Annotated in this window: 51 protein-coding genes and 3 pseudogenes (1 of these 54 running past the window's edge); 36 read left to right on the forward strand and 18 right to left on the reverse strand. The window is 73.4% G+C overall.

Features of this window, described 5'->3' with window-relative positions; translation table 11 throughout:
- The 6 genes in view from ACIRSS_RS25915 to ACIRSS_RS25940 are tightly spaced (at most 60 nt apart) and all read left to right on the forward strand, a layout consistent with a single transcriptional unit that may run on beyond the window.
- A protein-coding gene (locus ACIRSS_RS25915; protein WP_400899189.1) for a Gfo/Idh/MocA family protein crosses the window boundary here: on the forward strand, positions 1-120 show its end. Its footprint begins 1029 nt before the window's first position; the window shows 120 of its 1149 coding nt (coding positions 1030-1149); the start codon falls outside the window, past its left edge; the stop codon is at positions 118-120.
- The gene (locus ACIRSS_RS25920; protein WP_400899191.1) at positions 117-1121 is read left to right on the forward strand and encodes a sugar phosphate isomerase/epimerase family protein; all 1005 of its coding nucleotides are present in this window, start codon (positions 117-119) and stop codon (positions 1119-1121) included. Before ACIRSS_RS25915 ends, ACIRSS_RS25920 begins: the two co-directional genes overlap by 4 nt.
- A 9-nt stretch (positions 1122-1130) precedes the next feature.
- Positions 1131-1985 carry a TIM barrel protein gene (locus ACIRSS_RS25925; RefSeq protein WP_400899193.1) on the forward strand — a complete coding sequence of 285 codons (855 nt, stop codon included), beginning with the start codon at positions 1131-1133 and terminating at the stop codon, positions 1983-1985.
- 16 nt (positions 1986-2001) lie between these two features.
- On the forward strand, positions 2002-2988 hold the full coding sequence (locus tag ACIRSS_RS25930) for a multicopper oxidase domain-containing protein (RefSeq protein ID WP_400899195.1): 987 nt from the start codon (positions 2002-2004) through the stop codon (positions 2986-2988).
- Positions 2985-6947, forward strand: coding sequence for a ThuA domain-containing protein (locus ACIRSS_RS25935; protein ID WP_400899197.1), 3963 nt, complete (start codon positions 2985-2987; stop codon positions 6945-6947). The genes ACIRSS_RS25930 and ACIRSS_RS25935 overlap by 4 nt, the downstream gene beginning before the upstream one ends.
- 60 nt (positions 6948-7007) lie before the next feature.
- Positions 7008-8831 (forward strand): OmpL47-type beta-barrel domain-containing protein, encoded by a 1824-nt coding sequence (locus ACIRSS_RS25940; RefSeq protein ID WP_400899199.1) that lies wholly within the window; start codon positions 7008-7010, stop codon positions 8829-8831.
- On the opposite strand, the gene ACIRSS_RS25945 is transcribed toward ACIRSS_RS25940, so the two are convergent.
- On the reverse strand, positions 8815-9384 hold the full coding sequence (locus tag ACIRSS_RS25945; protein ID WP_400899201.1) for a TetR/AcrR family transcriptional regulator: 570 nt from the start codon (positions 9382-9384) through the stop codon (positions 8815-8817). The genes ACIRSS_RS25940 and ACIRSS_RS25945 overlap by 17 nt on opposite strands.
- A 78-nt stretch (positions 9385-9462) precedes the next feature.
- Here ACIRSS_RS25945 and ACIRSS_RS25950 point away from each other — a divergent pair, with 78 nt between their 5' ends.
- Together ACIRSS_RS25950 and ACIRSS_RS25955 are read left to right on the forward strand one after the other, a co-directional pair.
- Positions 9463-10374: an NADP-dependent oxidoreductase gene (locus ACIRSS_RS25950; protein WP_400899203.1), complete on the forward strand. Its 912-nt coding sequence runs from the start codon at positions 9463-9465 to the stop codon at positions 10372-10374.
- 73 nt (positions 10375-10447) lie between these two features.
- Positions 10448-10693 carry a hypothetical protein gene (locus ACIRSS_RS25955; RefSeq protein WP_400899205.1) on the forward strand — a complete coding sequence of 82 codons (246 nt, stop codon included), beginning with the start codon at positions 10448-10450 and terminating at the stop codon, positions 10691-10693.
- Between the two features lie 19 nt (positions 10694-10712).
- On the opposite strand, the gene ACIRSS_RS25960 is transcribed toward ACIRSS_RS25955, so the two are convergent.
- Genes ACIRSS_RS25960 through ACIRSS_RS25970 form a run of 3 tightly spaced genes read right to left on the reverse strand, consistent with a single transcriptional unit; the run spans position 10713 to position 15151 of the window.
- Positions 10713-12254 carry a hypothetical protein gene (locus ACIRSS_RS25960; protein WP_400899207.1) on the reverse strand — a complete coding sequence of 514 codons (1542 nt, stop codon included), beginning with the start codon at positions 12252-12254 and terminating at the stop codon, positions 10713-10715.
- A gap of 2 nt (positions 12255-12256) precedes the next feature.
- Positions 12257-14230 carry a hypothetical protein gene (locus ACIRSS_RS25965; RefSeq protein WP_400899209.1) on the reverse strand — a complete coding sequence of 658 codons (1974 nt, stop codon included), beginning with the start codon at positions 14228-14230 and terminating at the stop codon, positions 12257-12259.
- Between the two features lie 60 nt (positions 14231-14290).
- Positions 14291-15151, reverse strand: a complete 861-nt coding sequence (locus ACIRSS_RS25970; protein ID WP_400899211.1) for an SDR family NAD(P)-dependent oxidoreductase — start codon at positions 15149-15151, stop codon at positions 14291-14293.
- 130 nt (positions 15152-15281) lie between these two features.
- Here ACIRSS_RS25970 and ACIRSS_RS25975 point away from each other — a divergent pair, with 130 nt between their 5' ends.
- Positions 15282-16130 (forward strand): helix-turn-helix transcriptional regulator, encoded by an 849-nt coding sequence (locus ACIRSS_RS25975; protein ID WP_400899213.1) that lies wholly within the window; start codon positions 15282-15284, stop codon positions 16128-16130.
- A gap of 218 nt (positions 16131-16348) precedes the next feature.
- Here the strand turns inward: ACIRSS_RS25975 and ACIRSS_RS25980 are convergent, their stop codons facing one another.
- The 12 genes from ACIRSS_RS25980 to ACIRSS_RS26035 all read right to left on the reverse strand — a co-directional run bounded on the left by ACIRSS_RS25980 (position 16349) and on the right by ACIRSS_RS26035 (position 26291).
- Complete coding sequence (locus tag ACIRSS_RS25980) at positions 16349-17119, reverse strand: prepilin peptidase (protein WP_400899215.1); 771 nt, start codon at positions 17117-17119, stop codon at positions 16349-16351.
- The gene (locus ACIRSS_RS25985; RefSeq protein WP_400899217.1) at positions 17116-19116 is read right to left on the reverse strand and encodes a hypothetical protein; all 2001 of its coding nucleotides are present in this window, start codon (positions 19114-19116) and stop codon (positions 17116-17118) included. Before ACIRSS_RS25985 ends, ACIRSS_RS25980 begins: the two co-directional genes overlap by 4 nt.
- Positions 19113-19736 (reverse strand): prepilin-type N-terminal cleavage/methylation domain-containing protein, encoded by a 624-nt coding sequence (locus ACIRSS_RS25990; RefSeq protein WP_400899219.1) that lies wholly within the window; start codon positions 19734-19736, stop codon positions 19113-19115. The genes ACIRSS_RS25985 and ACIRSS_RS25990 overlap by 4 nt, the downstream gene beginning before the upstream one ends.
- On the reverse strand, positions 19730-20170 hold the full coding sequence (locus ACIRSS_RS25995; protein ID WP_400899221.1) for a type II secretion system protein: 441 nt from the start codon (positions 20168-20170) through the stop codon (positions 19730-19732). The genes ACIRSS_RS25990 and ACIRSS_RS25995 overlap by 7 nt, the downstream gene beginning before the upstream one ends.
- Positions 20170-21375 (reverse strand): type II secretion system F family protein, encoded by a 1206-nt coding sequence (locus ACIRSS_RS26000; RefSeq protein ID WP_400899223.1) that lies wholly within the window; start codon positions 21373-21375, stop codon positions 20170-20172. The genes ACIRSS_RS25995 and ACIRSS_RS26000 overlap by 1 nt, the downstream gene beginning before the upstream one ends.
- Positions 21372-22901 carry a GspE/PulE family protein gene (locus ACIRSS_RS26005; RefSeq protein WP_400899225.1) on the reverse strand — a complete coding sequence of 510 codons (1530 nt, stop codon included), beginning with the start codon at positions 22899-22901 and terminating at the stop codon, positions 21372-21374. Before ACIRSS_RS26005 ends, ACIRSS_RS26000 begins: the two co-directional genes overlap by 4 nt.
- The gene (locus ACIRSS_RS26010) at positions 22898-23986 is read right to left on the reverse strand and encodes a type IV pilus twitching motility protein PilT (RefSeq protein WP_400899227.1); all 1089 of its coding nucleotides are present in this window, start codon (positions 23984-23986) and stop codon (positions 22898-22900) included. The genes ACIRSS_RS26005 and ACIRSS_RS26010 overlap by 4 nt, the downstream gene beginning before the upstream one ends.
- Positions 23987-24056: 70 nt before the next feature.
- Positions 24057-24410 (reverse strand): competence type IV pilus major pilin ComGC, encoded by a 354-nt coding sequence (locus ACIRSS_RS26015; protein WP_400899229.1) that lies wholly within the window; start codon positions 24408-24410, stop codon positions 24057-24059.
- A gap of 94 nt (positions 24411-24504) precedes the next feature.
- Positions 24505-24912, reverse strand: coding sequence for a hypothetical protein (locus tag ACIRSS_RS26020; RefSeq protein ID WP_400899231.1), 408 nt, complete (start codon positions 24910-24912; stop codon positions 24505-24507).
- Positions 24909-25391 (reverse strand): hypothetical protein, encoded by a 483-nt coding sequence (locus ACIRSS_RS26025; protein ID WP_400899233.1) that lies wholly within the window; start codon positions 25389-25391, stop codon positions 24909-24911. Before ACIRSS_RS26025 ends, ACIRSS_RS26020 begins: the two co-directional genes overlap by 4 nt.
- A complete protein-coding gene (locus tag ACIRSS_RS26030; protein WP_400899235.1) occupies positions 25388-25828 on the reverse strand; it encodes a hypothetical protein in 441 nt (146 codons plus the stop codon). The genes ACIRSS_RS26025 and ACIRSS_RS26030 overlap by 4 nt, the downstream gene beginning before the upstream one ends.
- Before the next feature lie 10 nt (positions 25829-25838).
- Complete coding sequence (locus ACIRSS_RS26035; protein WP_400899237.1) at positions 25839-26291, reverse strand: hypothetical protein; 453 nt, start codon at positions 26289-26291, stop codon at positions 25839-25841.
- 324 nt (positions 26292-26615) lie between these two features.
- Here ACIRSS_RS26035 and ACIRSS_RS26040 point away from each other — a divergent pair, with 324 nt between their 5' ends.
- Both ACIRSS_RS26040 and ACIRSS_RS26045 read left to right on the forward strand, forming a co-directional pair.
- Positions 26616-27191, forward strand: a complete 576-nt coding sequence (locus ACIRSS_RS26040; RefSeq protein ID WP_400899239.1) for an RNA polymerase sigma factor — start codon at positions 26616-26618, stop codon at positions 27189-27191.
- A gap of 34 nt (positions 27192-27225) precedes the next feature.
- On the forward strand, positions 27226-27909 hold the full coding sequence (locus ACIRSS_RS26045) for a hypothetical protein (protein WP_400899240.1): 684 nt from the start codon (positions 27226-27228) through the stop codon (positions 27907-27909).
- Between the two features lie 443 nt (positions 27910-28352).
- On the opposite strand, the gene ACIRSS_RS26050 is transcribed toward ACIRSS_RS26045, so the two are convergent.
- Positions 28353-29093 (reverse strand): ATP-binding protein, encoded by a 741-nt coding sequence (locus tag ACIRSS_RS26050; protein ID WP_400899242.1) that lies wholly within the window; start codon positions 29091-29093, stop codon positions 28353-28355.
- Positions 29094-29355: 262 nt separating this feature from the next.
- Here ACIRSS_RS26050 and ACIRSS_RS26055 point away from each other — a divergent pair.
- The 24 genes and pseudogenes from ACIRSS_RS26055 to ACIRSS_RS26170 form a co-directional block, all read left to right on the forward strand.
- Positions 29356-29466 (forward strand): annotated as a pseudogene (locus tag ACIRSS_RS26055) (nitroreductase family protein); the annotation flags it as partial.
- Between the two features lie 245 nt (positions 29467-29711).
- Positions 29712-30011, forward strand: a pseudogene (locus ACIRSS_RS26060) (DUF5947 family protein); the annotation flags it as partial.
- A 119-nt stretch (positions 30012-30130) separates the two neighbouring features.
- Positions 30131-30214, forward strand: a pseudogene (locus tag ACIRSS_RS26065) (hypothetical protein); the annotation flags it as partial.
- 240 nt (positions 30215-30454) lie between these two features.
- On the forward strand, positions 30455-33271 hold the full coding sequence (locus ACIRSS_RS26070) for an AAA family ATPase (RefSeq protein WP_400899778.1): 2817 nt from the start codon (positions 30455-30457) through the stop codon (positions 33269-33271).
- Positions 33272-33299: 28 nt separating this feature from the next.
- On the forward strand, positions 33300-34052 hold the full coding sequence (locus ACIRSS_RS26075) for a hypothetical protein (RefSeq protein WP_400899244.1): 753 nt from the start codon (positions 33300-33302) through the stop codon (positions 34050-34052).
- 59 nt (positions 34053-34111) lie between these two features.
- The gene (locus ACIRSS_RS26080; RefSeq protein ID WP_400899246.1) at positions 34112-35308 is read left to right on the forward strand and encodes a hypothetical protein; all 1197 of its coding nucleotides are present in this window, start codon (positions 34112-34114) and stop codon (positions 35306-35308) included.
- Positions 35309-35327: 19 nt separating this feature from the next.
- On the forward strand, positions 35328-35789 hold the full coding sequence (locus ACIRSS_RS26085; RefSeq protein WP_400899248.1) for a hypothetical protein: 462 nt from the start codon (positions 35328-35330) through the stop codon (positions 35787-35789).
- 11 nt (positions 35790-35800) lie between these two features.
- Positions 35801-36013 carry a hypothetical protein gene (locus ACIRSS_RS26090; protein WP_400899250.1) on the forward strand — a complete coding sequence of 71 codons (213 nt, stop codon included), beginning with the start codon at positions 35801-35803 and terminating at the stop codon, positions 36011-36013.
- Positions 36010-38658 (forward strand): hypothetical protein, encoded by a 2649-nt coding sequence (locus tag ACIRSS_RS26095; protein WP_400899252.1) that lies wholly within the window; start codon positions 36010-36012, stop codon positions 38656-38658. The genes ACIRSS_RS26090 and ACIRSS_RS26095 overlap by 4 nt, the downstream gene beginning before the upstream one ends.
- Positions 38655-40400, forward strand: a complete 1746-nt coding sequence (locus ACIRSS_RS26100; protein ID WP_400899254.1) for a hypothetical protein — start codon at positions 38655-38657, stop codon at positions 40398-40400. Before ACIRSS_RS26095 ends, ACIRSS_RS26100 begins: the two co-directional genes overlap by 4 nt.
- On the forward strand, positions 40397-40888 hold the full coding sequence (locus tag ACIRSS_RS26105) for a hypothetical protein (protein WP_400899255.1): 492 nt from the start codon (positions 40397-40399) through the stop codon (positions 40886-40888). Before ACIRSS_RS26100 ends, ACIRSS_RS26105 begins: the two co-directional genes overlap by 4 nt.
- Positions 40889-40899: 11 nt before the next feature.
- Entirely contained in the window at positions 40900-41448 is a 549-nt protein-coding gene (locus ACIRSS_RS26110) for a hypothetical protein (RefSeq protein ID WP_400899257.1), read from the forward strand.
- Between the two features lie 15 nt (positions 41449-41463).
- Positions 41464-43503, forward strand: a complete 2040-nt coding sequence (locus ACIRSS_RS26115) for a hypothetical protein (protein ID WP_400899259.1) — start codon at positions 41464-41466, stop codon at positions 43501-43503.
- Positions 43503-43871, forward strand: a complete 369-nt coding sequence (locus ACIRSS_RS26120) for a hypothetical protein (protein ID WP_400899261.1) — start codon at positions 43503-43505, stop codon at positions 43869-43871. The genes ACIRSS_RS26115 and ACIRSS_RS26120 overlap by 1 nt, the downstream gene beginning before the upstream one ends.
- A gap of 10 nt (positions 43872-43881) precedes the next feature.
- The gene (locus ACIRSS_RS26125) at positions 43882-44427 is read left to right on the forward strand and encodes a hypothetical protein (protein WP_400899263.1); all 546 of its coding nucleotides are present in this window, start codon (positions 43882-43884) and stop codon (positions 44425-44427) included.
- Positions 44424-45893, forward strand: a complete 1470-nt coding sequence (locus ACIRSS_RS26130; RefSeq protein WP_400899265.1) for a hypothetical protein — start codon at positions 44424-44426, stop codon at positions 45891-45893. The genes ACIRSS_RS26125 and ACIRSS_RS26130 overlap by 4 nt, the downstream gene beginning before the upstream one ends.
- Positions 45894-45896: 3 nt before the next feature.
- The gene (locus tag ACIRSS_RS26135) at positions 45897-48167 is read left to right on the forward strand and encodes a hypothetical protein (protein WP_400899267.1); all 2271 of its coding nucleotides are present in this window, start codon (positions 45897-45899) and stop codon (positions 48165-48167) included.
- The gene (locus ACIRSS_RS26140) at positions 48164-48943 is read left to right on the forward strand and encodes a hypothetical protein (protein WP_400899269.1); all 780 of its coding nucleotides are present in this window, start codon (positions 48164-48166) and stop codon (positions 48941-48943) included. Before ACIRSS_RS26135 ends, ACIRSS_RS26140 begins: the two co-directional genes overlap by 4 nt.
- Position 48944: 1 nt before the next feature.
- Entirely contained in the window at positions 48945-49658 is a 714-nt protein-coding gene (locus tag ACIRSS_RS26145) for a hypothetical protein (protein ID WP_400899271.1), read from the forward strand.
- Positions 49655-50602 (forward strand): RimK family alpha-L-glutamate ligase, encoded by a 948-nt coding sequence (locus tag ACIRSS_RS26150; protein WP_400899273.1) that lies wholly within the window; start codon positions 49655-49657, stop codon positions 50600-50602. The genes ACIRSS_RS26145 and ACIRSS_RS26150 overlap by 4 nt, the downstream gene beginning before the upstream one ends.
- Positions 50599-51324, forward strand: a complete 726-nt coding sequence (locus ACIRSS_RS26155) for a hypothetical protein (RefSeq protein WP_400899275.1) — start codon at positions 50599-50601, stop codon at positions 51322-51324. Before ACIRSS_RS26150 ends, ACIRSS_RS26155 begins: the two co-directional genes overlap by 4 nt.
- Positions 51325-51338: 14 nt before the next feature.
- Complete coding sequence (locus tag ACIRSS_RS26160) at positions 51339-52859, forward strand: right-handed parallel beta-helix repeat-containing protein (protein WP_400899277.1); 1521 nt, start codon at positions 51339-51341, stop codon at positions 52857-52859.
- Positions 52860-52889: 30 nt separating this feature from the next.
- Entirely contained in the window at positions 52890-53831 is a 942-nt protein-coding gene (locus ACIRSS_RS26165) for a glycoside hydrolase family 25 protein (RefSeq protein ID WP_400899279.1), read from the forward strand.
- A gap of 18 nt (positions 53832-53849) precedes the next feature.
- On the forward strand, positions 53850-54188 hold the full coding sequence (locus ACIRSS_RS26170; protein ID WP_400899281.1) for a DUF3253 domain-containing protein: 339 nt from the start codon (positions 53850-53852) through the stop codon (positions 54186-54188).
- A gap of 61 nt (positions 54189-54249) precedes the next feature.
- On the opposite strand, the gene ACIRSS_RS26175 is transcribed toward ACIRSS_RS26170, so the two are convergent.
- The gene (locus tag ACIRSS_RS26175; protein ID WP_400899283.1) at positions 54250-55431 is read right to left on the reverse strand and encodes an FAD-dependent monooxygenase; all 1182 of its coding nucleotides are present in this window, start codon (positions 55429-55431) and stop codon (positions 54250-54252) included.
- A 112-nt stretch (positions 55432-55543) separates the two neighbouring features.
- On the opposite strand from ACIRSS_RS26175, the gene ACIRSS_RS26180 reads away from it, so the two are divergent.
- Positions 55544-56032, forward strand: a complete 489-nt coding sequence (locus ACIRSS_RS26180) for a MarR family winged helix-turn-helix transcriptional regulator (RefSeq protein ID WP_400899285.1) — start codon at positions 55544-55546, stop codon at positions 56030-56032.
- Positions 56033-56049 lie beyond the last annotated feature (17 nt).

Consider the following 56049-nt stretch of genomic DNA (forward strand, 5'->3'; position numbering starts at 1 on the left):
GCGGGCACCGATCCCGCCCCGAGCTTCGACGACGGCCTGCGCGTCCAGCGCGTGCTGGACGCCGTCGAGAAGAGCGCGGCCGCGCAGGCAGCCTGGACCCCGGTGGAGGAGGGGAAATGAGCCGACCCGTCACGCTGTTCACCGGCCAGTGGGCCGATCTGCCGTTCACGGCGGTCTGCAAGCTCGCTGCCGACTGGGGTTACGACGGCCTGGAAATCGCTTGCTCGGGCGACCACTTCGAGGTCGACCGGGCACTGTCCGAAGAGGACTACGTGCCGGCGCGGCTCGCGCTGCTGGCCGAGCACGGGCTCAAGGTGTGGGCGATCTCGAACCACCTCGTCGGGCAGGCCGTCTGCGACGACCCGATCGACGCCCGGCACCGCGCGATCCTGCCGTCCCGCGTCTGGGGCGACGGCGAACCGGAGGGCGTCCGGCAGCGGGCCGCGGCCGAAATGGCCGACACCGCGCGGGCGGCGGCGAAGCTCGGGGTCGACACCGTCATCGGCTTCACCGGGTCGAAGATCTGGAAGTACGTGGCGATGTTTCCCCCGGTCACGCGCGATGACATCGATGACGGTTACGCGGACTTCGCGCGTCGCTGGCACCCGATCCTCGACGTCTTCGACGAGGTGGGCGTCCGGTTCGCACACGAGGTCCACCCGTCGGAGATCGCCTACGACTACTGGACGACCAAGCGCGCGCTCGAAGCCGTGGACCACCGGCCCGCGTTCGGGCTGAACTGGGACCCGTCGCACTTCGTCTGGCAGGACCTCGATCCGGTCGGGTTCATCCTCGACTTCGCCGACCGGATCTACCACGTCGACTGCAAGGACACCCGCAAGCGCTTCGACGGCCGCAACGGCCGGCTCGGCTCGCACCTGGCCTGGGCGGATCCCCGCCGCGGCTGGGACTTCGTGTCCGTCGGCCACGGCGACGTCCCGTGGGAGGACTGCTTCCGGGCGCTGAACTCGATCGGCTACACCGGCCCGATCTCGGTGGAGTGGGAAGACGCCGGGATGGACCGGCTCCGGGGCGCGGCGGAGGCGGTGAAGTACCTGCGCGAGCACCTGTTCGACCAGCCGTCGGCGGCTTTCGACGCGGCTTTCAGCAACCAGAGATGAGGGAGTTCCATGTGCGGTGACTTGCCAGAGCAGCACTCCCGACGAACGTTCCTGAACGTGGCGACAGCGGCCCTCACCGTGGGGGCGGCGGCCATCGCGTTGCCCGGTACCGCGGACGCCACCCAGGCCCGGCAGCGCGTTCCGCTCGACAAGATCAGCATCCAGCTCTACTCGCTGCGGTCGCTGCTGCAGAACGACCCCGAAGGCACGCTGTCCGCGCTGGCCGACATCGGCTACCGGAAGGTCGAGCTGGCCGGCACCTACGGCCGCAGTGCCGCCGAGTTCCGCGCCATCCTCGACCGGTGCCACATCAAGGCTTCCTCGACGCACGTCGGCATCGACGGCGACCTGAACCAGACCATCGCCGACGCCGAGGTCCTCGGCAACCGCTCCGTCGTGGTGCCGTACGCGAACTTCGGCACCATCGACGAGTGGGAGGCCTTCGCGGGCCGCATGAACACCGCCGCGGTCGCCTTCCGGAAGGCCGGGCTGAAGCTCGGCTACCACAACCACGACCACGAGTTCGCCCCGATCGGCGGTGTCGTGCCCTACGACGTGCTCACCGCGAAGACGGACAAGCGGCTCGTGCACCTGGAAATCGACCTGTTCTGGGCGGTGAACGGCGGCGCGGACCCGGTCGAGCTGTTCCGGCGCAACTACCCGCGCGTCACGCAGTACCACGTGAAGGACCGGACCGCGGACGGGCGGATGGTCGACCCCGGCGCCGGTGTCATCAACTTCCCGCGCATCTTCGCCGCTTCCTGCCACAACATCGGCGAGTACATCGTCGAGCACGACCAGCCCGCCGACCCGCTGAACACCGCGAAGGTCGGGTTCGAGTACCTCCGCACCGTGCGCTTCTGACCCCGGGGGAATCCACATGCGAGTGTCACGTCGGTCGATGCTGGCCGGAACCGCCGCGGGCGTGCTCGCGCCCGCCGTCGGGCTGGCCGCGACGGCCGGGACGGCGTCGGCCGCGGGCCTGACCCGCCAGATCACGATCTACGCCGAAGCCCTGCCCGGCGGCCTCTACGGCTACGGCCTCGAGCCGGGCAAGGCCACGATCCCGGGGCCGCTGCTGGAGATCTACGAGGGCGACACCCTCGAGATCGAACTGGTCAACCGGACCGACCAGCGGCTGTCGATCCACCCGCACGGCGTCAACTACGACACCGGCTCCGACGGCGCCCCGCTCAACGCGTCGTTCAACAAGCCGGGCGAGACGCGGACCTACACCTGGAAGACGCGGACCCGGTACGACGCCGGCGGCGGCTTCTGGATGCCGGGCAACGCCGGCTACTGGCACTACCACGACCACGCGATGGGCACCGACCACGGCACGGCCGGTCTCGCGCGCGGGCTCTACGGCGGGTTGATCGTGCGCAAGCGCGGCGACCTGCTGCCGAGCCGGCAGTACACCGTCGTGTTCAACGAGATGATGATCAACCACGAGATGGCGCCGGACACGCCGATCCTCGAGGCACGCCTCGGCGAGCGCGTCGAGTGGGTGTGCGTCGGGTACGGCAGCCTGCCGCACACGTTCCACCTGCACGCCCACCGCTGGGCCGACACCCGCACCGGGATGCTCAGCGGCGCCGCTGACAACGCTGCCATCGTCGACAACAAGAACCTCGACCCCGGCAGCTCGTTCGGCTTCCAGGTGATCGCCGGCGAGGGCGTCGGGCCCGGGGTGTGGATGTACCACTGCCACGTCCAGACCCACTCCGACGGCGGGATGGTGGGCCTGTTCTTGGTCCGCAACGCCGACGGCAGCCTGCCGGACGGCGCGCAGGACGCGATCGACCGGTTCAAGGAGCACGGCCACGCCGGGCACGACATGAACCCCGACGGCCGGACACACGCATGAGGACGGGAGCTATGAAAAGACGATGGTTCGGAAGGCGGGGGGCGCTCGTGCTCGCCATCGGCTCGGTCCTGGCGGCCGGGGCCCCGCTGATCACGATGCCGGTGGCGCAGGCCGCGCCCGCCGTGGTGAACGTGCCCGTGAACGTGCTGGTCTTCCACGGCGCGGCGGCGGACCAGAAGGACCCGGTGCTGCGCGCGGCCGACGCGATCGCGCGGCTGGGCACGGACAACGGGATCACGGTCACGGCGTCCTCGGACCCGGCTGTGTTCAGCACCGCCAACCTCGCGAAGTACCGCGGGGTCGTGTTCCTGTCCGCGCAGGGCGTCACGCTCAGCCGTGACCAGGAAGGCGCGCTGCAGGCCTACATGAAGGGCGGTGGCGGGTTCCTCGGCGTCTCCGACGCGGCCCGCGCGCAGGACTCGTCCCAGTGGTTCACCGGGCTGATCGGCGCTCGCCCGGTCGGCGCGCGCCCGACGCCCGAAGCGGTCGCGTCGGTGACCGCGAGCGCGGAGAACCCGCCGAACGAAACCAAGGAGAAGCTGGCCGACAACAACGAGAACACCAAGTGGCTGACGTTCGCCACGACCGGCTGGGCGGCTTACAAGATGGCCGCCCCGGTCGCGGTCAGCAGCTACTCGCTGGTGTCGGCCAACGACTTCCCCGGCCGCGACCCGAAGAACTGGACCCTGCAGGGTTCGGCCGACGGGAGCACCTGGGTCGACCTGGACACGCGCACGAACGAGGTGTTCCAGGAACGGTTCCAGACCCGGACGTTCACCTTCGCCAACACGACGGTGTACCCGAACTACCGGCTGAACATCACCGCGAACTCGGGTGAGCCGCTCATCCAGCTCGCCGACCTCAAGCTGTTCAAGGACACCTCGACGACCCCGCCGCCGCCCGAGCCTGCGCCGCAGCAGGCCGTGATCGACGTCCTCGACGCGCAGCACCCGGCCACCGCCGGGCTGCCGCAGAACTGGACGCGCACCGACCGCTGGCTCAACTGGGAGACCAACCCGGTCGGGACCGTCCACACGGTCGCGCAGGTCGAGGAGAAGGGCTACAACCCGGGGGGCGGCGCGAACGGCGCGTTCCACCCGATCTCCTGGTGCCGCGACTACGACGGCGGCCGTTCCTTCTACACCGGCATGGGCCGCACCGAGGGGTCCTACGGCGAAGACCAGTTCCGCAAGCACCTGCTCGGCGCCCTGCGCTGGACGACCGGCATGGTGCGCGGCGACTGCCAGGCCGGGATCGCCGCGAACTACAAGGTCGAGCGGCTGACCGGCAAGAACGCGGCCGGGCAGCTCGACCAGATCGGCGAGCCGCACGGGCTGACCATCGCCCCCGACGGCAAGGTGTTCTACATCGGCAAGGCGGCCTGCCCGACCGGGCCGGTCGTCAGCTGGGACGACCCGAACGTCGGCCTCGGCTGCGGCACGATCCACCAGTGGGACCCGGTCACCAAGAAGCCGAAGCTGCTCACGACGTTGCGCGTGATGGGCAACCGCGGCAGCGGTGACGAGCTCGTCAAGAACGAAGAGGGCCTGCTCGGGCTGACGCTGGACCCGAAGTTCGCCGAAAACGGCTACATGTACGCCTACTGGATGCCGCACGAGTCGATCGACCGCGACAAGCGGATCGGCAAGCGCACGGTCTCGCGGTTCACCTACAACCTCACCGCGCAGACCCTCGACCAGGCCACCCGCAAGGACCTGCTGTCCTGGGACGTCCAGATCCACAGCTGCTGCCACGCCGGCGGCGGCATGGCGTTCGACAAGGACGGCAACCTCTACATCGGGTCCGGGGACAACAACTCCTCGGGCGGCTCGAACGGCTACTCCGGCAACAACTGGACGCTGGACTACAAGGGCATCTCGTTCCAGGACGCGCGCCGCACGGCGGGCAACACGAACGACCTGGACGGCAAGATCCTGCGCATCCACCCGGAGGCGAACGGGACGTACACGATCCCGCAGGGGAACCTGTTCCCGAACGGGCCGGCGGACAAGACGCGCCCGGAGATCTACGTGATGGGCGTCCGCAACATCTCGCGCCTGCAGATCGACCCGGTGCACAACTGGATGACGGCGGGCTGGGTCGGCCCCGACGCGTCCTCGCCGAGCCCGGAACTGGGCCCGGCGAAGTACGAGACGGCGACGATCATCACCGAGGCGGGCAACCACGGCTGGCCGTACTGCATGGGCAACCGGCAGCCCTACCGCGACCGCAGCAGCACCAACGCGGCGGAGCTGACCGGCTGGTACGACTGCGACAACCCGGTCAACACCTCGCCGCGCAACACCGGTCTGGTGAACCTGCCGCCGATCAAGGACAACATGATCTGGTACTCGCCGGACGGCGGCGGCCCGGTCTTCCCGAAGCGGCCGGGCTCGTCCATCCCGACGTACGTCGCGGCGGACGCCACCTACACCCAGCCGTACCTGCGCGGCGGCGGCCAGGCGGTCATGTCCGGGCCGACGTACCACCGTTCGCTGGTCAACACGAACAGCGGCGTCGCGTGGCCGGCGTACTGGGACAACAAGTGGTTCATCGGCGACGAGTCCAACGCGCAGAACCGCGTCGCGGTGACCGTCGACCCGGCGGGCGTGCCGACGCACCAGCCACCGGTGTTCGGCGAGACGTTCCGGCAGATCATCCCGGGCGGTGCGGGGGACACCCGCGTGCAGAGCTGGATGGACGCCAAGTTCGGTCCGGACGGCGCCCTGTACGTGCTCGACTACGGCAACGGGTTCTTCTCCCTGGACGCCAACCAGAAGCTGCTGAAGATCAGCTACACGGGCGGCGCGCCGACCCCGGCGCCGGCGGCGTCGTCGACGATGGTGCAGAACAAGGCGCTGACGGCGGCGTTCACCGGCTCGAAGTCCGGCGGCGTGTCCTACCGCTGGGAGTTCGGCGACGGCTCGGTGTCCACCCAGGCCGACCCGCGGCACACCTACCCGCGCACCGGCCTCTTCACCGCCAAGCTGACCGTGACCTACGCGGACGGCGAAGCGGTGACCACCCGGACGTCGGTGAACGTCGGCTGCGTGGTGGCCGACCCGAGCCCGGTGGTGACGTTGGGCGACACCCTCACGAAGGTGGTCAACCGCAACGCCGGCGGCGGCTGCACGGTGGACGACTTCATCGACGACGAAGGCGTGTGGACCACCCACGCGGCGTTCGTCAACCACGTCGAGCAGGCCACCGAGACGCTGTCCGACCTCGGGGTCCTCAACGCCGACGAGTCCGCCGAGCTGAACGCGGCGGCCGAGGCGTCGCCGATCGGGAAGGCGGGCACGACGGGCTACGAGGCGTTGTTCGACGGTACGGCGGCGTCGTTGCGCGGCTGGGAACAGGCGCCGTCCGGGCAGTTCACGTTGCAGCCCGACGGGTCGATCCGCTCGGCCGGCGGGCTGGGCATGCTCTGGTACGCCCAGCGGCAGTTCGGGAACTTCTCGGTGAAGGTGCAGTTCAAGGACATCGCCCCGGACCCGAACCGGGCCAACAGCGGCGTGTTCGTCCGGTTCCCGGACCCGCGGACACCCCTGGAGCAGCGGCCGCCGGGCAGCTGCGGGACGGTCGGCTCGGCGCGGACGTCGCAGGCCTGGGTGGCCATCTACTGCGGCCACGAGATCCAGATCTACGACGGCGACTCCGGTGAGCCGCAGAAGACCGGGTCGGTCTACAACTTCGACCCGCGCCCGCTCGACCAGGCGGGTGCCCGGCCGAAGGGCACGTGGAACGAGTACGAGATCAAGGTCGTCGGGCAGCACTACACGATGATCCGCAACGGCGTGGTGATCAACGAGTTCGACAACACTCCGGGCCAGCAGTCGTCGCGCGCGGGTGACCCGCCGACCGACCTGCGGCAGTTCGTCAGCGGGTTCATCGGGCTGCAGAACCACAGCGACAACGACCTGATCGAGTTCCGCAACATCCGGGTGCGGCAGCTGTAGCGCGAGGGGGGCCGGGCGCGCGCGTCCGGCCCCCTTCCCTCCCAGGAAGGTTTTCCCGCGATGTCCCCACGACCGATCGCCGCGCTGCTGGCCGCGTTCCTGGTGCTGCTCGGACTGGCCACACCCGCCGTGGCGGCGCCGGTCCAGACGCTGACCTGGACCGGGAGCAACAGCACCACCGAATACGCGTCCGCGCCCAGCGGCGCGCTGCCCGGCGAGACCACGATCGTCTTCGAGAACAGCGAAGCCACCGGCAACACGACGGGGATGTCGCACACCCTGACGTTCGACACGTCGACGCCGGGCTACAACCACGACGTCTCGCTGAACATCCTGGCCAACCCGTTCGACCCCCAGAACGGCCGGCACGAGGCCGTCGTGACGCTCACGCCGGGCAAGTACCGGTACTTCTGCACGATCCCCGGCCACACGGCGATGGTGGGGGAGTTCGTCGTCTCCGACGGCGGTGGCGACACGACCGCGCCGGTCGTGACCGCGTCCGTGGCGGGGGACCGCGACCCGTCGGGCAACTACATCGAGTCGGCCACGGTTTCGCTGTCGGCCACCGACGCGGGCTCCGGCGTGGCGTCGGTCGAGTACCAGCTCGACGGCGGCACGTGGACCACGTACTCGGCGCCGGTGGTGGTTTCCGCGGTGGGCATGCACATGCTGCACTACCGGGCCACCGACGTCGCCGGGAACACGTCTCCGGAGGGGATGGCGCACTTCACCGTCGTCGAAGGGCAGGGCGACACGACGCCGCCGACGGTGACCGCTTCTCTCGCGGGCGACCGCGACTCGGCGGGCAACTACCTCGACGTCGCCACGGTCACCCTGACGGCGACCGATGCCGATTCCGCGGTCGCTTCGGTGGAGTACCAGCTGGACGGTGGCGCGTGGACGCCGTACTCGGCGCCGGTCGCGGTGACCGGGGCGGGCGCGCACATGGTCCACTTCCGCGCGACCGATACCGCCGGGAACACCTCACCGGAGGGCATGTCGAGCTTCACCGTGGTCAAGCGCGACACGACCGCGCCGACCGTCTCGGCTTCGGTGGCCGGGACCCAGGACGCGGACGGCAACTACGTCGGCAAGGCCGTGGTCACGGTGACGGCTTCGGACACCGGGTCCGGCGTCGCCGCGGTGGAGTACAAAGTAGACAGTGGAGTGTGGACGGCTTACTCCGCGCCGGTGCAGGTTTCGTCGGCCGGAGCGCACACGGTGGGCTACCGCGCTCGCGATGTCGCCGGGAACGCGTCTCCCGAGGGGAGCGTGGCGTTCACCGTCGTGGCGGGCGGCGACACGACGGCGCCGGTGGTCTCGATGCAGGTGACCGGGAACCAGGACGGCAACTGGGACTTCGTCGGGCAGGCCACCGTGACGCTGTCCGCCGTCGACCCGGAGTCCGGGGTGGCCTCCATCGAGTACGAAGTGGACAGTGGATCGTGGACGCGGTACACCGCGCCGGTGGTGCTGACCGCGCTGGGCGAGCACACGGTGCGGGCGCGGGCCACGGACGTCGCCGGGAACGTCTCGGCGGAGGCGCCCGGGACGTTCACGGTGGTCGCGGCCCCGCCGCCACCGGACGCCTGCCCGGTCTCGGACACCCGGGAGACCGTGGTGATCGGCGAGATCGACAGCCAGGTCGAGAACATCGACATCGGCAACGGCTGCACGATCAACGACGTCATCGACGCGAACGCGGAGTACGCGTCGCACGACCGGTTCGTCAAGCACGTCAAGGCGGTGACCCAGGAGCTGGTCGGCACCGGGGTGCTGTCCTCGGGTGACCGCAACCGCATCGTGACGGCGGCGATCGAGTCGGACATCGGCGGCGCTCCCACCGCCGGCGCCCGGGCCAACGATGTCAGGAAGCCGCTGTAGCCGCTTGCACGTCGCGGAGAGCGTCTCGTGCGGCCTCGCCGAACTCGGTTTTCTCGGCGGGGTCGCACCAGCGTTCGTAGGCGAGCGTCATGACGAGCGCGCCGAGCTGGGCGGCCACGCGTGAGGCCGGGTCGGGGACACCGCGGTGTTCGAGGGCTTCGGCCATCGCCGCGGTGAGCCCGAGGCCCTTGAGCGCTTCGCGTTCCCGCAGTTCCGGGTTGGCGGCGATGACCGCCCGCCGCCGGGCGCTGAACTCACGGCGTTCGGGGGTGAAGGCTTGCCGGCCGACGGTGTCCAGGGCGTGGGCGACGGCTTCGAGCGGGGTGGCGCCGGCCGGGGCGTCGGCGATGCCGTCGGCGAGGAGCCCGGCCATCGCGTCCCCGCCGAAGAGCACCTCGCGCTTGTCGGGGAAGTGCCGGAAGAAGGTGCTCTTCGTCAGCCCGGCGCGTTCGGCGATCTCGATCACGGTGGTGTTCTCGTAGCCGCGTTCCTCGAACAGGTCGAGCGCGGCGACGACGAGCCGTTCCGGGGCGTGGGGCTGCCAGCGGGCCATGTCCCCGAGTGTACGGGACTTGGTCCCGTCATCTCGTGTACGGTGATGGGACCAAGTCTCATCACTCGGAGGTGGCCCGTGAGCCGTGCGGTGGTTTACGAAGAGTTCGGCGGTCCCGAAGTCCTGCAAGTGCGCGAGGTACCAGAGCCGCACGCGGGGCCGGGGGAGATCCGCGTCCGCGTGGCGGCGGCCGGCCTGAACCCGATGGACTGGGGGCTGGCGACCCACCGGGACCTGGCGGCGCAGTTCGGGGTGACGGTGCCGGCGGGGTTCGGTTACGACCTGGCGGGGGTGGTCGACGAGGTCGGCCCCGGCGCGACGGGCTTTTCGGTCGGGCAGCGGGTGTTCGGCGGCGTGATGGCCGCGGCGGCGGCCGACTTCGCGGTGGTGCGGACGCCGGCCGAGACGCTCTGGCCGACTCCGGAGGGCATCTCCGACCTCGTGGCGGCCACGCTCCCGGTGGCCGGTCTCACGGCCGCGGCGGCCTTGGCGGCGATCGACCTGCGGCCGGAGGACACGGTCCTGATCGGCGGCGCGGCGGGCGGCGTGGGGGTGTTCGCGGTCCAGCTGGCCCGCTCGATGGGCGCGCGGGTGATCGGAACGGCGTCCCCGGCGACGTTCGAGTTCCTGCGCGAGCTGGGAGCGGAGCCGGTGGCCTACGGCCCGGGCTTGGCGGACCGGGTACGCGCCTTCGAGCCCACGGCGGCGACGGACTTGTTCGGCACGGAGACGGCGTCGGCGGCCCTCTCGCTGGGAGTGCCGCCTTCGCGGATCTCGACGATCGCGGCGGGCCCGAACCCACCGGGCGGAGTCCGAGCGACGGGCGGCATCGACGCGGGCCCGGCCGAGCTGAAGCAGATCACGGACGCGATCGCGGCGGGCGAGCTGGTGGTCCCGATCGCGGCGACGTTCCCGCTCGAGCGGGTGCGGGAGGCGGTGGAACTGCAGGCGGGGCGCCACGTCCACGGCAAGGTGGTGCTGACCCTGTGACGGACCGGCCGTAACGGCCGGCCCGTCGTCGGCGACCTGCGAGGAGCAGGCGAACCGACAGGAGATCACCGCGATGGCCGAAACACTCGCGCAGCTCGGCATCATGGCCGCCCACGAGGTGCGGTCCGGCACGGAAATGGATCAGGTGGTCAGCCGGATTCTCCAGGCGGACGACGTCGACGAAGCCGACCTCCAGATGAAGTACGAGACGTTGGTGGCCATCTACAAGCTGAAGCGGCTGCTGACCTGGACCTTGGTGGTCATCCCGCTGATCGTGCTCGGCCTCGGGATCGTCCTCTACGTCGGCGCCGTGCGGTAGCTCGGCGAGCCGCAAGGTCTCACGAGTACGTCCAGTGGCCGAGCCACGACTCGCGCCAAGCCACCGTCAGCTCGCTCACCCCGTCGACCCCCGACCGGTCCACCTGCGCCTTCCAAGCCTCCTCCAGCGACGCGCACAGCTTGGCCGCCGGCACCTCCACCCCGCCCGCCGTGAACTGCTTCAGCACCGACTTCGGCACCGCCAGCTTCGCCTTCCCGCGGACCACCGACTGCTCCGTCGCCCGGCAGATCAGGTACTCGACCGTCGCCAGGTCGCCCGCCGAGGCCACCTGGGCCAACGCCCGGTACAGGCACTCCAGCGGCGCCGCCAGGCCGCGGTGCTGGCGGGCGATCTCCCACGACACCCACACCGCCATGCTCTCCGGCATCTGGTACGGGCGGTACGGCAGCGCCGGGCCCGCGAACGTCTGGTAGTCCGCCGTCGGGTCGGCGGACGACCCGCTCGCCTCCTCCGGGTCCGGGGGCAGGCCGAGGCGCTTGAACAGCTCGCGCAGCAGCTTGTGCGGGCGGGCCGGGGTCGTCGACTCGCCCAGCAGCTTCGTCAGGATGCGGTTGAGCCGGTCCGCCGCGACGCCCTGGATCGACAGCTGGAGGTGGACGAACGCCACGTCCGACAGCGTCGTGCCCGCGCAGCCGACGACCCCGACCTGCGGGTAGCGCTGCAGGAACGACACGATCGCGTGCGTCGAGCCGATCCGCGCCGGGCCGACGAACGTCACCGGCAGGCACGTCCCGATCCGCTGGCGGGACCGGAGATCGCCTTTGTACAGCGGGGAAAACTCGCCGTCGGCGTGGTAGACCTCGAACCAGTTGCCCTGCCGGTGCCCCGGCCGCGTGTCGGCGAGCCAGAAGCTGTACCCGTGCTTCTCGCACAGCTCCCGGAACCGGTCGGCCAGCTCGAACCGCGCCGCCGCGGAGACGTCCCGCAGCGCGATCGCGAACCGGACCGCCAGCGACGAGCACGGCGGCGCCACCTCCTTGCGGGTCCTCAGGTCGTGGTTGCGGGTCTTCACGATCGTCGGCAGCTGGGCCGGGCACTGCAGCGACAGCAGCGGCGCGTCGATCAGCGCCGACGCCGCGTCGGAGATCTCGCGCACCAGGTCGCGGACGGCCAGGCCGTGCCACTCGCACACCTCGCGCGCGCCCGGGTCGACCGCGATCAGGCCCTCGAACGTCTGCGCGGACTCGTAGATGAACGTCGGGTTGGGCGAGGTCGTCTGGCGGAAGACCCAGCTGCCCGCGTTCTCCTCCGGACGCTCCGCCGGCTGCCGGCCGTCGCTGTGCTCGATGGCTTCGGTGCCGTCCAAGGGTTTCCGCGTGCGGGTGCCGATCACGACGCCGGCGCCGTTCGTGGCCGAGCACAGCGTCTCGAGGAACACCGCGCTGTCGGCGTCCGCGGACACGAGGTCGCGCAGGTAGCCGTGGCGGGCCAGCGCGTGGTGCACCTCGAAGTCCACTTTGGTCACCGGCTGCCGCGCGATCTCGAAGCCGGCCCGCGCGAGGTCGGCCACGTTCCGCACGGAGACGCGCTGGCTGCGCACCTTCACCACCCCCCGGACGAGTCGAACCGGACGTCGGCTTCCAGCGGCTTGCGGCGGTCCCACGCGCCGGTGCCGGCCCACCGCGGCGCCCCGATGCGCGACAACGGGATCGCCGACTCGCGCCACGACGCCTGGCCGAACAGCACCAGCGCCGCGAGGACCGGCAGCCCCACCGCGACCGTGAGCGTGGCCTGCACGACTTCGCCGCGGCTCTGCGTCGCCACGGCCGCGGCGAACGCGGCGACGGCCGCGATGCTCAGCTGGACGAGCGCCTGCGGCAGCGTCCCGAGGTAGCCGAGCACGGTCCGGCGCGGCGGCAGCGACAGGCGGCTGTAGAGGAAACCGGGCAACAGCAGCAGCATGGTGATCACCGACTGGCCGTCGCCGATGTGGCCGAGCGCTTCGGTGGCGGCCCGGCCGTACGGCCACGGGCTGCCCACGAGCATCCAGCCGAGCACGAACGAAACCGCCGCGACGGCCAGCGCGTAGAACGTCACGTTGAGCGGGCCGGACTTCGTGGAGTCCTTGAGCACGAGCGTCGCGCGCACCCGGACGTGGTCGCCGCGCGGGTCGCGGCCGCCGGAGCGGCGCCAGTACGCGCGGGCCTCGTCTTCGGCGATGCCGGTGACCAGCACGAGGTCCTGCCCGAACTCCCGGTCGGTCAGCTCGCGTGCGGCCTCCCGCAGGTTCGCGGCGGTGAACTCGGGGTGGCGCCGCAGCGAGTTGTCCAGCTCGCCCGAGTCGGTCCGGACCGCCTCGCCGGTCGTGGCCGCGGCGGCGAGCTTGTGGCAGGCGGGCAGGCTGAGCGAGGACAGCTCCACCCCGGACTGGCCGGCCTCCCACTTGCGGCGGCGCAGCAGGTCGGCGAGCCGGCGCAGCACGGTCTGCGCCTGCAGCTCGAGGATCTTGTGCCGGGCGCCGTCGGCTTCCTGCAGCGGCGCCGCGTCCTGCCGTTCGGCCAGCGAGACCAGGTCTTCGGCCAGCCCGTCGACCTGGTGCTGGTCGGCGTCGGTGGACAGGTACATCCGCGAGATCTCGGCTTCCGGCGCGGTGCGGGCCACCAGGTGGTAGGACTTCAGCGTCGCCGGGATCGTGGTCTCGTAGCTCACGACGTAGCCGCGCCGGCTGGAGGCGAGCCGCCGCCACTGCTCCTGCGCGACGGGCCGTCGCGCGTCGACGTGCAACGGCGTTTCGTAGCTGAGCCGGTGTTCCTCGACCGAGTCGTCGAGGGCGACCACCAGCATGTAGTCGCGGACGGCGACGTTGAGCAGGTACGCGTATTCGACCAGCAGTTCCGAGTAGCCGGCGAGGATGTCCAGCGCCAGTTCCCGGCACTGGCGCCCGTACCCGGGCATGGTGCCGCTCGCCGGAGCGAGCGTGAATTCCTGTTCGGGGTGGTTCCGTTCGGTGAGCAGCGTCAGCAGCGCCTGCTGGATGAGCCAGCGGGGCTCGTGCACCTGGAACAGGAAGGTGTTCAGCTCGTGCTTGGCGGTCTGCGCGTTTTCGTCGCTGGCCAGGATCCCGCGCAGCAGCCGGTAGAGCCCGGCGGCGACGAGCCGGGACGCCTCGTGCTGCGTCAGCCGCGGCAGCTTCTGGCCGGAGCTGTCGAAGACGTCGACGGGGGAGACGTCCCGGCGCGGCAGCCGGGCGAGCGGCACCCACAGGGACCGCTGCCGCACGGGTCTGGACGCGGCGCGCTCGCCGTGTTCGCGGCCGATCAGGTCCTGCAGCTGCGCGGTGGCCTGCCGCTGGCCTTCGTCGAGCAGCTTCAGGCTGACGTCGACCTCGGTGCTGCGCCGGGCGGTGCCGTGCTCGACGACGGTCAGCCGCTCGGTGGGCCGGCGCACGTGGTTGAGCCGCAAGGACGTGTCGAGCAGGGCCAGCCCGACGGCGGCCCCTTGCCGCGACAGGCGGGGCGGGGCGCCGGGAATGGGAATTGTCTCGATCGCGTGCCGGAGACTGTCGATGCCGTCCACTCCTGTGAGAGTAGGAGGTACCGGTGCCGGATACGAGCGAACGCGAAATCCCGTCCCGCTTCACCGGTTTGCCGTGTTCAGGAGGCCGTCGGTCGCGTCCCACAGGCGGCGGGCCAGCTCCGCGTCGAGGCCGGCCTTGCCCGCGCGGCGCACCGCCGGGCCGCCGCGCAGGCCGCCCGGTCCGTCCGGCCCGACGTAGGCGTTGCCGGGTACGTCCGCCGTGGCGGCGTAGAGCACCGACAGCGCGCCCTGTTCCGGTGAGTTGGTGAGGAACTTGAAGCGGTTGACGACGTTCGACCGCGAATGCGCGGCCAGCGCGGTGCGCGCGATCCCCGGGCTGGCCAGCACCGAGCGGACCGGGCTGCCCGCCGCGTCCAGCCGGCGCTGCAGCTCCAGGGAGAACAGGACCACCGCCAGCTTCGACGCCCGGTAGGCGGCCATCCCGTGGTAGTCGCGCGTCCGCCAGTCCAGGTCGCCGAGGTCGAGCTTGCCCTGCCGGTGCAGCTGGCTGGTGACGTGCACGACCCGGTCGGTGACGTGCCCGAGCAGCAGGTTCGTCAGCAGGAACGGGCCGGTGTGGTTGGTGGTGGTCTGCCGGTCGAGCCCGTCGGCCGTCCGCGCGGCGGGGACGTCCATCACGCCGGCGTTGTTGACCAGGACGTCGAGCGGGCCGGACCACGAGCCCGCGAACGCCCGCACCGACGCCAGGTCCGCCACGTCCAGCGGCCGGACGTCGAAGGTGCCGGGCAGGCCGGCGACCGCCGCGCGGGCCTTGCCGACGTCCCGCACCCCCAGCACGACCCGGGCGCCGGCGCGGGCGAGCTCCCGCGCCGTGATCAGCCCCAGGCCGCGGCCCGCACCGGTGACCCCCACCGTCCGCCCGCCCAGGTCCGGCAGGTCGTCCGTCGTCCACTTGGTCATTTCCGCTCCTCACTCGAAGTCCGATCGATTCGGCGAGTGAACGCGGCGGCCACGACGGGCGGAAGGACGCGCTCAGCCACTGACTCGCAGACCGTGGCTAAGCCGGGTTCGTTGGTCGACGATGGTGACCATGAGCTTCGACCTCGCCTCACTGGGCGCGTTCCTGCGCGCCCGGCGCGCGGCACTGCAACCGGAGGACGTCGGGCTCGGCCGCGGGCACCGCCGCCGCGCGCCGGGCCTGCGACGCGAGGAGGTGGCGCAGCTGTGCGCCATGTCCGCCGACTACTTCGCCCGGCTGGAACGCGGCACCGGGCCGCAGCCGTCGGAGCCGATGGTCGCGGCCATCGCCCGCGGCCTGCGGCTGACGCCCGCCGAGCGCGATCACCTGTTCCTGCTCGCCGGCTACCGCGCCGCCCGGCGCGAGCTGCGGGCCCGGCACGTGAGCCCCGGCCTGATGCGGATCATGGACGGCTTGGCGGGCACCACCGCCCAGGTGCTGGGCCCGCTGGGCGAGACGCTGCTGCAGACGCCGTCCGCGGTGGCACTGCTCGGCGACGAGACCGGCTACACGGGGAACGCCCGCAGCGCGGCGTACCGCTGGTTCACCGACCCGGCCGCTCGCGCGCGGTACGACCCTTCCGAGCACGAGAAGAACAGCCGGATCACCGTCGCACAGCTGCGCGGAGCGGTCACGCGCGACGGACCCGGCTCGGCGGCGGCGGAGCTGGCCGAAGTCCTGCGACGCACCAGCGACGAGTTCGCCGGGCTGTGGGAACGCCACGAAGTGGGCCTGCGCTGGAGCGAAACCAAGCGGTTCACCCACCCGCAGGTCGGGCGGCTCGACCTCTACTGCCAGGTGCTGCTGGAGCCGGACGAAGGCCAGTCGCTGCTCGTCTTCACCGCGACGCCGGGGACTGAGAGCCACGAGAAGCTGGCGCTGCTCGCGGTGCTCGGCACGGAGAGCTTCGCCGCGGAGTAAGCGCGGCCGGACGTCCCGGGCCTCGGGGGACGAACGGCAACAGTCTCGCGCTCGTCCGCTCCCTGCTGTCGGGATCGCAGCCGAACCCCGGCGGGAAACCCGTGGCCGCACTCGTGAATCCGCCGGTCGTGGTGGCCGTGGACGGCTCGGAAGCCGCCGCCGCGGCTGCGTTGTGGGCGGCCGGGGCAGGGCGGTCGCCCGCGTCGGGAAAGCCTGGCTCAAGCCAGCCCGGTGAACCGCAAGTACGCCTGCGCCAGCGGCGCGGCCGCGAACAGCGCGACCAGCGCCCCCGCGAGCATGAACGGCCCGAACGGCAACGCCGTCTTGCGGCCGCCGCCGCGGGCCAGGACCGCCACCCCCGCCAGCGCGCCCAGCAGGAACCCGCCGAAGGCGCCGAACACCAGCGCCTCCCACGACACGTACGCCAGGACGCCGCCGATCAGTCCCGCCAGCCGGACGTCGCCGAAGCCCATGCCCCTCGGGTACGCCATCGCCAGCAGCAGGTAGAACCCGAACAGCGCCGTGCCGCCCAGGAGCGCGCGGACCAGCGACCACCAGTCACCCTGCCACCAGGCCGACGCCGTCAGCAGCAGCGCGAGCACCGGGTACGACGGCAGCACGAGCGCGTTCGGCAGCCGCCGCGTGTCGACGTCGATCAGGGCCAGCGCGATCCCGATCGCCCCGAAGTAGAGGTACGCCGGCAGGTCCGGCAGCGCGATCCGCGCCGCCAGCAGGACGAACACCGCCGCCGTCCCGAGCTCGACCAGCGGGTAGCGGACGCTGATCCGGTCGCCGCAGCCGGCGCAGCGGCCGCGCAGGACGAGCCAGCCCAGCACCGGGACGTTGTGCCGCGCCCGGATCCCCTGCCCGCAGCCCGGGCACCGCGACGGCGGGCTGACCACCGACTCGCCGCGCGGGACCCGGTGGACCACGACGTTCAGGAACGAGCCGACCAGCAGGCCGAGCACGCCCGCGACGGCGGCGATCACCGGGCACCCGACCAGCTCAGCACCGACACCTGCCGCGACCCCGGCACCGGACGCGCCGGATCACCGTCCACATAGGCCACTCGCGCCCGCGCGGCCGCCGTCCCGCCCGGCGCGCAGGAGCCCGCGCCGGGGCAGACGTAAGCGCTCAGGTAGACGCCGAAGACGAACCCGGGGGAGTCGTCCGGCACCTCGATGACCGCGCCGGTGAACGTCACGCTGCCGGTCAGCTTCACCTGCAACGACCGCGCGATGACGCCGAACCGGAAGATCGGCTCGGTGGCGTTGTTGAGCGTGACGTCCAGGACCGCCTTCGGGGCGTACGTGGTGCCCTGGACGTAGAACCGGTTGCCCGAGTTGTTCACCGACGTCACCAGCGCGCACGCGGAGCTGCTCGTGTACACCAGCTGCGTGCAGCCGCTTTCCGCGCGCAGGGCGGGCGGCGTGTAGGTGAGCTCGAGTTGCAGCGCGTCCACCGACTCGGTGCCCTTGTGCTTCACGGCCGCCGTGTAGGCCAGCTGCGCGCCGGTGAACGACCCGTCGTAGACCTGCTGCGACAGCGCACTGGTGAAGTCGGCGTAGTCGGTGTGCAGCGCCTTGTCCGTGTAGGGCTGAACGATGACCGGCCCGGTCGTGCCGCTCGCGGTGGTGAGCTGCACGCTCAGGTTGTCCTGGGTGGCCCCGTTGTCGTTGCCGTGCACCACGCGTGCGCGGGCGGAAGTGAGGATCGACCCCGCCGGGATCGCCGCGGGCGGCGCGTATCCGGTGGCGGTGACCGTCGCGCTCTGGTTGCCGTTGCCGTTGTTGGTCCAGGTCGCCGCCTGACTATCTACAGTGGACAAAAGAGCGGGCGTGGCGTTCGTGAAGGACCCGGGCGTGACCCCGGTCGGCGTGAGGGTGGTCGTGACCGGGCTTTCCGCGCCCGAGGTCAGGCCGTACAGCGCGACCGGCGGCTTGGTGCCGCTGTACGTGCCGCAGATCTCGGCCTGCCCGGCCTTCACCGCGAGCTGGCTGTCGCCGCCGAAGACGAACTGGACACCCTGCGCCTTCGCGTCGTCGATCGGGTTGTCGCACGCGCCCGGGATCGTCGCCGACGCCGGCGGTGCCGCCAGGATCCGGCCGCTCGCGTCGACCGGCGTGCCCGCGACCAGGCGGCCGCTGTCGATCGTCCACACGTCGGTGCCCGCGGGCAGGGAGGGCGGCCGGACCGCCGCGCCGTTGTGGAAGTCGAAGTAGTACGTCCCGGGCGTGAACCACCAGACGCTGTTCTTGCACGGGCTGCTGTTGGACATCAGCGTGGACAGCCCGGCGGCGTCGTCGTAGTAACCGGGCTGGAAAGTCACGACCGAGCCACCGCACGACGGCACTTTCCGGTACGGCGGGACGGAAGTGAGCGCCGGGGCGTAGCCGGGGTCGGCGCCGAGGCTCGACCCGCCGTAGCGGCACGACGCGGCGGGCGTGCTCCGGATCGTGCCGGAGCAGGCGGCGCGGGCGTAGACCGCCGTGTTCGTGTCGAGGGACCCGTTGACGACGTTGATGGTCGAGTTCGAGTACACGATCCCGTGCACCCGGAACGACGACCCGGTCGGCTGCTGGATGGTGACCCCGTCCTCGCCCCCGGTGCCGAGCGTGAGGATCGCGTTGCCCGGCCGGTTGCACGCGCTCAGCGACGGGCACTGGATCAGCACCTTCGCCGGGTCGGCGGTGCACGACACCGCCGCGGAGTCGGTGCCGTCGAACGACGGCAGCGTCAGCGTGTCGGACGCGCCGAAGCAGTGCTGGCCGGGCGCGCCGGTGAAGCCGCTGTTGCGGATCTCGTTGATCGCGGCCTGCAGCGCGCCGTCGGCCGTGTACGCCGCCGACGCCTGGTCGCGCAGGTTCACCGTGGTGCGGACGCTGGTCTCGGCGAACGACAGCACCGCGCCCAGCACCACGGCGACCACGGTGACCAGCACGAGCACCAGCGGCAGCGCCGCGCCGCGGTCGTCGTGGCGTTTCATGACTGCCTCCGCTGGCCGAAGAGGGTGACGGGGTAGGGGTCGGCGCGGTCCGACGCGGCTGTGAAGGCGAGCCGCACCCACAGCGGGACGTCGGCCGCGGTGCAGGTGCTGGCGCACGTCACGGCGAGGCTGCCGGCCTGGACGTGGTGCGCGACGACCGAGTCGCCCACCACCGCGGAAGCGAGGCAGCGCAGGCGGTGCAGCTCGGTCCCGGTGAGGTAGTAGGCGACGACCGCGGTGCGGCGGGTCGCGGCCGGGGTGCTCGTGTCCCAGTCGTCGGAAAGCAGGCGCAGCGCCGAAACCGGCGTCGCGGCCGTGCCGCACACCTGGCCGCCCGCGTCGTAGGCCGCGTCGAGCTGGACCGACGGCGAGAACGGCACGGCGCCGTTGGCGATCTGGCCCGAGTAGTCGCGCAGGCCCGTCATGGCGACGTCCTGGGCGAAGAACGCGGCGCTCTGCTGGGCGTCGTGCGAGAGCTCCAGCCGCGCGGAGGTGGCGTCGCTGGTGCGGATCGACGTGACCACCGCGGTGGCGGCGGGCGCGACGACCACGCCGAGCAGCACGACCACGATCAGCAGCTCGACCAGGGTGAACCCGGCGTCGGGGCGGCGGCTCAGCACAGCGCGTCCTTGAGCCCGCACCCGCGCCGCACGACGACGACCAGCTGCTCGCTCGCGCGCCCGTCGGTGCTGGCGACCCGGACGGTCACCTGCTGCAGGCCGCTGTCGGTACCGCAGCTGCTCGCCCAAGCGCCACTCGCCCAGTACCGCACGGACGCCACCGAGCTGGTGAAGCCCGTCGGCGCCGAGTACCCCGGCGGGGTCGCGTAGCTGGCCGGCGACGCGCACAGCACGTAGCCCCCGGCCATCACCTTGGTGACCACGGCCTCGCCGAAGTCCCGGGCGGCGGTGCCCGCGGTCGCCTGCTTGCGGTGGACGTCGGACATCGCCACCCCGACGCCGATGCCGCCGACGATCGCGACGACCGCGATCCCCATGATCGCGACCGCGATCAGCAGTTCCAGGAGGCTCTCGCCCCGGTCGTCGGCGGTCATCAGATGTGCACCTGGTTGAAGATGCCGTACATCGCCGACACCAGCGCGACCGCGACGAAGCCGACGAGCAGGCCCATCACCACGATGACGGCGGGCTCGAACAACGCCGTGAGCTTCTTCAGCCGGTAGTCGAGCTCGCCCTCGTAGTACTGGGCGGTGAGCTCCAGCTGGGTGTCGAGCGTGCCGGTGTCCTCGCCGACGCGGATCATCTGCGCGGCCGTCACCGGCAGCAGCCCGGAGCCGGCGAGCGGGCGCGCGAGGCCCTCGCCTTCGAGCACGGCCTCGCCGACCCGGCCGAGCCCGCGCATGAACACGCGGTTGCGCAACGACTCCGTCGCGACGCGCAGCGCTTCGGGCAGCGGCACGCCGGCGCTGACCATCGACGACAGGATGCGGCAGAACCGCTCGACCAGCGCGTGCCGCACGGTCGGCCCGATCGCCGGCAGGCTCAGCACGACGCGGTCGCGGGCGTACCGGCCGGACGGCGTGCGCACCGCCACGACGTACAGCAGGCCGAGGAAGAACCCGCCCGCGAGCAGCGCCCACCACCACTCGCCGAGGAAGTCGGTGACGGCCAGCAGCATCCGCGTGGGCAGCGGCAGGGTCGCGTGCAGGCTCGCGAAGAACGCCTTGAACCGCGGCAGCACGAAGGTGGCCAGCACGACGACCGTCACCACCGACATCAGCGCGATCATCGCCGGGTAGATCAGCGCGGCCTTGATCCGGCGGCGGGCTTCGAGGTCCCGTTCGAGGTAGTTCGCGAGCTGGTCGAGGACGACGTCGAGCTGCCCGCTCAGCTCGGCCGAGCGCAGGATCTCGCGGTAGAACTCGGGGAAGATCTTCGGGTGGCGGTCGACGCAGTCCGAGAGCCGTTCGCCGCCGCGCAGTCCCTGCTCGACCTGCCGCAGCATCCGCGTCACGGTCGAGTTCGACGCCTCGTCGCCGAGGATGCGCACGGCGTCGATCAGCGGCAGCCCGGCCCGGACGAAAGCCCCGAGCTGGCGCGAGAGGTGCATGACGACCTCGCGCTTGACCCGCGGCGCCGTCAGCTCCAGCTGCAGCACGCTCTTCTTCTGCGTGATCTCGATGTCCCGCAGCTCCCGCTCGTAGAGCGCGAGGACGGCGGAATCGGCGTCGGCGGCCTTCTGGACACCGCGGGTGCGCGTGCCGTCCGGGCCGGTGGCGACGTAGGCGTACCGGTTCATCGTGCCCCTCCGCTGAGGTAGATCGACCGCAGCACCTCGGCCGGGGTCGTGACGCCCTCGGCGATCAGCCGCAGCGCCTCGTCCTGCAGCGTCCGCATGCCCTCCTTGCGGGCCAGCTCGTGGACCTCGTGGTGCGGCGCGTTGCCGAGCACGAGCGAGCGGATCCCCTCGCCGACCGGCATCAGCTCGTAGACGCCGGTGCGGTCGAGGAACCCGGTGTGCGCGCAGAAGTTGCAGCCGGCGCCGCGGACGAACCCGCCGGCCGGCCCGTCCGCGCCCATCGAGTCCAGAAAGGACAGTTCTTCGGCCGAGGGCTCGTAGTACTCGCGGCAGCGCAGGCAGATCCGCCGGACCAGCCGCTGCGCGAGCACCGCGGTGATCGAGGAGGCGACCAGGAAGTTCTCGATCCCCATGTCCAGCAACCGGTGCAGCGCCGACGCGGCGTCGGTGGCGTGCAGCGACGAGAGCACGAAGTGCCCGGTCAGCGCGGACTGCACGGCGATGCGCGCGGTGTCGGCGTCGCGGACCTCGCCGACCAGGATGACGTCCGGGTCCTGCCGCAGGATCGACTTGAGGCCGTCGGCGAAGGTGACGCCGGTCTGCTCGTTGATCTGGATCTGGTTGATCGAGGACATGGTGTACTCGACCGGGTCTTCGATGGTCATGATGTTGCGCTCGGCGCTGTCGAGCTCGCCCAGCGACCCGTAGAGCGTGGTCGTCTTGCCGCTGCCGGTCGGCCCGGCGCAGATCACCATGCCGTAGGGCGAGCGCAGCACCGCCGAATACCGCGCCGCCATCTCCTCGGGCATGCCGAGCTGCGGCAGCCGGAACAGCGGACGGCTCTTGTCCAGCAGCCGCAGCACGACCTTCTCCCCGCCGACCACCGGCGTGGTCGCCACCCGCATGTCCACCGGCCGCTCTTCGACGTCCATGCTGATCTGGCCGTCCTGCGGGCGGCGGCGCTCGACGATGTTCATCCCGGCGAGGATCTTGATCCGGCTGACCACCGCGGGCCCCATCGAGCCGGGCAGGTCGAGGACGTCGTGGAGCACGCCGTCGATGCGGTAGCGCACGCGCACGCGGTCGTCCTGCGGTTCGACGTGGACGTCGGACGCGCGGTCGCGCAGCGCCTGGGCGATCATCAGCGAGACGACGTGCACGACCGGCGCGTCGTCGTTCGCGGTCGCCGGGGCGTCGGCGCGCACGGCGTCGCGGCGCACGGAGTCCCGCGCCTCGAACGCCTTGACCTGCTGGTCGATCCCGGTGAGCGCGCGGTAGGTGCGGGCGATGGTGGCGAGGATGTCGGCCCGGGCGGCCACGGCGACGGTCACCGGGCGGCCGAGGGCGTCCTGCAGCGCGGGCGCGGCGGCCGGGTCGGCGACCGCGACGAGCACGGAGTCGTCGCGGACGGCCAGGGGGATGGCGCAGAGCTCGCGGGCTTTCGCCTCGCCGAGCAGGTCGGCGGCGGCGCGGTCCGGGGTCACCGTGCGCAGGTCGACGGTGCGGGGCTGGGTGCGGAGTCTCATGCCGGCACGCTCCGCGGTCGCGGACGCGGGTCGATGTCCTGCGGGTGGAGGCTGCGGGCGGCGGCGTCGGCGGGCGTGACGAGCCCGGCGCCGACGAGCGCCGAGAGGGACTGCTCGAGCGTCACCATGCCTTCGCGCTGCCCGGTCACCAGCACGTTGCGCAGCTGGTGCGGCTTGCCCTCCTTGACGAGGTTGCGCACGGCCGTGTTCGCGACGAGCACCTCGAAGGCGGCGACGAGCCCGCCGCCGATCCGGGGCAGCAGCCGCTGGTGCACGATGCCGGTGAGCGCCGCGGCGAGCTGGACGCGCACCTGCTCCTGCTGGCCGGCCGGGAAGACGTCGACCATCCGCGCGAGGGACTGCGCGGTGTCGTTGGTGTGCAGGGTGGCGAAGACGAGGTGCCCGGTTTCGGCGATGGTGAGCGCGAACCGGATGGACTCGAGGTCGCGCATCTCGCCCACGAGCAGGACGTCGGGGTCCTCCCGCAGCGCGCTGCGCAGGGCCGCGGGGAACGACTCGGTGTCGGTGCCGACCTCGCGCTGGTTCACCGCGGAGCGGCGGTGTTCGTGGACGTACTCGATCGGGTCTTCGACGGTGAGGATGTGACAGGCGCGCTCGCGGTTGATCCGGTCGATGACGGCGGCGAGCGTCGTCGACTTGCCGGAGCCGGTCGGCCCGGTGACGAGCACGAGCCCCTGGTGCCGCCGGGCGAAGTCGGTGAGGACCGGCGGCAGGCCGAGCTCGGTCATGTCCGGGATGCGGCGCGGGATCATCCGCAGCGCGACGACGGTGTCCCCGCGCTGGGTGAAGGCGTTGCCGCGGACGCGGGCGTGGTCGCGCCAGCTGAAGGAGAAGTCGAACTCGTGCGCCGCGCGCCAGGTGCGGGCTTGGTCGTCGGAGAGCAGCTCGGCGAGGAGGCCGTCGGTGTCTTCGCCGGTGAGGACGGGGTGGCCGGGAACCGCGGAGAGGTCACCGTGCACCCGCAGCTGGGGTGGCAGTCCGGCGGTGAGCAGCAGGTCGGTGCCACGCGCCTGCCACAGCGCTTCGAGCAGGCCGTCGACGCGGCTGCCGGTCAGGGTGGGCATGGGATGCCTCCGGGTGTCCGATGTGGATGGTCGGCGCGGGGCGGGCGCGTCACCCGCCCCGCGGCCGTGCTCAGGAGCCCGAGCTCTTGCTGCAGGCACCGGTGGCGGTGACGACCCCGGCGGCGGTGGTGATGGAGTAGCCGCTCGTGGCGGCCGGGGCCAGCGGGTCGCGCAGGTAGTGCTTGGTGACCAGTTCGGTGACGTCGGCCGGGTAGGTCCCGGTCTTCGCGTACTGCGCTTCGGTGGCGGTTTCGACGGCCTTGAAGTCCGCCTGGCAGGCGGCGGCCTTGCCATCGCCGTTGAACGCCTGCACGGCGAAGACGACGACCCCGGCGAGCACGCCGAGGATCACGACGACGATGAGCAGTTCGATGAGGGTGAAGCCGTCCTGGTTGCCCCGGGCGGCGCGAAGTCTTTGCAACATGGGATTTCCTTCGGTTGTCGGGTTTTCGGTCGGGTCGAGGTCGTGCGCGCCGCCCGGCGGGCCGCGGTCGGTGTGATCGGACATGGGGACCTCGTCAGGGGCAACCGGTCGCGGCGGTCGTGGCCTGGCCGCGCCACTTGTTGTTGAGGCCGCGCACCGTGATCAAAGCGGGTTTGTACGGCAGGTCGTAGCTGGTGAGGCCGGTCGCGGTCGTGGTGGTGAGCACTTGGCCGTTGCCGCCGGCGGAGTTGGTCGCGTAGATCTCGTAGCTCAGCGCGCCCGTGACCGCGGCCCAGCTGATGTTCACCGACTTGTTGCTGCCGTTGCACTTCGCCGGGGTGACCGAGAAGGAACCCGGCGCCGCGAGCTGCAAGGCCTTGGCGCCCGCGTTCCCGGTCCCGCTCTTGAGCCAGGCGGCCTCGGCCTGGGCGTCGCCGATCGCGACCAGGCCGCCGACCGCGAGCGCGGCCGCCACGGCCGTGGCGAACAGGATGCGGCTCATTGGCTCGTCACCGTCACCACGACCGGGATCGAGAACGCCGCGCCCTGGCAACCGTCGTCCACAGTGGACGCCATGGCGACCGCGTCGGTCAGGGTGATGGTCGCGTTGCCGTTGGCGGCGATCGCCGTGCCCGGCGTCTGGTCGAAACGCCACGACACCCCGGTCGTCGTGCAGGTGCCGATACCGCCGGAACCGGTCGGCGCACCGGTTCCGGCGGCCACCCTGGAGACCACCACCGGATAGGGATTGGGGTTGGTCACCAGGAGCTTCGCTGTGCCCGTACTGCCGGGGTAGAGCAGGCCGGTGGTGATCGCCGACGCGTCCACCACGCCGGTCGTGGGGGCGCTCGCGGTGCCGGCCTTCGCCGTGGCCGAGCCCGAGCCGGAGCTCGTCCAGGCCGCGACGGCGATCCCGCCGCCCAGCGTCGCGCCGACCACCGCGGTGACGACGACCGCGCGGCGCAGGGTGGGGCTGTTCATGGCTTGACCGCCGTTCCTGTGTACGTCAGGGGAAAGGTGAGGCCGCGGCACGCGTCGGGCGCGCCGGCGAGCAGGTGGGTGGTGAGCGCGACGTCGGCGGTGCCGTCGCCGGGGACCTTGACCGGCGCGGCCAGCGCGTCGACCTTCACCGACGACGCCGGGCAGGCCGCGACGGGCCGGCCGGCGCCGTCGACGGGCTTGCCGACCGTCGTGGTGACCGTCTGGACGAGGATCGGGAAGTTCTCGGCGTTGCCCAGCCGGACCCACCGCGTCCCGGTGGCGCCGGGGACGAGTGCGGTGGCCCGGCCGGGCACGTCGGTGATGGCGAACTGCTTGATGCCGTTGCCGTTCGCGGCCGGCGCCGGTGTCGACGGGCCCATCGCGAGCCACGTGCCCACGACCAGCGCGGCCGGAAGGGCGAATCGCCACCTGGACATCGGCGCGGGATCAGGCGTTCGACGAGAGGGTCGCGGTCAGCGGCAGCGTGAACGTCGCGCCCTGGCACGCGTCGGTGGCGGTGCCGCTCATCGTGGCGGTGAGGGTGTAGACGGCGTTCCCGCCCGCGGCGATGGTGCTGCCGGGGTTGTTCACCGCGCCGCTCGTCACGGTGCCCGCCGCGCAGCCGCCGGCGGTCGCGGTGGAGGAACCGGCGCTGATGCTGTTCACGACGACCGGGTAGGCGTTCGGGTTGTTGATCGTGACGGTGAACGTCTTGGCCGCGCCCGGGTAGAGCGGCGTGCCCGTGGTGTCGGAACCGATCGTCGAGTTCACCGAGGTGGTCGAGGTGACGGAGCCGGAGCCCGCGCCGGTGCTGGTCCAGGCCGCGTAGGCGACGCCGGCCACGATGACGGCGCCGGCGGCACCCAGGACGACCGCGGACCGCTTGCTGATCTTGCGCATGGAAAGCTCCTTGGCTGTTACGGGAGGGAAGCGCCGGGGCGGGAAGCGCCGGCTGGTCCGAAGTGGACCGTCACGAAGAGTGTGCGGAATTGGAGACGTTCGTCACTCCGGGCTACTGGCCTGTGTGGACCCTGGTCGACCGGCCTGATCAAAAGGGACCGATGTCCCTTGCTTCGCCGGCGAGGCGGTGTTACGCGCGCGGGCGATCGATGGTGAACGGCGGCGCTGCGCGTCGAGGTGATCCGATGCGGTGTTGTGACCGGCGGACGGATGACTCATGATGGCCCGGACGAAATGCGGTGGGGCAGACCGCGAAGGATACGTGTGGAGCTGGAGTCGGTCCCTTGCCTCGCGGCGGGGGACGCCGATCTGTCGACGGCCCTCGAGCGGGCGCGGCGAGGCGACGAGAACGCCTTCCGGGTGCTGTACCGGTCGGTACAGCCCGGCCTGTGCCGGTACCTGCGGGTGCTGGTGGGCCAGGACGCCGAGGACGTCGCCTCGGAAGCGTGGTTGCAGATCGCCCGCGACCTGACGTCGTTCCGAGGCGACATGGACGGCTTCCGGGCCTGGACCGCCACGATCGGGCGACACCGGGCGCTGGACCACCTCCGCCACCGGCGCCGCCGCCCCGTCGCCGACGCGCCGGCCGAGTGGTTCCCCGAGCGGCCCGCGCCCGACGACACCGCCGGCGCGGCGATCGAGGCGACGACCACCGACGCGGCGCTGGCGCTGATCGCGACACTGCCGCGTGACCAGGCCGAAGCCGTCGTGCTGCGCGCCGTCGTCGGCCTCGACGCCAAGGCCGCGGCGGCGGTGCTCGGGAAGCGCCCCGGGGCCGTGCGCACCGCCGCCTACCGGGGACTTCGCACGCTCGCCGAGCGCCTCGGCGGGCCGGTGTGACACTTTCGGGCCGCCCGGCGCTGAGGCGTGTGTGATGAGTGAGCACGAAGGGCGCCGGATCGACCGGCACGCCGCGGAGCGGTTGCTGCGGGGTGCGTCGGCCGAGACCTCGGACGCGCTGGCCGGCCTGCTCGCCGCCGCGGCCGCCCCACCGCGCGACGGCGAGCTGGGTGGGGAGCAGGCGGCCGTGACGGCGTTCCTCGAGGCGGCTCGTCACGACCGTGCCCCTCGACCCCGGAGCCCTTCGATGAGCCAGCGCGGGCTGCTGAAGGTCGCCGCCGCGGCCGCGGCGGTGTTCGCCGTGGGTGGCGTGGCCGCGGCCGCCACCGGTGCGCTGCCGTTGCCGGGCGGCGGCGCGACGTCGGCCCCCGCGACGTCCGAGGCCGCCCGGCCGGCCGGTTCGGCGGCCGCGTCGGCCTCGACGCACGCGGCGGCCCGGCCGGAGAGCCCGGCGTCGCCGTCCCCGTCGCTGGCGGGGCTGTGCCACGCGTACGACGCGGGCGGCAAGGCCGAGCACGGCAAGGCGCTGGAGAGCCCGGCGTTCACGGCGCTGATCAGGGCGGCGGGGGACCGGACGAAGGTCGACGGCTACTGCGCGGCCCTGGTCGAGCAGGAGTCCCCGGGCCGGGGGCACGACACCGGTCCGGGCAACGGCAAGGGCCACCCGGCCCCCACCCACCCGAAGGGACCGCACCCGGCGGGCCGCCCCGCCCACTGACCCGGCGGGCCCACGGACCAGCGGCGATCCCACCCCCCCGTTCCGGGATCGCCGCTCCCGGACGGGCGGCGGCCGACCACCCCCAATGTTCCCGGTCGCCGCCCGTTCAAGACCCGCTGGAAGGTGGGAGGACCTCGCGTGCCTGGCTTGAGCAGTGCATCGGCCCGGCCTCCGGAGCGGCCCTGCGGCAGTGCGCCGCAGCGGCGTGGGCTCGCGGCCCGTGGGCCGGGCTTGAGTAGCGCACCTGTGCCGGCGGCCGCCGCGGTCCGGTGGGCGTGCGCCGCTGCGGCGTGGGCGCGCGGCTTGCGTGCCGGGCTCGAGCAGTGCATCGGCGCCGGCGGCCGCCGCGGTCCGGCGGGCGCGGGCTTCGCCGGGTCGGTTTCGCGGGCGTTCGGCACGAGCCCCGCCCGGACGTGCGGCCCGCGCGGTCCACTGTGGGCCGTTCAGTCCGGTTCGCCGCGGCCGACCCGCAGCACCGCCCAGACGACCTTCCCGCCCGACCAGCGGCGGCTGCTGCCCCAGGCCTGGGCGGCGTGGGCGACAATGCGCAGGCCGAGTCCCGGGTCGCGCGGGTCTGGTCGCTCGAGGACCCTTGCGGGGCTCGGGTCGTCGTCGGTGACCGAGACCGACAGCAGCCCTCGGCGCAGGTCCAGCCGGATCTGGGGTACCGACTCCGTGTGCTGGATCGCGTTGCGGACCAGTTCCGCGGCGATCAACGTGCCGTCGTAGATCAGCTGGGGGATCGCCCAGTCGAGGCACCGCTGCCGGACGAACTCGCGCGCGACGTCCTCCGCGTTGGGGGAGCGCGGGACGGTCCGGCGGGCTCCCCGGCGGACGGGACGGAGCAACGCGCTTTCGGCCGCGTCGGCGTCGGGGCTCACCGAGACGAACCGATCGGTGGCGAACCGGCGGAAGAGCCGGAGGTGGTCCGGGTGCCGGGTCACCAGCCCGAACGGGACGCCGGGCCAGTCGCTGATGCGGGAGGCGACGAGCGGGAACACCGCCGCGGGCGAGGCCGCGCCGATGGTGAGGTCGTTGACGTCGGCGATCAGGCCGCGCGGCACGTCGGCGGCGATCTTGAGCAGGCCGTCGCGCAGCACCGCGTACCCGGCCAGGTCGAGCTGCCCGCGGGCCGTGGCCAAGATGCTGGTGGCGTGGGGTTTCGCCGTCAGTTCGATGGCCACCACGTTAGTCGGCGGGCCGGTCCGCGCAACGGCCCGGAACGATCCGGGCGACTTTCACCCGGGTGGCTGAGCGTGGTGGACCTTTCACGAAAGTGTTACCCGATAAGGGAATCCGCACGTGCGGCGAGCATGTGCGGGTGCGCGCGCGCCCGGCGGGGGACGGAGCCTTGGTCCCGGAAAAGTCGGGACCGGCGATCGTCGCAGGCGGACGCAGGACCGGGGATGCCGAGGTGGTCCGCCGTCCCGGAAACCGGAGGCCGCGATGAACCGACCGGTGCCCGACGTGGTCGACCAAGCCCTCGCCTCGGCCGTGCGCGCGCCTTCGCCGCACAACACCCAGCCCTGGCGGTTCGTCGTCGAACACGACCTGATCGCGAACCGCTCGCCGGAGACGCCGTCGTTGCGGACCTGCCGCTGCACGACCTGCACCCGCTCGACACCGCCGCCCGGATCCCGCCGGTCCCGGCGCCGACGGGCGCCCACTACCTCGGGATCGACGTCGGGACCGTGCGGGTGCAGTTTCGAGGCCGCCGTCCGGGCCGCGGCTCCGGACGTCACCGGCGTCCGGGTCGTCCGGCTGTACCGGATCGGGAGGGGGCCGCCGGCGGGGCGCGCGTCATGAGTGTCCACATCGGACTGGAACAGGCGCCGAGCGGCAGCCGGTTCGCGGTGCCGGAACGGTGTGACCTGTGCGGGACGCCGGTGGCCGCGCGGCACGGTCACGTGGCCGACACCGGCCGCCGCGGGCTCTTGTGCTCGTGCCGGGCGTGCTTCCTGCTGGTCATCCGGGGCGCCGGCGGGCAGCCGCGGTACCGCGCGGTGCCGGAGCGCTACCTCCGCGCGCCCTGTCACCCGGCCGCGCACCTCGACTGGTGCGGCCTCGGGATCCCCGCGCGCTTCGCCTTCTTCCTGCGCCGGGGCACGCGCGTGACGGCGTTCCGGCCGGGCCCCGTGGGCGCGACCGAGGTGGTCCTGCCCCGGACGCCGCCGGTGGCCACCCCCTGCTGGCGGCGGCCGAACCGGACCTCGAGGCGATCGTGTTCCGCGGCACCGACTGCTTCCTGCTCCCGGTCGACGCGTGCTACCGGCTGCTCGGCGAGGTCCGCCGGTACTCGACCGGCCCCGACGGCGGCCCCGAGATGCGCCTGCGGGTCGGCGAGCTGTTCCCGGAGATCGAACGCTCTGGCCCGGCACCATCGCGTAGCCCCCGAACCACCCTGAGTACCCGCCCCGCCCACTGTCGACGGATTGTCGACGGACCGTGCGAGCGTCGCCGGATCGTCCGGGTGGTGGCGAGGGGACCTCCCTTCCGGGCTGGACGACGTGGTCGAACGCCACGGGAGCCGAGCGGGGGGTGTGCGGTGGGGAAGACGGATGCCGGGCGGGTGTGGCGGCTGAGACCGGGGGACGAGCGCCCGGTGCCCTTCGCCGGCCGGCGGTGGGAAAGCGGCCTGCTCGGCCGGGCGGTGGGCGGCCACGGCTCCGCGCGGGTCGTCGTCGGGGAGCCGGGGATCGGGAAGACCGCCCTGCTGGGGCACCTCGCCGACCGCTCGCCGCACCGCGTCGTCTGGGTGCGTGGGAGCCGGGCCGAAGCCGAGCTGCCCTACGCCGCCGCGGCGCAGCTGCTCGCCCCCTTCACCGGCTGGTTCGGCCGGGTGCCCGCGGCGCAGCGTCGCGCGCTCGAGGTCGCGCTCGCCCTCGACGACGGCCCGGCCGCCGGCGCGCTCGCCGTCTGCGCCGGTGCCCTCGGCGTGCTGGGCGCCGCGTCGGCGCGCGAGCCGGTGCTGGTGCTCGTGGACGACCTGCAGTGGATCGACCCGGAGTCCCGGCGGGTGCTCGAGTTCCTCGGGCGCCGGCTGGACCGCGAACGGATCGCGCTCGTCCTGGCCCTGCGCGACGAGCCGGGCGCGGCCGCCGGACCGCCGGACCTGCCCGCCGTGCGGCTGGCCGGGTTCGACCGCGCCGACGGCCGCCGGCTGGCCCGGGTCCACGGCTTCCTCGCCCCGGACCACGACGTCGACGCGATCGTGGACGTGGCCGGCGGAAACCCCCTGGCCGTCGTGGAAACGCTGCGCCGGCTGGCGACGACGGACCGGGCGGCCGACCTCGCGGTCGAGGTGGGCCGGTCGGCGCTGCCGGCCTGGCGGGACGTGCTCGCCCGGCTGGCCGAGCCGACGCGCCGGGCGCTGGCCGTGCTCGCCGTCGCCGGTCCCGCCGAACCGGCTGCCGTCGAGGCCGCGCTGGCCGAGCTGGGGCTGTCCGGGCGCGACGTCGTGCCCGGCGAACGGCTGGGCCTGGTGACCGCGGCCGAGGGCGGCCGGCGGCTGCTGCGGTACCCGCTGCTCGGCCCGGTGCTGCTGGCCGACGCGCCCGAGCCGGCCAGGAAAGCCGTCTACGCGGCGCTTTCCGCCCACGCTCACCGCGACCAGCGGATCTGGTACCAGTCGTTCGCGGTGACCGGACCGGCGGACGAGCTCGCCGCGCGGCTGGCCGCATTGGCCAGGGGCACCGCCGATCCCGTCGCCGCGGCGCGGTTCCTGCGGCGCGCGGCCGACCTGACCGCCGACCCGCGCCGGCGGGCGATGCGCCTGCTCGCCGCCGCGGCCGGGGCGCTGCGGGCCGGACGCGGCGAGCAGGCGGCGTCGTGGTGCCGCGAGGCCGTGTCCCTGCGCGACGACCCGGCCTTCCTGGCCGCGGCCGCCGGGCGCAGCGCGCGGGGGCTGGGTCTCGCCGGACGGCACCGCCAGGCGTTCGACGAACTGGCCGGCGCGGCCGCGTGGCTCGCCCGCCGGGACCCGGAGCGGGCGGCGGACCTGCTGTGCGCGGCGACCGGACCCGCGCTGGCGCTGGGGGAGGCGCGCCTGGCGTGCGTGGCCGTCACCGAAGCCGAGTCGCTGGCCGGCGTCCCCCTCCCGGTCCGTGCGCGGCCGGCGGCCGCGGCCGCCCGCGTGATGCACGGCCTGCCCGGCGGCGAGCTGCCGCCGCCCGAGTCGGTCGGCGACCCGGCCGCGCTGGTCTGGCTGGCGCTGGCGGAACTGTGGTCGGAACGGCCGGACCCGGCCCGGACGGCGATCAACGCCGCACTCTGCCGGCTGCGCCGCGGCCACGCGCCGGCCCTGCTCGCCGTCGCGCTGGCCGTCCGCGGGGACCTCGGTTTCCGCACCGGCGGCTGGGCGGCCGCCTCCGCCGACGCCGTGGAGTCGATCGCCGTCGCGGGCCGCACCCCGCCGAACGGCGTGATCGCGTTCGGGCTGCTGACCCTCGCCCGGCTGGAAGCGGTCCGCGGCCGGCCCGACCGGTGCGCGGAACTGCTGGCCCGCAGCCGCAAGGAGGCCGGCCCGCTCGGCGTCGACCTGCGCCTGCTGCTGGAACCGGCCGTGCGGGGGCTCGCCGCCCTGAGCGCGGGCGAACCGGGCGCGGCGCTGGAACCGCTGGAAGCGGCGTGGTCGCACGCCGAAGCCGGCGGCGTCGGCAACCCGGCCGTGGTGCCGTTCGCGGCCGACCTCGCCGAAGCCCACATCCGGGCCGGGAACCCCGGCCGCGCGCGGGAAGTCCTCGCGTGGCTGGAAGAACGGGCGGCGGGCGCGGGGCTGCGGGGTCAGCTGGCGGGCGCGTGGCGGTGCCGGGGCCTGCTGGCCGCGGACCTGGCGGAGGCGACGGCCGCCTTCGCGACGGCCCGCGACGCCGGCGACGTCCGGACGGCCCCGTTCGAATTCGCCAGAACCCTGCTGTGCGAAGGAGAAGTGCTCCGGCGGTTGCGCCGGCCCGTGGCCGCGCGGCCGGCCCTACGCCAGGCGGCGGAGGTGTTCGAGGGCCTCGGTGCCGAGGTCTGGGCCGAACGCGCGGCCGCCGAGCTGTCCGCCGCCGGCGACCACCCGGGCGCGAAACCCGGGCCGCTCGCGACGGACGTCCTGACCCCGCAGCAGCTGCGCATCGCGAGTCTCGTGGCGGCCGGGCACAACAACGCCGAGGCGGCCGAAATGCTGTTCCTGTCCCGCAAAACCGTGGAAGCCCACCTGACGCAGGTCTACCGCAAGCTCGGCGTCCACTCCCGCACGCAGCTCGCGAACGCGCTGAACGCGCGGGGTGACCACAGCGGGCTCCCGGCCGAGCGCGCGCCGCAGTCGAGGGAGTCACCCGATGCCGCCGGGGGTCCGCGGCGGGCAGAGTTCGGGTGACAGCGAGGAAAACCGCGGGGGTGAGGGCATGGACGTCGCCAGTGAGACGGTGGTACGGCTCGCCGATCCGGTGGCGCGGGCGGCGGTGCTGACCGCCGACGCGCTGCTCGCGATCGCCGTGGTGGCCTACGAGCTCGACCCGGCGGTGGTGACCGAGCCGGTGACGGCGGTGTTCGACCGCTTCGACGTCGCCGTGCCGCTCGACTCCCGGGCGACGGCGATGGCCCAGTTCCGGCGCACCGGCGAGCCGGTGCCGTGGGAGGTCGCCGCGTCCTGGGACACCGGGGGAGTCCCGCCCGTCGCGGCCGACGCGGTCTGGGCGGGCGCCGTCGTGGTGCGCACGGCCGTCCTGGACGGGACCGTCGTCGCCGTCACCGCCGATCAGTCCGGTGTGGACAGTCCGGTCGCGCTCGACGCGACCGTGCGGATGAGCCCGCCGGAAGCAGACCCCGCGCCGGTGCCGGTGCCGCTGCCCGTTCTCGTGGCATTCCTCGCCGCCGGCGAGGCCCCGTCCCCCCGGGAACTGCTGCGGGCGACGACGGCGGCCCGGCTCGGCGCGGGCCGGTACCCGGTCGCCGTCCTCCCGGCCGGCGTCCCGGTCCGCCGGTTCGAGCGCCTCGTCTGCTGGGTCGTGCCCGAATCGACGTTCGACGACCCCGGCTGGCCGGGAGCGGCGGACGACACGACGCCGCAGCAGCGGCGGGCGGACCGGCTGCGCGCCGCGCGGAGCTGGCTCGCCGGCCAGGGCGTCGCCGTCATCACCACCACGGAGCCCACATGACCACCAAGTCCCGCGCCAAGCGCGCATCGACCTCGTCGCGACCCAGTACGGAGATCGGTATGGCCACGCTCGTGCAACCGGCATTCCCCTTTGTCGACGTCATCATCGACACCAGCGCGCTGGTCCCGGCCGCGCAACGCTCGCCCGGCGTGGTCGCCGTGGTGGGCAACGCCGACGGCGCCGCCGCGCCCGTGTCGACGCCGCTGGTGATCACCGGCCACGACGACGCGCTGGCCCTCTTCGGCAAGGCCGGCGCGGCGACCCCGCTGAGCCGCAGCCTCGACCTGGTGCTCGCGCAGGACCCCCGGCCCAGCAAGATCTACGGCGTCCGCACGCCGGCCGCCGGGAACTACGCGGCCGCGCTCGCCGGCCTCGAAGCCGCGGACGACGTCACGTTCGTCTGCCTCGCGGGGGAGGTCGCGGTCGGCGCGGCCACCAGCGGCGGCACCCCGGCGACCGGGCTGCGCGCGCTGGCCGAGCACGTGGAAACCATGTCGGCGGCGGGGAACCGGCGGATGGCCGTGGCGATGATCGACCCGGCGATCGCCCGCACCGCGACCTATGTGGACACCGTGCTGGCGACGAACTCCTACGGCGCCTTGAAGAGCGCGACCGGCCGGATGATCCTCGTCGCCGCGCGGGGCGCGACCACCGACGAGGCCGCGAGCCCGAACCCGGTGGCCGACGCGGCCGCGGCCGTGATGGGCGCGATCGCCGGCCAGGCCCCGGCCACCAGCGTCGTGCTCAAGCAGGTGCGCGGCTTCACCGTGCCGATCACCCAGCAGTACGTGCCCGCCGAGGTCACCGGCCTGGCGAGCCAGGGCGTGATCCCGCTGATCGACCCGGCGCTCGTGCCCGGCACCGGGCTGTTCCTGGCCGACGGCGGCACGTTCTCCGCCGACCCGGCCCGCAACTACGTCGACATCTGCCGGGTGCTCGACGACCTCGAGTTCCGGCTGCGGGCCGGGCTGATCGGCACGGTGGGGGACGCCCGGATCACCAAGGCCGGCCTCACCGCCGTGCGGGTCCGGGTCGAGGGGATCCTCGGCCCGCTGCAGCTCGGCGCGGTGATCGACGACTTCTCCGTCACGATCCCGCTGCTGCCGATCCTCGCGCTGCCGGAAAGCGCCCGCAGCACCGCCGAGCAGGCCCAGGTGGTCAGCGCCCGCCAGACCCGGCAGGTGTCCGTCCTCATCAGCGTCACGTACGGGCCCGCGGTGCACCGGCTCAACGTGACCCTCGCCCCCCAGTTCTGAGCCCTGACCAGGAGCCACGATGTCGAGTCCCGAAACCAGCTGGAACACCCGCCTCGCCGTGCACTACACCGACGACAAGGGTGCCGACCACGAGATCTCGCCGATCCAGTCGTTCACCCCGACGTTCGCCACGACGGCCGAGCCGTTGCACAGCATCGAACGCACCCACGTCGGCGTGGTGACCCAGCCCTACGCGCTGACCTTTTCGATGACGGTCAACGCGATCGGCCCCGCCACCGCACAGCTGACCGCGCTGGCGCTGAACGCGACCGAGTTCAGCATCTCGATGCAGGAGCGCTCCGGCGACGACTGGTCGTTCTCCACGATCGTGCTCAGCCGGTGCGTCATCACGAGCGCCTCGCCTACGGCGGCCACCGTGCTCGGCGCGCCGCAGGCGACGTTCTCCGGCTTCTCCATGCAGGTCGACGCGACCGACGCCGGCGGCGCGAAGACGTCCGGCCCGCTGCAAGCCTCGCTGTAGAGGAGAGATCCGTGGCCGACGACCTGGAAGCGGCCGGCACGCTGCTGCCGCCCGCCGGGGGCTGGTGGGACGAGACGGGCGCGTACGCCACCGAACGTTCCGGCGGGCTGGTCCTCGAGTTCCCCGTCGAGGTCGAGGTCCGGCTCGTCTCGCCCGAGCGGCCGGACCTGCTGGCCGACACCACCATCCACCGGCTGACCGCGGCATTGGAGGGACTGGCATGACGACCGTGCGCATCCCGGTCCGGATCCGGCTCGACGTCGATCCGGCCCGGCCGGCGGAGACGCAGGCCGGGCTGCTGTGCGACGCGACCGAGCAGGCCACCTCCCGCGCGGCCGAACGGGCCCGCCGGGTGCCCGCGGTCCGCGACGGGAACTGGGACGGCGGCCCGCCCGCGACGACGGTCCGCTTCACCGGCGACCCGCTGCCGCCGGCGCTGGCCACCGGCCTGGCCGTCGCCACCCGGACCGGGCTCCACGCGGCCACCACCCGCCTGCGGGCCGCGACCGCGGGCGGTCCGGCCGCGAAGGCGCCGGCGCGCACGCCGAGGAAGCTGCGGCTCCGGGACTTCGCCGACGAGGCCGAGGTCTGGGGCGCGGTCGTGGCCTTCTACGGCGGTGCGCCGCCGAGCGAACTGCTCGTCATCGCCCGGCTGAACGGCCACCCCCGGCAGTGGGTCGTGGAGTTCACCACGCCGGACGGGCCGCCCCTGGTGCGGGCCGGCGGGCCCTTCACCGCGTTCACCCGGGACGGCAGCGGCGAGCGCCCGGCCGGTGGCCTCGCCGCCGACGGGTTGCGGTTCTGGCGCCGGTTCACCACCGAAGCGCAGTGGCACGCGGTACTGGCCGAACTGATCACGGAAGACCTCGCGTGGCTGCGGAAGTCGGTGCCCGCCCGGGAACTGGCCGACCGGGCGCTGGCCGCGGCCAGGAAGTTCCCGTTCACCGGCGGCGGCGCGTGGTACGAGTTCCTCGACGGGGCGACCCGCGTCGGCTGGTACCGCGGACCGGCGGGGCTCACGGCCGGGACGCTCCCGGTCGCGGTGCTCACCGAAGAGGTCCGGCCCGTCGGATACGGCAAGGACTGCGCGCCGCTCGACGTCACCTCCGACGGCGAAGCCGAACTCGGCAAGCCGTACCTCGGTGAGCCCCCTTTGGACGACTGGGCGGCCGACCGCGACCACTTCGCCGCCTTGATCCGCGACATCGCCGCCCGGCTCGAGATGCCGGAAGGCGACTACGTCGGCTCGTTCGTCCTCGTCGCCACGCAGGAGATCGGCCGCCGGAGCGAGCGGCTCGGCGTCCTCGGGGGCGGCACCCGGGCCCGGCAGGCGGAGCTGCGCCGGCTGGCCCAGGTGACCGTGCTCGCCACGAACCTCGCCGCGGCCTACGTCGACGCGATGTACTCCCGCGACCGCGCGCAGACCCTGCGGTGCCCGTTGGCCGGCCACAGCGGACAGTGGGCGTTCCACTTCCACCAGCTCTTCTTCCGCGTGCGGCGGGACACCGTCGCCCAGCTGTTCGCGTCGGCCTGCCAGGACGTCCTGCTCGAAGTGCTGGAGCAGAGCCTGCTCGAGCTGGACCGCCGGCTCGACCGCACGAACTTCCCCCAGTACATGCGGTTCACCCGCACGTTGCTGGTGATCGTCCTCTCGCGCAGCGTCGAGCTGGAGGACCTGCGACGCCGCATCGGGGCCGCGCGGGCCCGCGACCGCAACCCCGTGCTCTCCTGGCGCGCCCCGAACCTCGTCCGGTCCGGCTGGCGCGAGGCGAGCGCCGAGGTCGTGGCCGCCCTCCACGACGCCGCGTCGGCAAGCCGGCCGGCCGGCGCGGTGGTCTTCTTCGACGGCCAGTACTGGGCCAAGGACGCGCACGGCCACTGGTGGAACGACGACCAGCTGGCGCTGGCGATCGGCAGCGCCCGCCAGGAGGCGTTCCTCATCGACCCCTTCCTCGAGAAGATCAAGGACCTCTCGGACGTCGTGACCCGGCTCAAGGACGCGCAGCGCCGCGACGACGCGCGCAGCGAGCAGCAGGGCGACGCCGTCACCGAAGCGGTGGACGCCGAGTTCTCCGCCGTCCTCGCGGAAGTCCGGCGGGAGAACGTCGAGCGGACGGCGCGGGTGCGCCGGGACCGCTCGATCGCCTTCGGCCTGGCGAGCTTCACCGAGGACCGATCGGACGAGATCGGCGCCCGGCTGACCGGCATCCACCGGAAAGCCGACCTGCGCCTGCGCCCGATGTTCGACTACGAAGCCGTGTACGTCGACGCCCTGCACGCCCTCGCGGACGCCGAACTGGGGAAGGCCGAGCTGGCGGAGTTCTTCAACCTCGCGGGCCTCACGTTCCTGGCGGTGTTCTGCCCGCCGGCGGCGTTCCTGACCGGCGCCGGGCAGGCCATCGGCGCCCTGGCGACCGCCTACGAGCACCGCGGGATCCAGCGGGCGCTGCTCGGCGGAGACGAGATCATCACCCGGGCCCAGGCGGAGGCCGAGCTGTGGGCGGCCTGGATCGGTGCCGCGATCGCGTTCCTCCCGCTGGTGAAACCGGCCGCTCGCGGGCTTTCCGGGGTCGCGCGGCTGGCGTTGCCGGGTGCCGAACGGCGGGCCGCGGCCATCGCCGCGATCCGGCTGGCCAAGGCCGAGGCGGCGCAGGTGTTCGCCCTCGTCACCGCCGAAGACCTGCTGGGCGCCTTCCTGCACGAAGCGGTCAAGGGGTACGTGCTGAACCTCGTGCTGTCGTCGGCCATCGAGCGGTTCATCGACGCGGTCGTCAGCGAAGACCCGCACGGCGAGGTCTCCCGGGAGCACCTGCGCGCGGTCATGGCCGAGGCGGCCCGCGCCGCCGGCGCCGGGCAGGGCACGCCGTGACGGGGAGAACCGGGACGCACCCGGTCCACATCGCGCTGCGCGACCACCCGCGGCTGCAGGAAGGCCTGGCGGAGGTCCGGCGCCGCACGCGGTTGACCGAGGAGCGCCTGCGGGAGCTCTGGGACGAGTCGGTGGGGTCGTCGCTGGACGTCCTCGGGCTCGGGTACGTCCAGGACTTCGAGGCGGCGGTGGCGAGCGTGCGCCGGCTGCGTGAACGGGTGCACGACATCTACGAGCGGTTCTTCGAAGGGCCGGTGGCCGAGGCGGATCTGCGGGAGCTGCGGGACCTCGAGGCGGCACTGGCCGAGGAGATCCTGGCGCTGGCGGATCCGCAGAGCTGGGCGCGCGACCGGCCGAACCGGCCGGACAAGCGGCTTTCCCCGGACGCGCGGCCGGCGTCGCCCGCGGCCACCGCGCGGCAGCGGGACACCCGCGTGCGCGCATTGCCCGCGGAACGGCAAGAGGCCTTCAAACGAGCCCAGGCGCTCGCACCCGAACGGCTGGACGCCGCGCTGCGCGAGGAACCCCGGGCGGAGGCGGCATTGCGGCGCGCGTTGGCGGAGAAGGGGATGGACGAGGAGTCGATCGGGCACGTCGTCGACGCCCTCGACGACGTCCGCAACCCCGGGCTCGACTTCGCCTTCGGCGCGGGCCCCGGCCGGGCGCAGATCACGACCGCGCGGGTGCACGCCGCGTACCGCGAACTGCCGGGGCCGCAACAGGTTCTGGTGAACCGCGCCAACGTCCTCGACCCGGACTTCCTCCGCCTCGCCGTGCTGCGGGAAAGCGAAGGAGAGCTCAGCCGGCTCATCGACCGGTTCTGCGCCGGGCACGGCATCACCGGGCAGGAGCGGACCGACCTCGAAGCCGCCGTGCGCCGCCTCAACGAGGTGCACCGGGAGTCGCTGCACGACGTCGCGCCCGGCGAGACCGGCACCATCCAGGCCCGGACGCGGGCCGCGGTCCTCGACCGCGCGGCGACCGCGATCGGGCTGCCGACGCGGGACGAGATCACCCGGCGGCTGGGCCACAGCTCGGCCGTCGTCGAACTGGCCGCGCGCAGCCCCGGGCACCTGGCCGAACTCGCCGAGAAGTGGCTGCGGTACGCCTTGGAGAAACGGCAGGAGGGCAAGCCCGTCGCCACCCTGGAGCGGTACGCGCGGGCGCTGGCCCGCTCGCACGTGCGCGGCCTCTTCGGCGAGCTCACCGCGGCCTTCCAGCTCGCCGACGACGCCTGGGTGATCAAGGTCCCCGACTTGGGCGTCACGGTCGGCGGGACCGACTTCGTGGCGGTGGACACGCGGACCGGCGAGGTCTGGTTCGGCGACAACAAGGCGTTGTCCGGCCGCGGCCTGGGCGAGGTCAGCAGCCTCCTCGAGAACATCGTCGACAACATGGCCGCCGACGTCGCCGAGTTCGGGACCTGGCTCCAGCGCGACGACGTCCCGTTGCCGCCCAAGCTCGCCGACGCGATCCGCCGGGCCCAGGAGGCCTCGGCCGAGGTGAGCGCGTACACCGCGCGGCTGCCGCGACGGGAAGACATCACCACCGACGCCGTGCAGCGCCGGATCACCAAGATCCTCGCCCGCAAGGGCGTCGGCCGGGTCGTCACCAACGCCGGCGGCGAGCTGTCCTGGCTGACCGGCGCGGCGGGGAAGTACCTCGCCTTCAAGAACCTCGGAGAGCCCGGTCCCCACCCACCGGAGCGCCGCATCGAACTGCCCGAAGGGAGTGCCCCGTGAGCGGCTACGAACCCGGCCTGCACACGCCGAGCGCCATCCTGTCCGACGGGATCGTGCCGGTTCCGCTCTGGGCCGTCACCCAGCTGTCCATCGCTTCGACCTACTTCGTGCCGCAGATCGGCGGCAGCCGGCGGCGGGTCGCGGTCGTCACCCACGACGACACGCTGAGCTTCAGCGCCGTGCTGCTCGGCCCGTCGCGGTTCGCGTGGAAGGTCGCGCTGGAGAACCTGGCCGAGTCCGGGCGGCAGGGCACCGCGCTGTCGCGGCTGACCAAGAACGCCGTCGGCGGCCTGGTGCTGATCACCGCGGCCACGATCCGCACCGACCTCGCCGTCCAGTCGCTCACCTTCACCCAGGCGGCCGGCCGGCGCGACGCGATCGACGTGTCCATGCAGCTGATCCACCTGCCCCGGCCGGGCAGCCTCGCCAAGCTGCTCGAAGTCGCCTCCGTCGGGGTCGGCGCCCTGACCGACGCGCTGCCGATCTGAGGATGGCGACGATGACCTTTCCCGCACTGCCGGGCCTGCTCGCCCGGCCGCCGTTCGACGTACCACCGCTGCCGGGCCCCGACGTGCCGGCGAGCGGCCCCGCCGCGCCCCGCGTGCTCAAGCAGGAGCTCACCGCCGGCCTGCCGGTCCGGGTGGACCTCGACGGCGCGCGCGGTCTCGTGCTGGCCGTCCCGCTCGGGGTCGCCCGGAGCGTCCTGGCCGCCGACCCGCAGGCCGTCGTCTTCGACACCCGGGTCGCCGGCGACCCGGCGGCCGCCCGGGATCCCGGCGCCGCGTGGCCCCGCCTGACCCTGCTCTCCGACGGGGTGATCGGCGAGACGGTCCCCGTGGTGGCCGGCGTGCCGGTCGCGCTGCGCCTCGGCGCCGTCGCGGTCGTCGAGGTCACCGTCGACCAGCTGGTCGTCACGATCGGCACGCTGCGCAGCCCCGGGCAGTTCACCAGCCGGCTGGCGCTGCGCTGGCGGGACCTCGGGCCCGCGCCCGACACCGGCCCGCCGCGTCCGGCCGGCGACCCCGGCATCCCCGACCTGAACACCTGAGAAAGGAGGTCACCGATGACCATCGCCACCGCGAACGCGACCGCCGACGGTCCCGACGTCACGCCGGGCACGGTGCCCGCCTGGGCGGTCGTGTTCTCCGAAGAGGAGACTGCGACCCCGCTGGCCACGATCGGCAGCGAGACCTACGCCGGTTCGGTGTCCGCCGTCATGCCCGCCGACCTCACCGGCGGCGCGTACGAAGTCGTGTTCGAAGGCATGACCGACGCGGACTACGGGAAGATCCACGTCCACGGCGACCGGCACCTGACCGCGTCCTTGTACCTGTGGTGGAAGGATTCCCCGACCGGCCTCGCCGGCGACCTCGCCCGCTTCACCGGGCTCGACCACCCGCTCGGGGCGATCACTCCGGACCCACCGCCGCTGAGCCTCGTCGCCGTCCTGCGCGTGGACCGGCTCTGGCGCCGCTCGGGCGCCCGCCGCTTCGAAGTGGTGGTGAGCGGGCGCGAGCTGGTGACGGCCCAGCTGTCGGACGCCGCCGTCGTGCCCGTGCCCCAGCCGGGGCTGCGGGACGCGGTGCGGGCGATCGCGCGGCAGGCCGGGGTGCGGCTGGTCCAGGACTACGGCTTGGCGGACTTCCAGCCGCCGCCCGGGATCCTCGCCCCGGTGAAGATCCCCGTCCAGCACGGCACCTGCCTGCAGGCGCTGACGGCCGTGCTGGAGGACCAGGCGCGCAAGCTGCTGCGGCTCCACGGCCAGCCGCTCGCCCTGATCCGCAACGGCGTCCTGCACGTCGGGGTGTGGGCCGGTGCCGCGGGACCGCGGCTGCCGAACGAGCGCCACCTCGACGACGACAGCGGCCTGCTCGCGATCGAGCGCGGGTCCCCCCGCGCGCGGGAGCAGGCGGCGGGGGACCGGCCGGGCGCGCCGCTGTCCCGGCTGACGGTGTCGGTGACGACCCTCGGCCGGCCGGACCTCAAGCCCGGCGACACGCTCGTCGTCGAGCTGCCGCCGGAGGACTTCCCGCAGGTCGAGCCACCGAGCATCGGCGCGACCCTGCTCGGCTCGCTGAACACACGGCCCTTCGGCGACGTCGCCCCCGACCCGACGCCGGCGCGCTGCCGGATCACCGAGGTCACCCACCGGGTCTCGCGCGAAGAAGGCTTCATCACCGTCGCGAAGGCGTTCGTGCTGGCCGACGGCGACGACGGGTGGGACCTCGGCGGCGTCAGCCCGGCACCGGAAGCCCGGGCGGTGCCGCCGATCGGCGAGCCGGCCGCGGACCCGGCGCAGGCCTTCGCCGTCAGCCTCCGCAGCGCGACGGCCACCCTTACCGCCGAGGTCGCGCAGCGGGCGCGCTCGCACGTCGGCCTCGTCCACGACCACGTGGCCGCCGGCGCCACGGAAACCCGGCACACCAGCGACTTCTGGGTGTCCCGGGACCCGGGTGACGGCTCGGGCAGCGCCGCGCAGCGGGCCAGGGTGACCCAGGAGCTGCCCGCCGAGGCGCACCGGGTGCCCTACACGACCCCGTTCGCGTGGGGGAACTTCGGCCTCGTGCTGCCGCGTTACCCGGCGACCCGGGTGCTGCTGGTCGACGGCGCGGGCGGGCCGGGGGAGTACGTCGACGTCGGGGCGCTGTGGGCGGTGAACGCGGGTCCCGCTGCCCAGCCGGGCGACTACTGGCTGGCGCTGCCCGCGACCGCCGTGGCCACCGAGCACCTGCCGCGAGACGGCGGCCGACCGTCCGAAGTGGACCAGCAGCCGCCGGACGGCCCCGCGGCGCACGACCTGATCGACGCCGTGGGCAACCGCGTCATCGAGACGGCGCGGTTCGTGCTGCGCGTCGTCGACGACCCCGCCCACCTGACGAAGGTCCCGGACCGGCCGGACCCGGCCGCGGACAGTCCGGTCGGCAGCGTGGTGATCGAGACCAAGCCCGAGTCCGGGACGCCGGCGCGGATCCTGCTGCGGGCCGACGGGAGCGTGACGATCACCGGCTCGTCGATCACGTTCGACGCGGGCGACGGGCAGATCGACCTGAAGGCCAAGGACGTCCGGGTCGCGCTGGCCGGCGGAACGATGGACGTGAGCTGATGGCCTTCCCCGTCACGATCGCCGGCGAGCTCACGTGTCCCCACTCGGGAGTTCGCACGCTGGCGACGACCGAAGCGAAGCTCACGGTCGGCAAGAAGGCCGTGGTGCTCTTCGCCGACGCCGCCGCGACGGCGGCGCCGTATGCGGGGTGCTCGTTCCCGCAGGGCGGCCCGCCCAAGCCGTGCCAGACGACCTCGCCCGCCGCCGCACCCAACCCGGGACTGGCCGGGAAGCTCACCGTCGGCAGCGCTCCCGTGCTGCTCGACTCCTTGCGGGCCACCACCGAAAACCCTCCGTTCACCCCGCCGTCGGACCCGACGAAGACCGTCGCGGTCGCCGCCGGCCAGGACAAGCTCACCGCTTCGTGAAGGAACGCCGATGACCGCTGCACTCCCACCGCCCCCGCCGGGCGACGACTCCGCCGTCCGGCGCCGCCAGCTGCTCGGGTTCGGCCCGCGCGCCGACCTGGCCGACCCCGGCGACACCGCCCGCGACCTGGTGCTGCGCGCCACGGCGACCGGCGTCGACCTCGACCTCGTCGAGGGCGTGGCCGCGCTCTGCCAGGACCTCGCGATCGGGCTCACCACGCTGCGCGGCAGCGACCCGTTCAACGTGCGGTTCGGCTTCCTCGGGCTGACGCCGCTGGTGCGCCAGACCTCGCCGGTCCTGGCGCGGGAAGGGTTGCGCAGCGCGGTGATCGAGATGGTCGCCGCCGACCCGCGGGTGCGGCGCGTGGTCGACCTGACCACGCCGACGCCGACCCAAGGCCGCGCCTCGCGGTCGTTCGACATCACCGTCTCGTTCGAGGCGATCACCGGCGACCCGGCGACCCTGGCCACCGGCGGCCTCGCCACCGGCGCCGAGTGGGGCGCCGTCGACACCCCGGGCGTCGTCGCGTCCGGGACCACCGGGAGGACGCCATGAGCTCCGACAGCACCATCGACCTGACCGACGTCCTCGCCGTCGACGACTCCGTCACGCGGTCCACCGGCAGCGGCAGCTTCGGCGTGACACCGGCGGGGTTCCTGCCCAAGCCGTTCACCCGGCTGCTGGCCGAGAAGATCGCCCTCGCGCAGCAGCTGATCGACCCGGCCGTCGACCTGTCCAGCGGCAGCGTCCTGCGCAAGCTCCTGGAGGTCACCGCCCTCGAGGACGCGCGGACCTGGGCGGCGCTGGCGGCGGAGTACGACGACAGCTTCGTCAGCACCGCCCGCGGCCGCGCGCTGTCGGAGCTCGGCGCGGAACTCGGCATCACGCGGCCGTTCCTCACCGCGACCGGTTCGGTCACGTTGACGCTGGCCGGGGCGTTGCCCGCGGGCGTGCCGAACCTGGTGCTGCCGCGCGGTTCCCGGCTGGCGACCGCGGGCGGCCACCGGGTCGCGCTCGCCGCCGCGGTCGAGTTCACCGCCGGGTTGACGTCGGCGTCCGTGCCGGTGACGAGCTTCGACCCGGGACCCGTCGGCAACCTCGACCCGGCCGCGACCGACGCCGGCGGCGGGCACCCGCAGCGGATCGACCGGTGGGAGGTCGCCGACGCGAAGCTCACCGCGATGATCGATGCCGACGTGGCGGCGGGTTTTCCCGACACCGCCGCGTCGATCGGCCAGGGCCTGGTGCGCGTGCAGCACACGCAGCCGCTGACCGGGGGCAACGCGCAGTTCGACGACGACCGCTACCGCGCGGTGCTGCTCAACGCGCCGAGGTCGGTGTGGACGGCCGATTCCATCGCGGCCACCGTGGCGCTGGTGCCCGGCGTGCGGCAGGTCGCGGTGCGGGACGGGTGGGGCGGACTCGACCTGTCGCAGTCGATCTTCGGCCAGTTCAACTTCTTCGAACGGCTCTTCGCGGCCGACCGGGACATGTCGTCGCCGTTCTTCGTCACGGTCCTGGTCGCGCCGACCGAAGCCGCGGTCTGGGAGGGCGCGTCCGGCCTGCGCGTGGCCGTGCAGCAGGCGATCCGGGACGTCCGCCCGGTCGGCATCTTCCCGGACGTCGTGCGGGCCGAGCAGGTGTTCTTCACCGTCGACGTCGACGTGGTGACCTCCGGCCTGCCGTTGCCGTCCGGGTCGGTGGCCGGCCGCAACCTCAGTCCCGCCGCGCTCGCGCTCAAGCAGCGGCTGGCGGCCCGGATGCGCGGGGTCGTCGACGGGCTGACCCTCGCGGAGCCGGTGCGGGCCGCCGCGCTGTCCGCGGCCCTGATGGCCGAGCCCGGCATCATCGACGTCATCGGGCTCCAGCTGGTGCGCTTCCCGCCCCCGGTCGACACCATCGGGTCCGGCGGGGCGGACAGCACCAGTCCCGAGGCGCTCGAGGTGGACGAGAACCTGATCGTGGGGGCCGACCAGATCGCCGTCTTCGTCGAGTCGCCCGAACGACTGACGGTGCGGTGACCGATGACCACCACCGATACACCCCTGGACCCGGCGGGCTTCGGCGCGGGCGTGCTCGCCGCCGCGGCGGCCGAGCTGATCGGGCCGCTGTCCCCGGCGGCCACCCCGCGGCCCCTGACGTTGCGCGCCACCGCGCCGCCGGGGCCCGCGGGGCAGGCCGAGGCCGCGGTCGACACCACCACCCGGCACGCCCTGGTGCTGTGCACCGTGCTGTCCGATGTGGACACCCGAGGGCTCGTCGTCCAGCCCGCGCTGCGGGCCGGGACCGGCCCCGGGCAACCGCTTCCGGTGGTGACGTTCGCGTCGCACACCGCGGCCGGCACCGCACTGGTCGCCGCCGTGCCGCCGGCGGGCGAAGGGGGCGTCTCCGCGCCGTTTTCCGTGCTGGTGCGCGGGACCCGCGGCGGGCCGGACGGCACCGGGCTCAGCGCGGAGGAGCTGATCGCCGCCGTCCGGTTCGACCTGGTCGAGGGCGTGCTCGGGCGGCTGCTCACCGTGCTGCTCGACGAGAAGGGCCGGATCCGGCGCACCGCACGGCAGCTCCGGGCGATGCGGACCCTGGAAGTGGCGAGCGGCAACGCGCTCGACCGCCTCGGCGCCGACCTGTCCTGCCCGCGGTTCTCCGACGAGCTGTTCTGGGACGCCGACCAGCAGACCGCCGCCACCCGCCCGCTCCCGCCCGGCGCCCGCGAGGACGACGCGTCCTACCGGGCCCGGCTGCGCGTCCTGCGCGGCGTGCGGCTGCCCAGCAAGCCGTGGATCGACTCGGCGCTGGGTGGCGCCGGCGGCTTCCTCGCCGACGTCGGTGTGACGGGCACGGTGACCGCCGACGAATCGGTGGAGCCGCAGCTGATCGCCCTGCGGCTGGTCGCCCCCGGCGCACCGGGGGCGATCCCCGCGCTGCTCAACGCGATCCGGCGCGTGCACCTGATCTGGCCCGCCGACAGCGCGGAAGGCGACGACACGCACGCGGCCCGCCTCCTGCCGCCGGACGAGGTGGCCCGCGTCAACGTCCAGCGCGCGGCGCTCGCGACATGGCGGGTGGAATCCTTCCAGCCGGTGGCACCCGCCGTGGCGGAGGCGCTGACCACGCTCGACGCCCGGTGCGTCCAGCTGGGCGCCCGGCCGTGGCCGCGTGTCCTCAAAGGACAGGACAACTCCGGCGGGTCCCGGTTCGAGCTCGGGTTCGGCGCGCTGCTCGCCGCGCCCGTCGCCGCCCAGCTCGACGCCGCGGTCACGGCGGCCGGCAAGCTGAAGGACCCGAACCTGGTGCCCCAGCCGCGTTCGGCGGATCCGGCCGGGGCGTGGCTGCTGCGCGCGTGCGGCATGCGCACCGTCGAGCAGGGGGCCGACGGCACGGTGTTCGCCAGCACCGCGCCGATGGGGCCGCTCGTCGTGGACGTCGAGCCCGACTCCGACGGCGACGTTCCCATCACGTTGACCGCGCGGCTCGTGTCGGCGGCCGACCCCGATCACGACGTGCCGGTGGTCGCCGTGATCACCGCGCTCGCGGGAGCGCAGCTCACCCCGGTCGCGGACCCCGCCGCGGTGCTGGCCGGTGCGCGCCCGACCACGACCGTTCCCGGCCTGGACGCCGCGCTGAGCGCCCGTGGGGTGCCGAAGGTGGTCGACGTCGAAGCCTTCACCCGGCAGCTGAGCACGGTGTCCGCGCGCGACTACGTGCTCTTCGACCTCGGCGCGTCGCGCACGGCCGCGGTGATCGCGAACCCGGCGCTGCTGAGCCCGCTGTTCACCACCGCCGCCGCGGCCGGTGCGAGCAGCGTGGTCGCGCTGGCCACCTCCGCCGGGACGCTCGCGCTGATGTTCGGGGTGGCGGGACTCCCGCTCGCCGGCAGCAACCTGGCCGGCGAGCACACCCTGGTCCACCGGTGGCAGGTGCGCGGGCTCGGGACGCAGTCCGCCACCGTGACGCCCCGGCGCGGCGCCACCGTCACCATTCCGATCCTCAACGACGGGATCAGCGTCGTCTCGTGCGTCGTGGGTCCGCACACCGGCGCGAACGACACCTACGAATGGCGCCCGGCACTGCCCGACGGCGTGCTGCTGACCCTGCGCCAGTACGAGCACCTGCTCAACGTCGTGGAGCTGGTGACCCCGGTCGGGGTCCGGGCCGACACGTTCGCGATCCGGCGGCGGCACGTCGACGTCGACGGCTCGGGCAAGCCCACGGTCCTGACCATCGCCGCCGCCCGGGCCTACCGGCACTACCGCCTGACGCGTTCTGCGCAGGCACGACAAGGAGAGATCTCATGAGCGGAGAAGCCGAAGGGCCCGGCCGCGAACAGCTCGTCTACGGCGTGCCGGCCGGCACGATAGTCGACGCCCTGCGCGGTGCGGGCGTCGCGGAAGAGGACGTCATCGCGGTGCTGGGCCGGGCCATCGCCCGGTCCTCGGGCCTGGCCGCGGAGGTGACCCCGCCGTTCGTGTTCCAGACCCAGGTGCCGCAGCTGGCACCCCAGTGCGAGGTGCACTTCGAGCCCGGGTTCACCCACCCGGACTTCATCGACGGCGTGACGGTCGTGCAGGCGGGGGAGACGCCCAGCGAGATCGGCTTCAACCACCGGTTCCACGCGATCGAGGACGACCTGGCCGCCGTCGCCGAGGCCCTGCGCACCGTCAGCAACTGCATGAAGGAGCTGCGGCTGGAGCTGTTCGGGGTGGTCCAGGAGCTGCAGGTGAAGATCACCCAGATCGACGCGCGGCTCGACGGCATCAAGGACAAGGAAGGCAAGGAGGGCAAGGAAAAGCAGGAAGGCAAGGAGAGCAAGGAGGAGAAGGAAAAGGAGAAGGAGGGCAAGGACGACAAGGAGACCAAGGAGCAGCCCAAGGAGCACAAGGACGGCAAGGAGAGCGAGAAGCACCCGAAGGACGGGTCCAAGGAGAGCACCGAGCTCACCGGCCTCACCCCGCCGGGCGCCGCGGCGCCCGGGCTCGACCAGCCCGACGGTGACGAGCGCACGTTCATCTCGCTCGAGGACCGCCCCGAGGTCGGCGGCCGGGCCCTGGCCGACCCGGACGAGGACAGCTGAGATGCTGCTGATCCTCGCCCACGCCCACGATCTCCCCGCCCGCGCGCTGGCCGCCCGGTGGGGGAGCCGCGCGCTGCTGCTCACCGTCGCCGGCCTGCACCGGTGGCGCTGGCGCCTCGACGTCGCCGTCGACGGCCGGGTCGCCGCGGAGCTGGCGGCCCCCGACGGAACCCCGGTTCCCGTGACGGGCGTGGTGAACCGGGTGGGCTGGATCGCCCCCGCCGACCTGGCCCGGGTGCACCCGGTCGACCGGGAGTACGCCGCGGCCGAGCTGACCGCGTTCCTGCTGGCCTGGCTCGACGCGTGTCCCGCCCCCGTGCTGAACCCGCCCGGCCCGCGGAGCCTCAACGGCCCGGCGTGGTCGGCGGAGCAGTGGGCGGACGCCGCCGCTTCGGCCGGGCTGCGCGCCGGTGCGGTCCACCGCAGGCTCAGCCTCGCCGAGCCACCCGTCCCGGTGCTCGAGTGGACCAGCCCCATCCCCGCGCACGTCGTCGGGGACGTCTGCGTCGGAGCCGTGCACCCGCTGATCGGCACGCGCTTGTGCGCTCTCGCCAAGGCGGCGGGCATTTCCCTGCTCACCGCGACGGTGTCCGGCCCGGGCCCCCGCGCGGCGGTGCGGGACATCTCGGCCTGGCCCGATGTCGGGCAGCCCGAGGTGGCCGACGCCCTCGCGGCCCTGTTGCCGGCCGCCGACCTCGCCGAGGTGACCGCATGACGATCCTCTTGTGGGGGCTGATCCGGGACCACCCGATCGCCGCGGTGCTGGAGCAGCTGCGGCACCTCGGCGCCCCCGTCCGCTTCCTGGACCAGCGCCGCGTCCTCGACACGACCGTGCGCGTCGACGCCGGCCCGCGCGGGGGAACCACCGTGACCGTCGGCGACGAGGAGTTCGACCTCGACCGCGTGCGGGCCGCCTACGTCCGCCCGTACGACAGCACCCGGCTGGCCGCCCTGCGCACGCTGCCGCGGTCGTCGCCGCAGTGGGGCCACGCCGCCGGCGTGGACCTGGCGCTGAACGGGTGGGCCGATCGGACGGCCGCGTTCGTGCTGAACCGGCCGGAGGCCGCCGCGGGCAACGGGTCCAAGGCCTACCAGCTCCGGGGCATCGCCGCGGCCGGGTTCCTCGTGCCGGTCACGCTCGTCACGAACGACCCGGACCGGGTCGGGGCGTTCGTCCGCGAGCACGGCGAGGTCATCGTCAAGTCGGCCGGCGGGGTGCGCAGCCGCGTGCGCCGCGTCGGGCCGGCCGACGCCGCCCGGCTGGCGGACGTGGCGAACTGCCCGACGCTGTTCCAGAAGCACGTGCCGGGCACGGACGTGCGGGTGCACGTCGTGGGCGCCGAGCTGTTCGCCTCCGAGGTGCGCAGCGACGCCGACGACTACCGCTACGCACGCGCGCAGGGCCATCCGCCGGCGGTCCTGACCGAAACCGGCCTGCCGCCGGACGTCGCGGCCCGCTGCCTCGACCTGTCGAAGCGGCTGCGGCTCCCGGTGGCCGGCATCGACCTGCGCCGGACTCCAGACGGCGAGTGGTACTGCTTCGAGGTCAACCCGTCACCGGGCTTCACGTACTACGAAACGAACACCGGCCAGCCGATCGCGGCGGCCATCGCCGGCCTGCTCGCCGCGGCGGCCCTGTGCAAGGAGCGTGCCTCATGACCGCGACCCAGGCGGTGGAAGAGATCCGGTTCGGCGGCGCGAGCGTCCACAGCGCCGAATTGTTCACCCCGGCGGAGGTCGCCGCGATCGTCGCGGCCGTGGACGCGGTGCCGGCCGGGCTGCGCCACGAGTGCTGGGGCACGCCCGAGGCCAGGAGCATGGCCACGATCGGCGAGCCGCTCTACCGCAACCGCGCCCGCCTCGCGTACTACGAGGAGCGCGCGCGGGCGGAGAGCCGCCCGCTCTACCGGCACTTCCGCCTCGCCCACGACCGGGTCGCGACGTTCTTCGAGCACCGGTACGGCCTGCCGGTCGTGTACGCCGACGAACTCGCGGTCCCCGGCTTCCACCTGTTCGAGTTCGGGGCCCCCGGCGAGTACGACGGCGGTGGCTGGCACATCGACGCGCTGGAGCTGCAGACGCCGGCGTTGTTCGCGCGCCGGGCCGAGATCACCGCGGTGGTCAACTTCACCGTGCCGTTCGCGTTGCCGGACGGGGGCAGCGGGCTGGACCTGCAAGCCGACGCCCCCGATGCCCGGCCCGGCAGGCGGGGCGGCGGTCAGCCGATCACGGTGCCCTACCGCGCCGGGACCATGTTGTTCACCGAATCCGAGCTGCTGCACCGGATCTCCGGGTCCCGTTGTCTCACGCCGGACCAGCGGCGCGTGACCTACCAGGGCCACGGGGTGCGCCTCGACGGCCGCTGGATCTTCTTCTGGTGAAGGAAGGTGTTCCCGTGAAACGAATCCGAAGACGGGCGCTGCTGGTGACCGCGGCGATCGCCACCCTTTCGCTCGGGGCCGCGGTCGTCGTGTCGGCGGCCGCGGTGCCCCGGGCCGGCTCCGGCGCCGGTGGCTGCTTCGACCCCGCGGCCTTCGGGGCCGTGCCGGACGACGGCGTGGACGACCGGGCGCCGGTGCAGGCCGCCATCGACGCCGCGGGCGCGGCGGGCGGCGGCACGGTCTGCCTCGGCAGCGGGCGGTGGCGGGTGTCCCGCGCGCCCGTCGGGTCGTACGACCGGTTCGCCGCGTTGTCCACCCACAGCGCGCACGTGACCATCACCGGCGGCGGCCCGGGCACGGTGCTCGAACTGGTGGGGGACCAGCAGGCCGGCGCGGTCGCGGTCGTGTCGCTCGACCCGGGGGCGAGCGACGTCACCGTGCAGCGGCTGGCGATCGACACCTCGGCGGCGACGAACACCGACGAGCAGACGCACGCGATCGCCATCGGTTCCGGGGTCTGCACGACCGCGAACGGGACCTGTTCGCTGCCGGTCGCGGACGTGACGGTGCGGGACGTCGTCTTCAGCCACCCGGCGATCGCCGGGTCACGCAAGGGCGACTGCGTCCGCGTGCTCGGCAACACCCCGGCCACGGCGGTCGAGCGCGTGACGATCATCGGCGGGTCGTTCGTCAGCTGCGCGCGGTCCGGGATCGGCGTGCAGCGCAACGTGCTCTCGCTGACGGTGCTGGGCAACCACTTCGGCGAGCAGATCGGCGACACCGCGTTCGACGGGGAAGCCACCGGCGGCGACTGGGACGACGGCCTGCGCCTGGAGGGCAACTCCTTCGCCGGCTCGACGGTGAACTTCAGCGCGTCGCTGACCTCCTACCGGCACGCGACGATCACCGGGAACACCTTCAGCGGCAAGGGACTTTCGCTGTACCGCACCGAAGACGTCGTCGTCGCGGACAACACGTTCGACGTGACGGCGATCAGCGGGGCAGGTGTCGTCGACGCGCAGAACGTGGCCACCGGCGACAAGATCGCCGGCAACATCATCCGGCGCCACGGGGTCTCCGGCTCCGGCATCCGGATCACGCCGCACAGCGGCGGGATCCCGGCCCAGGTGACCGTCACCGGCAACACGATCGCCCTGGACGGCGACGCCGACGGGATCTACGGCGACTCGGTGCGCGAAATCGGCGTCCGGGACAACGACATCGCGTTCACCGGCGCCGCGCCCGACGGCTCGGGGATCGCGCTGCAGGGCATCAGCGGGCCGATCGAAGACGCGACCGTCACGGGCAACACGGTCGCCGGCCCGAGCCCGTACTTCGCGGCCGTCCGCCTCGACTCGCGGCCCGGGCCGTTCGGCGGCGTCACGGTCGCGCTCAACTCCTCGCGCGGTGCCGCCCGGTCGCTGCAGTGCTCGCAACGGGCACCGGGCGGCTTCCCGCCGTCGATCGTCTCGACCGGCAACCGGTGGAACGTCGCGCCGACCTGCCCTGTCGCCCCGCTGTCGCCGGGCCAATGACCCGGCTCGTGACCGAAGGGAGTTCCCGCCATGACCAGGGGAGCCGACGTCCATCCGTTCTACCAGCGCGGCCTGCGCTGGGACCAGGTGAGCGACCTCGCGTTCGTGTGGGTGAAGGTCTCCGACGGGGGAGCGCCCTACACCCGCGCGGAAGGGGGTGTGGTCTACCGGCCCGACACGCACGTGGCGGGGGCGAAGTCGCGCGGGATCCCGGTCGGCGGGTACCACTACGCCCAGCTGACCCTCGGCCCGGAGGCCCAGGCCGACCTGCTCCTGGCCGAGGTCCGGCGGCTCGGCGCGACCGGCGTCGCGCCGATGCTGGACCTCGAGGCGCCGTTCCGCCCGGACAGCGCGGCGCGGGCGTTCGGGACGGCGTTCTGCCGCCGCGTCGCGGCCGCGGGCCTGCGCCCGGCCGTCTACATGAGCGCGTCGTTCGCCGCCGCGTTGCGCCCGGACCAGTGGGACGTCCCGGACCTGGTGATCGTGATCGCCCGGTACGGCGCCCGGCCGGAAGCGCCGGGAGCGGGCCGGTACCCGGGCCGCTACGACGTCCACCAGTACACCAGCAGCGGCAGTCTGCCCGGTTCGGCGGGCGCCGTCGACTTCGACGAGTCCTACACCGGCAACCAGCTCGACCCGGAGGGTGACATGCCATTCAGCAACGACGACTTCGTCCGCATGATGTGGGGGAACACGTTCGACGCCGCGGGCAACCGCAACTACGCCCAGTTCATCAAGGACATGGACGCGAAGATCACGGCGCTCGGCTCGTCGCTCGACGCGGTGACGAAGCTGATCACCGACAGCCCGGCCAACCCGGTCGACTCCGAGCGGCTCGCGGCGGCGCTCGAAGGGAAGCTGGTGGCCGAGCTGGTCCCGGCGGTCACCGAGGCGGTGACGCAGGCCGCGGGCGCGGAGACCGCCGACGAGGTCCGCCGGATGCTCGTCGGACGGCTCGGTGCGCCGGCGTGATCGGTGCGATGCTGGGGTATGCCCGACCAGCCGGGACCCCGGCGTGAACTGCAGCGGATCCGCGACGGTGGCGGCCCGGGCGCGGACGACGCCCGCGCGGCGCTGACGGCGACGTCCCCGCGCGACCGGCTCCGGGCGGCGATCCTGGCCCTGGCGATGGCCCGGGGTGCGAAGAGCAGCACGTGCCCCTCGGACGCGGCGCGCGCGGTGGCCGACGACTGGCGGCCGCTGCTGGACGAGGCCCGCCAGCTGGCCCGCGAACTGGCCGAGTCCGGCGAGGTCCGCCTGACCCAGCGCGGCCGCCCGCTCGACCCCGGCGGCGACTGGTCCGGCCCGATCCGGATTTCCCGCCGGTGACGGGAAATCGGCCCGTGGTCGTGCCGGCGCCGGGGAGACCGCGGTTCGCTCGCCCTCCCCGTCAGGGGAAGTCCGGCAGCGTCAACGCCGAGTGCTCGGGCCGCGGGCTGCCGGCCGGCGACTTCGCCAGCTGCCGGAGCGCGGCGTTGCGGCGTTCGAGGTCCTCGGCCGTCGCGGGGAACAGCGTCGACTTGCCTTCCGACACCCTGACCTGGTTGCGTTCGGCGAAGTCCCGCAACCGGCTCTCGTAGGCCGCGAAAGCCGCGGTGTGGTCGGGGATCGTGGCCAGGGCATGGCCGAGCACGTACGCGCCCACCAGCGCCAGGCTGGTGCCCTGCCCGGTCAGGAACGACGGCGCGTGGGCGGCGTCGCCGACGAGCGCGACCCGGCCGTCCGTCCACCGTGGCAGGTGGATCTGGCTGACGACGTCGAAGAAGAGGTCGTCGGCCTCGCGCATCGCCGCCACCAGGCGCGCGGTCTCCCAGCCCTCGCCCGCGAACGTCTCGGCGACCAGGTCGCGCTGCGCCTCGGGGTCGCGGAACGCCTCGATCGGCGGGTCCTGCCGCGCGAACACCAGGAAGCCGTGGACTTCTTCGCTGTCGAGAACCGAGTAGAGCGCCGCGCCCTTGCCCGGCGTGCTCCACGCGACGCCTTCGCGGTGCAGGCCGAAGACGTTGGGCATGGTGAACCCGGCGAAGCTGTAGCCGAGGTAGTGGTGGAACTGCTTTTCGTCGCCGAAGACCAGCTCGCGGGTGCGCGAGTGCAGGCCGTCGGCGCCGAACACGAGGTCGTAGGTCTCCTGCCGGCCGCTCCGGAAGGTGACGTCGACGCCTCCCGCGTGCTGCGCCAGGGTGTCGACGCTGTCGCCGAACCGGATGTCGGTGTCGTCGCGGACCAGGTCGTACAGCGTGCGGGTCAGGTCGCCCCGGCGGATTTCGAGGTCTTCGCCGTCGACGCCGCCGATGATCGCGTTGGGTTCGAGCGCCGCGATCTCGCTGCCGTCGGTGTCGAGGAACGTCAGCCGGCGGGTGGAGATGTGCAGGTCCCGCAGGCGGGGGAGGATCCCCATCCGCCGGGCGGCGTCCAGGGCCGTCCCGCGGACGTCGATGGGGTAGCCGCCGTCGCGCAAGACCGTCGCCTTCTCGACGACGGTGACCGCGAAGCCGGAGCGCCGCAGCCAGTAGGCCAGCGCGGGACCGGCGATGCTCGCGCCGGAGATCAGGACCGATCGTGTGGTGTTCATGGCAACCCCCGATAGCTAAGTTAGGTATCTATGTCGCGGGTGCGACAATGCCGCGGAGGACGTTGCGGCATGACGCAACTATATACCTAACTTAGCTATCTAAGGGAGTGTGATGGCCGACACCGAAGCCGGCGACGGGCCCGACCTGCGCTCGGTGCTGCCCCGGCTCATGCAGCTGAGCACGGTGCTGAACCGCAGCGGCCTGGGGGAGCGGGCGATGAAGCGGGCCGGCGCCGACCTCGACCGGCCCGGGTTGTCGATCATCCTCGCCCTGCACACGACGGGGAAGGCGATGCGCGTCGGCGAGATCGCGGACCGGATGCAGGTCGCCGGGCCGCACGTCACGCGGCACCTGCACGTGCTCGAGCGGCGCCGCCTGGTGCGCGGCCTGGCCGATCCGGACGACCGCCGGGCCCGCTTGGTCGAGCTCACCCCGGACGGCGCCGAGCTGGCCGACCGGTACGTGACGACGTTGCTCGGCTGGTTCGGTGAGGCGTTGTCGGGGTGGTCGGCGAAGGATCGCCGGACGTTCTACGACTTGCTGCTGAGGTTCACCGACGACTTGGCGGCGTTCGCCTCGGCGATGGCCGACGAGGACTGAGCGGTTCCCTTTCGCGG

Source organism: Amycolatopsis sp. NPDC101161 (assembly GCF_044768185.1).
Lineage (GTDB): Bacteria > Actinomycetota > Actinomycetes > Mycobacteriales > Pseudonocardiaceae > Amycolatopsis.

What these genes read in the sequence shown, in the direction of transcription:
- ACIRSS_RS26170 (WP_400899281.1), top strand. Translation starts at nt 53,850, where the DNA reads ATGCCCGACCAGCCGGGACCCCGGCGTGAACTGCAGCGGATCCGCGAC.
- ACIRSS_RS25975 (WP_400899213.1), top strand. Translation starts at nt 15,282, where the DNA reads ATGAGCTTCGACCTCGCCTCACTGGGCGCGTTCCTGCGCGCCCGGCGC.
- ACIRSS_RS26080 (WP_400899246.1), top strand. Translation starts at nt 34,112, where the DNA reads ATGGCCACGCTCGTGCAACCGGCATTCCCCTTTGTCGACGTCATCATC.
- ACIRSS_RS26150 (WP_400899273.1), top strand. Translation starts at nt 49,655, where the DNA reads ATGACGATCCTCTTGTGGGGGCTGATCCGGGACCACCCGATCGCCGCG.
- ACIRSS_RS26095 (WP_400899252.1), top strand. Translation starts at nt 36,010, where the DNA reads ATGACGACCGTGCGCATCCCGGTCCGGATCCGGCTCGACGTCGATCCG.
- ACIRSS_RS26155 (WP_400899275.1), top strand. Translation starts at nt 50,599, where the DNA reads ATGACCGCGACCCAGGCGGTGGAAGAGATCCGGTTCGGCGGCGCGAGC.
- ACIRSS_RS26140 (WP_400899269.1), top strand. Translation starts at nt 48,164, where the DNA reads ATGAGCGGAGAAGCCGAAGGGCCCGGCCGCGAACAGCTCGTCTACGGC.
- ACIRSS_RS26025 (WP_400899233.1), bottom strand. Translation starts at nt 25,391, where the DNA reads ATGAACAGCCCCACCCTGCGCCGCGCGGTCGTCGTCACCGCGGTGGTC.
- ACIRSS_RS25925 (WP_400899193.1), top strand. Translation starts at nt 1,131, where the DNA reads ATGTGCGGTGACTTGCCAGAGCAGCACTCCCGACGAACGTTCCTGAAC.
- ACIRSS_RS26085 (WP_400899248.1), top strand. Translation starts at nt 35,328, where the DNA reads ATGTCGAGTCCCGAAACCAGCTGGAACACCCGCCTCGCCGTGCACTAC.
- ACIRSS_RS26035 (WP_400899237.1), bottom strand. Translation starts at nt 26,291, where the DNA reads ATGCGCAAGATCAGCAAGCGGTCCGCGGTCGTCCTGGGTGCCGCCGGC.
- ACIRSS_RS26175 (WP_400899283.1), bottom strand. Translation starts at nt 55,431, where the DNA reads ATGAACACCACACGATCGGTCCTGATCTCCGGCGCGAGCATCGCCGGT.
- ACIRSS_RS26120 (WP_400899261.1), top strand. Translation starts at nt 43,503, where the DNA reads ATGGCCTTCCCCGTCACGATCGCCGGCGAGCTCACGTGTCCCCACTCG.
- ACIRSS_RS26165 (WP_400899279.1), top strand. Translation starts at nt 52,890, where the DNA reads ATGACCAGGGGAGCCGACGTCCATCCGTTCTACCAGCGCGGCCTGCGC.
- ACIRSS_RS25970 (WP_400899211.1), bottom strand. Translation starts at nt 15,151, where the DNA reads ATGACCAAGTGGACGACGGACGACCTGCCGGACCTGGGCGGGCGGACG.
- ACIRSS_RS25945 (WP_400899201.1), bottom strand. Translation starts at nt 9,384, where the DNA reads ATGGCCCGCTGGCAGCCCCACGCCCCGGAACGGCTCGTCGTCGCCGCG.
- ACIRSS_RS26015 (WP_400899229.1), bottom strand. Translation starts at nt 24,410, where the DNA reads ATGTTGCAAAGACTTCGCGCCGCCCGGGGCAACCAGGACGGCTTCACC.
- ACIRSS_RS26145 (WP_400899271.1), top strand. Translation starts at nt 48,945, where the DNA reads ATGCTGCTGATCCTCGCCCACGCCCACGATCTCCCCGCCCGCGCGCTG.
- ACIRSS_RS25940 (WP_400899199.1), top strand. Translation starts at nt 7,008, where the DNA reads ATGTCCCCACGACCGATCGCCGCGCTGCTGGCCGCGTTCCTGGTGCTG.
- ACIRSS_RS26110 (WP_400899257.1), top strand. Translation starts at nt 40,900, where the DNA reads ATGACCTTTCCCGCACTGCCGGGCCTGCTCGCCCGGCCGCCGTTCGAC.
- ACIRSS_RS26000 (WP_400899223.1), bottom strand. Translation starts at nt 21,375, where the DNA reads ATGAACCGGTACGCCTACGTCGCCACCGGCCCGGACGGCACGCGCACC.
- ACIRSS_RS26010 (WP_400899227.1), bottom strand. Translation starts at nt 23,986, where the DNA reads ATGCCCACCCTGACCGGCAGCCGCGTCGACGGCCTGCTCGAAGCGCTG.
- ACIRSS_RS25935 (WP_400899197.1), top strand. Translation starts at nt 2,985, where the DNA reads ATGAGGACGGGAGCTATGAAAAGACGATGGTTCGGAAGGCGGGGGGCG.
- ACIRSS_RS26115 (WP_400899259.1), top strand. Translation starts at nt 41,464, where the DNA reads ATGACCATCGCCACCGCGAACGCGACCGCCGACGGTCCCGACGTCACG.
- ACIRSS_RS25985 (WP_400899217.1), bottom strand. Translation starts at nt 19,116, where the DNA reads ATGAAACGCCACGACGACCGCGGCGCGGCGCTGCCGCTGGTGCTCGTG.
- ACIRSS_RS25930 (WP_400899195.1), top strand. Translation starts at nt 2,002, where the DNA reads ATGCGAGTGTCACGTCGGTCGATGCTGGCCGGAACCGCCGCGGGCGTG.
- ACIRSS_RS25920 (WP_400899191.1), top strand. Translation starts at nt 117, where the DNA reads ATGAGCCGACCCGTCACGCTGTTCACCGGCCAGTGGGCCGATCTGCCG.
- ACIRSS_RS26135 (WP_400899267.1), top strand. Translation starts at nt 45,897, where the DNA reads ATGACCACCACCGATACACCCCTGGACCCGGCGGGCTTCGGCGCGGGC.
- ACIRSS_RS26180 (WP_400899285.1), top strand. Translation starts at nt 55,544, where the DNA reads ATGGCCGACACCGAAGCCGGCGACGGGCCCGACCTGCGCTCGGTGCTG.
- ACIRSS_RS26045 (WP_400899240.1), top strand. Translation starts at nt 27,226, where the DNA reads ATGAGTGAGCACGAAGGGCGCCGGATCGACCGGCACGCCGCGGAGCGG.
- ACIRSS_RS25955 (WP_400899205.1), top strand. Translation starts at nt 10,448, where the DNA reads ATGGCCGAAACACTCGCGCAGCTCGGCATCATGGCCGCCCACGAGGTG.
- ACIRSS_RS25995 (WP_400899221.1), bottom strand. Translation starts at nt 20,170, where the DNA reads ATGACCGCCGACGACCGGGGCGAGAGCCTCCTGGAACTGCTGATCGCG.
- ACIRSS_RS26130 (WP_400899265.1), top strand. Translation starts at nt 44,424, where the DNA reads ATGAGCTCCGACAGCACCATCGACCTGACCGACGTCCTCGCCGTCGAC.
- ACIRSS_RS26125 (WP_400899263.1), top strand. Translation starts at nt 43,882, where the DNA reads ATGACCGCTGCACTCCCACCGCCCCCGCCGGGCGACGACTCCGCCGTC.
- ACIRSS_RS26030 (WP_400899235.1), bottom strand. Translation starts at nt 25,828, where the DNA reads ATGTCCAGGTGGCGATTCGCCCTTCCGGCCGCGCTGGTCGTGGGCACG.
- ACIRSS_RS26020 (WP_400899231.1), bottom strand. Translation starts at nt 24,912, where the DNA reads ATGAGCCGCATCCTGTTCGCCACGGCCGTGGCGGCCGCGCTCGCGGTC.
- ACIRSS_RS26005 (WP_400899225.1), bottom strand. Translation starts at nt 22,901, where the DNA reads ATGAGACTCCGCACCCAGCCCCGCACCGTCGACCTGCGCACGGTGACC.
- ACIRSS_RS26075 (WP_400899244.1), top strand. Translation starts at nt 33,300, where the DNA reads ATGGACGTCGCCAGTGAGACGGTGGTACGGCTCGCCGATCCGGTGGCG.